This is a genomic window from Rubrivivax albus (assembly GCF_004016515.1).
GTDB classification, from domain to species: Bacteria; Pseudomonadota; Gammaproteobacteria; order Burkholderiales; family Burkholderiaceae_C; genus Rubrivivax; species Rubrivivax albus.
Window position 1 is genome coordinate 1 of sequence record NZ_SACT01000003.1, and the last position, 57,671, is coordinate 57,671.

A 57,671-nucleotide genomic window follows, 5' to 3' on the forward strand; every position below is an offset into this window, starting at 1 on the left:
CGGGCCATCACTCGTATCTCCACTGCTTGCTCCTGGGTCAACATCGACGGCCAAAAGGCCGTCAGCTTCGCCCAGGTGGGTCAGATTTACTTCGGCGCAGTGGGTCAGTTTTGCATCGGCGGCGACAGGCAGTAACGAGACTGGCATTGACCTGCCCGGACGTGATCAGTCTGTGCAGGTCCCAGAGCATCTTTAGCCCTGTTGGCGCTGCACCCAGGTCAACAGCTGCGCGAAGCCGAAGCGCCACGAGCACCACCGGCGCACACGTGAGCACTCGCGCGCTCACCGAGCCACCCAAGCACGACTCAAAGAGGTAGTCGCACGGCTTCTGCCGGAACCGCTCATCGACCCTGACCACGACCGGAAGCGGCGACACGATGCCGCCCAGACGGCCGCTGAGGTTGACAACAACGCACCTGCCGCCTTCCATCTCGACCGGGTCGGTCAGCCCAAAGGGCGGCAGCTCAAACTCCAACCCATCGTCCACCTCGACACCACACACTTCGCGGAGGCGGTCAGCGAGCTCACTGGTGGTCATCGGCTCTGTCGCCAGCAACTCCGCCTGCCACTCGAACGGTGCCTCGCCCCCCAGCAAAGGGTGAAGCATCAGGTCTCCGGACAGAAGGAGTTGGTCGCGGAACTTTGTGTGCTGAGCCAGCCGCAGGGCCAACCCCTCCGCCAGGTACCAGCTCAGTACGGCGCTGAACTCTTCTCGCCTGGCACGCGCACGGTCTTGAAGCTGACCCTGAACCTCCTTGACGCGGTCAGAGATCACCGGATCGACTCCATGTAGGGGAGCACCTCGGCTTCCACGCCGCTGACCTTGGCGCAGCGCCAGATGTCTTCCATGGTCGTGGTCCCTGTTCGAACCAGCGCCCGCAGGGCTGCCACTGCAACGTCGAGGCCAATGCGCGTCCTGTACTGAAAGCAGTCGGCAACAGTCTGGGCAGGCGACGTGAACTGCATCGGCACCTCTTCGAGGGTCACCTCGACCGTTTCCCATCCGGTAGGCAACGCACGGGGCCTCACGCCTTCCAGCGGCAGATGGCCAAGGTCTGGAAACCGGCTCGGAGCAGGCACGCACAGCCAGATATCGGGGCAAGGCCCGCGGAGGCCATGCCATCGCAACGCCGTCAACAGGCAGAACACGGCATTCGGCGCGTACAGCGCGACCACCAGAAGGTCGTGATGCAGGGAGAGCCCGCGGTTTGCGATCCGGTAGACGCCGCGGGCACGGGGTTCGCGGATCAGGACCTTGCCGTGCACGAGCCTGCCGATCGCAGAGCGATGGAGTCCACGGCCCGTCAGCGCTTGTGCGCTCGTGACTGAGCCAGCAGGAAGCTGAGATTTCGAGGTATCCACCGAGAGAACTCAATGTCTAGCGTTCGTAAATTTGGCTATGCACTATATGTCGACTCTGCATCCGCGGATGGACTTGTCTTCTGAAAGTGGTTCGGATGCACCCGAATGCTCGCCGTTCTGACTTGACGAGCCAGAAAAAGATCGATCCATGAACTCGATCTACCCAACTTTCTGCCACGTCCGCCATCCCGGCGCCCTGCCACCCCCGCCCGGCGCGCCCTGACAACGCGGCGCCACGAGCCTGCCTAAGTCGCCCTTAGCCGGGCTGCCGACGGCAACTCACCCAGAACGCATCGATGCCTGCCAGCGCACTCCGCGCGGCGGCAGGGCGGAGCTACGCCCGAAGTCAGAACCCAGCCAGGAACCCAAGCAAGACATGACCACGAACACACCTCACGACATCGAGACCTCGACTGCAGACCACCCTCTGCCTGCACAACCAGTCGTACCGCATCCGCAGAGCGACATGCCATTCACGCCCATCGAGACAGCCTTTCTCAGGCTCTTCGGGCATGTTGACCTTTTTGGCGGCATCGCCCCGGCATTGGCCGAAGTGGTAGATGCCCTGAATGCAGCACATCACGTCTACGGGACGCAGCGCTACGCCCAATGGGCCGAAGGTGGCACGAGTTTCGGGCAGCGCATCGACGCGATGGAGGCATGGGGAAGGCCCGAGCTTGGACTGCCTTCCACTGAAGAAGAGAAGCCAACGCCAGGCGACATGCTTTCACGCCTGGAGGACTCCTCCCTCGACGCGGATGAACTGCAGAAGGTCAGAGCTCTCTTCGGCGCCCGCATCGCCAGCGCACTCTCCAAGGGGGAACCACTGCCACGTTCGGCGATTGAGAACCACGAGTCGCTGCTGATCTGCAATCGCAATCGCTCCCGTCAGCACGAGGACTGGAGGACAGTCATCGGCCACGCAAAGATCGACGAGGACGGTCTGCGTGAACTCAAGCTCAGCCTGAAGAGCGCCGTTGCGCGCGACTTCATCGATGACGTCCTGCTCGCCTTGGGCAGCGCAATCGCAGATCCAAACGCGGCTGCCACTAATGCCCCCAGTGCTGGGGACAAGGCCGAGTCCACGGCAGAAACCCAGCATGAAGAGGACCCGACGGAGCTGGAATACGGTCAGCCAGCAGACCTGCTGATCGCTGACTCGCCGGCCCCGGAGTCGAAGCCCAGCGCCACTGAAGGCCACGGGAAACCCGGACCCGACAGTTCGCCCGGGGAGGTCAAGAAGATCTCGCTGATCGGTTGGCGGATCGTGGATGGCCTGTATGCGCCCTTCACGCGAAAGCTGGGCGTCACGACATCCTGGGGGGTAGCACCTCTGGCAGATCACACGATCGTCTGCAGGGCTCTCAAGCACGACTTCCTCGTTGGCGACACCGAGGTCAAGAACAAGGTCTGCGTCGCGTATCACAGCCAGCAGTGCTCTCTGCCGCCGCAGCTCGTCTTGACCGTGCCACTCACGGACACCGGTGGGTTGTTCTATGACGTCAAGGGCGGGTGCTACTGGGCGCCTTACTCGCAGGTCCTGGGAAAGGAGGACAAAGGCGACTCGCCCAAGGAGACGAGGCCTAAATACGGCCGCCTGCGGATCGCTATCGACCCCGACCTCGCGCAGCACCACCGAGAGCAGTACGCCCGCGTCCCCGGCGCCAACTGCCTTGGCGACCTCTTGGAGGCCGGCGCCACACCTGAGGCAAAGACCAAGTTTCTCAAGAAGTACCGGTCGTACCTCAAGAAGAAGGGCGACATCGTCCACCCTCAGTACGCTGGCCGCCACGCCCGATCGCTCGGCCCGGCAGTCAAGGAGATCACCGGCAGCGACGTGATGGCGATGTTCCTAGCCCTCGATAACTCGATGGCCGCCGCAGGGATGATGCACTACGTCACCCTGAGCCAAAGGTTCGTCCACGCGCAGCAACAACGCGTGCTGACCCGCATGGGCTGGAAGCCGCCGCCCGACCTCCCGCCCGATGACGAAGAGGTGCTCGGAGCAGACAAAGCCATCTCGTGGAAGGAATACATCGAAGGCTGGAAGGGCGTGCAGGCCGAGGCCACCGAAGCCCTGGCCGCACTCGGCCATGCCAGTTGCCTCGCCGAGATCGAATCCGCCTGGGGCAATCTTGTCCGCGCACGCTTGCTGTCCTTTGGATGCATCAGCGGCCATCGACTGACTCGCATCGCACGGCTCACCGGGCAGGCGATGTTCGGCAACGACCACTACATCTGCATCAGCGACAAGGTCGACTCACTCTACGACGCGTACCGCCTCCTGCCGGTGACGCTTCGCATAGCGCAACTGCGCACCTGCCTGCTGGGCGACCTCGATGCGCTTCACGCCGCGATCGCGCGGAACACACCTGAGGCCTTGAACGACGCCGTGGTGAAGGGTGCCCCCTCGAAGGTCGTCTTCTTCGGCCTGAAGGTCGTCGTCCGCAACGGCAAGGAGCGCCTCAAGCGCACAGGCCTCGATCTCCAAAAGGTCGATGACCTCAGCCAGACTCACTTCAAGCGTGAGGCCAATATCGGTCGCCATCAGCTGGTGTCGGGAATGGTTGAGGCTGGCGTCGACCACTGGCTCATCCGCGCCATGACGGGTCACCACAACCTGAATGCCGAGGTGTTCGGTGATGCCAGTGCTATCACTCCCCGGCACTTCCTGGAGCAGTTGCGCTCGGCATTGGATTCGCTGCTCGCGGACAGCGCCTTTGCACCATTTGCCGCGCCGGCAACCTCAGGGCGGCGCATCGCCTTCACAAAGGAGGTAGCTGCACCTCCAGTACGCGGTGATGCCTACGTGCATCCGCGGCGCGGCGTCGGAGGGCGGCTGCTCCCTCCGTTGGCCGATCGTCACACGCTGCTGGCGCTCACGACGACAGACGAAGTGCGGAGCCGGCTGCTCACGCCGGACGAAGCACGGGATCCCTGGATCGACCTGTTGCTGAGTTTCGTTGTCTTCGACGGCATGCACCATGAAGACGTCGCTGAGATTTGGCATCGCCTGCCTGACGCCCTCGTCTCCGTTGCCGCCACCTGTGCCGCAGCGTGGACACGAGAGGGAAGGAGCAATCTCTTGGTGGTGCCGCTGTCACCACCCACCCTGGCGGCGCTCGCAAGAGTTGCGGGCAAACCGGCGCCTGCGTGGTCGGCAGTGACCGCCGCTGCTGGCGGATGGCTGAAGACAGCGGCAACCGACGTGACTTGGCCAAAGGACCAACCGGAGATCCTCCTGGCGTTCATCGCCATGGCAGGACGATGGCTCAGGCTCCACCTGAATCCGGCCACCTACGCCGCGTCGCTGCGATGCGTGATGTCGTCAGCGCTCAGCGCTCACTCGATCCTGCGCTTGGCGACAGCTGACGCCACTGGACTGCCAGTTGACGTGCTGTCGAAGCAGAGGGCTCTGCGCCCGGGGCGCGTACGCCTTCGCACCGGTTCCCTGCGACAAGGAATTCGGGTCACCGGGACTGTGCTCTTTCGCTACGGAGGGACCCAGCAGCGCCATGGCGAAGACGAGGCGCGGGCGACAAAGGTTACAGCCGATCTCGAGAACAAGGAGCTCACCAGCGAGGACCTCGACGCCGACGATCACCTCCGCAACGAGAAGGCAGCCGAGGCGGTCCTCGGAGCGCTCGTCGGCCACCAACCGGTCGAGGACCTGCCAGCGCTGGCGGCACTCGCCGTCGTGAGGAAGGAGGCCAACCTGATCCTCGACCGCCACAAGGATCGTCGCAGTTGGGGTGGCATCGCGACCTATTGGACCGAGGTGGCGCTGGCCTTGGAACTGGTTTCACCTTCGGACGATATGCGCCAGTGGACCGGCGTCGACTTCGAAGCCTGGGTCGAACTCGCGGTGGCGGCGATCGCCCTCGACGCACGCAAGAAGGGCAAGAAGGGAGATCTCGAACTCGACGGCCTGCGCCGCTTCCTCAAGGTCGGAAGGATGCTGGGCTGGGAGGTGCCGCCAGGGCTGATCGATCCAGAAGACATCTATCGCCAAGACGGCATGCGCCAGTCCTCCGCGGCAACGCTCCTGAGGATCGAGGATTTCCAGGCGGCGCGCCCGCTTGTTCACCACGCGCTTCGAGATTGGCCACTCGCCCAGAAGCGTGCCGACCTGCTGCTCGACCTGTTGATCGAGGTGCCTGCGCGAACCGGAGAGCTGGACACAGCCTTCGCGCGCTGCGTGACCGACGCCTCTCGGATGCTCTGCATCCAGCCGGCAGGATTCAGCGCCCTAAAGAATCACCTCGCCGTCCGCTTGATTGCACTGACCGAGGCGCTTGCCGATCGTCTGCTCGACTTCGATGGAGAGGAAATCGACGGCCTCGGCGAGTTCCTGTTCCTCGACGAGGACGGCGACGACTGGACGCTGCTGAAGGCGATACGCGATGCCATCCATCAAGCCTTGCTCCTCGTCACCGGAGACGTGAACCTTCGCTTCCACGCCGCCCGCGGAAGCGCAGCCTGCCGGATCGCCTTCCCACAGTGGGAGAACTGGGCCAAGTCACTGCTGTCGGGCACAACCGGCGCGACGTTTGGCGACACGGCTCCGCATACGACCCGGGAGTCGGTCGCTCAAGCGATTTCGGCTCTTGGACACGGGAGAGTGCCCACGTTTCTGGGCTACTACTACTCGGTCTGGCCTTGGGTTCGTGCGCACGAGCTTCGCCTGACCTTGGTCGGCGTGAGTGTCTCCGTGGCCTACGAGAAGCAGTTGTTCGAGACAACGCAGGCGCGTCGCGCGGCCAAGTCACGCGCAGAGCGGTCCGGGCAGCGGTTCGACCACTGGGACTGGATCGGCCGCCAGATGGCAGCGCGTCTGGCGGCCCGTTCGCTTGAGAGCGGTCAGCTGCCACCGGTCTTGACGCCCGATGAAGGAGAAGACCCTGCAGCCCCAGCACTCGCCGCACTGACACGCTACGGCCTCTGGACCTTGGCCGGCGTGCCGAGTGCGACGGCAGGCCACCACTGCGGCGTCGGCGCCCTGACGGCTGCATCGATGGACGACGCCATCGCGCGGCTCGCGCCGTCGGTGGAGACGGTTTGGGAGCGTCGCGGACAGCCGCGAGGAGAACGAGGCGCCGACACCGATCTGGAACTAGCCAGGGGTGAGGTCGGCGACGCGTTCAGTGATCACTTCTCGTGCTTGCCTGTGGAGGCGCTTTCTCAGCTGAGTGACTGCCTAGCGGTCGACCGTCGGCGGCTGTTGCTGTTGTCGCCTGCATCCGCCTCGCAGAACGATGTGATCAGGAGACTGGCGACTTGCATGCCTGAGGGCCTCGCAACGCTGCTTGTGCGCGAGCCCCTGGGCGGCGCCTTCGAAGTGGATCCTGCATTGGTGCTTGAACTCGATGGGCGTCTCGCCGTGGGCACCAGGGAGCGCGACGTTGGACAGCACTGCCTGTACCAAGTTGCGCCGGCAGATGACCCCCACAACCGCAAACGAACCGGACCGCTCACCGGCCTCACCAGGGCTGCCTGCATCTCATCGCTTGCTGCACACCAGGTCTTGAAGGAAGTGAACTAAATGAACCGCGAAGAAAGGAACGAGAAGGTCCGCAAGAACCTGATCGACTTGTTTGCCTCAACGAAGCTCAGTCGGCCTCTGCTGGAAAAGCACGCGCGCCTGCTGGTGGGAGTAGCAAAGACGCCATTGGATGATTTCATTCACGCGTCGAGGCATGCAGGCATCGACCTCATGGCGGCAGTGACCGAGCCTGGCACAGCAGCGCTCTATGTCGACACCGAGCTGGCCATCAAGTTGATCCTGTCAGTCGGGCTGCTCCGCACCGAACAAAAGAAGCTCGAGGGGCCGAAGACCGACAAGGAGAAGGAAGAGCGCGACCGCGCCGTGAAGGCCCATCGTGATGCCGAAGGTTTGGCCCGCGAAGTCAAGTCAAGGGGCTTCACCATCGAAAAGTTCCACGAGGGAATTGCCAAGGTCGACAGCCCAGAACTCGTGAAGCGGATGATGTTCTCGCCGACCGCGGCCGGCAAGATCGTCACCGCAGACGGGAAGACGCTCGACCCGATCAACCTGCCGACCAAGAAGTTGAACTCCGATGGGCAGCACAGAGTGAGGATCAGCGTGGTCGAGGTCTCCCCGAGCGGCACGCACGCAATGGTCAAGCTCAAGTGGGCCGAGCATCCGGCCAACGCGGCGATCAAGGATCTGCTCAAGCGGTCGAGCCCGCTACGTCTCGAGTATCGAAGGTTCAAGGGGGTGGATAACCTCAGCGATCTGCTTTTGAGTCTTCGCCTCGCGCGTCGCGAGGCGGACGTGATCGTGACCGTGACCCGCGCCCTGCGCCCGTCAGACAAGGATCTCGACCTGCTGGTCTTGAAGGAGTTCTGCGGACTCAGGGAGTTGGCGGTCGCTGTCCCGGACGACCTTCAGCGGATCCAGGAGGAGCTTTGGGGAAGCCTGCGCTAGGGTTGCTCCGGGCATGCGTGGTCTTATGTCCACTGGGGTTCGAGTCCCGAGGGAGACGACCCAGCTACCCTCCCCCTGAAACTCCGCCTACACCGCGAAAGGGCGGGCACTGGGTTTCGTGAGAGATTGCGGTCCTGACCGATCCCAGGGAAGGACAACAAGACGTGGACATCGAAGCCCTGCAGGCCACCCTGCGCACCTTCGCGGCCGAGCGCGACTGGCAACCCTTCCACACGCCCAAGAACCTCAGCACGGCGCTCATGGTGGAGGCGGCCGAGTTGGCAGAGATCTTCCAGTGGATGACGCCGGAGCAGTCGGCCTCGGCCCACACCGATGCCGTCGTGCGCGAGCAGATCTCCGACGAGGTCGCAGACGTCCTGCTGTACCTGATTCAGATCGCCGACCACACCCAGGTCGATCTCAAGCGCGCCATCGGCCGCAAGCTCGTCAAGAACGCGAAGAAGCACCCGCCCCTGCGCACCGGGCTCCCGGCCGGCACCGCCGCCACCTCCACCGTCGAGACCCACGTGCTCGTGGACTGGGAGAACGTGCAGCCCAGGGAGGGCGACCTGCGCGCCCTCGTCCCCGACGTCACGGACGTCTGGATCTTCCACTCGCCGAATCAGAAGGTGGATCCGGAAAGCTATGGGTCCTTTGGGTCGCGAGCCACGCCCGTGAAGATCGCGCGCACGGGGAAGAACGCGCTGGACTTCCACTTGTCCTTCTACATGGGCTACATCGCGTCGCGGCACCCGGACGCGCGTTTCGTGGTGGTGTCCAACGACAAGGGCTATGGGCCGATGCTGGAGCACGCCGAGGAGCTGGGGTTCTCGGCGCGGCAGGCTGGCTTCGGTGCTTCCAAACCGAAGGCCAACGGGGGCCCGATGTTCTCACAGGCACCCACGCCGACCCCGGCCGTGATCCCGGCTGCGGTGGCGGCGCCGCCAGCTGCAAAGAAGGCTGCGGCGAAGACCACCGCGAGCGCGAAGACAGCAACCCCCGCAACGCCCAAGCCTGCTGCCAAGAAGGCCGCAGCAAAGTCCCCCGCCAAGAAAGCAGCTGCGAAGAAGACACCGGCGAAGACCGCGGCCAAGACGGCGGCCAAGAAGACGACCGGACAACCAGCAGCCACACCGAAGCCTCAAGCGGCCGCCAAGAAGGCCGCCGCCCTCGCGAAGAAGACCCGAGGCCTGGACCACGTGATTGCCAGCCTCAAAAAGACGCAGAGCAAGCCCGCGCGCCAAGCCGCCCTGCTGGCCATGATCAAGTCGCTGCTGGTGGCCAAGGACGACGATCCGATCATCCAGAAGACGCTCAACGACATGGTGGCCGCCGGCAAGATCGCGATCAGCGATACGGGCGCGGTGCAGTACAGCCTGTAGTCGTCCTGCCTCCCGCTTCCCCAGGTCGCGCTGTGCGAAGACTGTGACGCGCGGCCGGGCCGGTCGTGCGATCCCCGCATGGTTGCCCCCGTCATGTCGCTGGACGTCCTGACCGCATGCTTCGTACTGCTCTTCGATCCGGAGTAGGGCCACCGTCCCGGACATCCTGGGCGTGTTTCCTAGGGGCAAGGGTCGAAGCACGACGAAGCGCCATCTGCACTTTCATGACGGCCGCCCTCGTCGCGGCGTATGGATCGTGCTCAAACGCAAACCTCCATCAATGCCTCGAATGTGGCCTCCCCTTGTGCTCGTCGACCGCTTTCGATGTCGCCGATGAGCACGAGAAGCCGCTCCAGGGTGGGAATCTTCAAGCCAGAGTCGCGGGCGACATGCAACAGCACCCCGTACTGGCCGGCGACTTCGGTTTGCCGCTTTCGTACCGCCAGATCGCGCCAGACACCAGAATGCGTCTTGCTCGTCCTGGCGTTGAACGCAGCAAGCGCCGCGATGACGGCGCGCGCATTGGCCTCCGGTGCGCCCGCTTGAAACGCTTCCGGCCTGAATCCGTCGAAGCCCATGGGCGTCACTCCGCGTGCCTCAGCCAGGGCCATCACCTCCCGTCCAAGTTCAAGGAAAACGCGAAACCGCCGTGGGTCGGCAAAGTTCTCGCTCATCGACTCGTTTGTCAGCGCCGTAGCGACGAGCATCGAGCCATAGGCCAGCTTTCCCCAGAGATAGCCCCAGATGTTGTCCGTCAGCACGGCACCAGGCTCGAAGAGCTTCAGGAGCGCGTGCATGTGGCGGGTGCGCTGGCGTGTGCTGCCGTCGGTCTCGCCGACGACGACAGCACCGCGGTTGCCGTACAGGATGTCCCCAGGGCCATGCCAGTCGGCGCCGAAGTTCACGAAGCAGCCCATGACACGATCGGCACCCAGGATGCGCGACAGTGCGATCTCGTTGAGACCATTCTGCGCCGAGAGCACGAAGCCGTCCTTGCGCAGATGTGGCTCCAGCGAGGCGGCGGCTGCTTCAGTAGCCTGCGCCTTCACGGCCAGCACGATGCGCGAATACCGACCCCGAAGTGCGTCGGGAGTGCAGGCATCGACGCGCTGGACGAAGTCATCGACCGGGCCATGGACATGCAGCCCTGACCCACTGCAGGCGCGCACATGGTCTACCGCGATGTCCACAATGCGGACCGGCAGACCCGCACGAGCCCAGTAGGCCGCCAGCGTTCCGCCGATGGCGCCACCACCCCACACCAGAAGCGGGTGATCCGCGTCAATGCCAGAGCTTGTCGTCTCGATCACGGAGTCTCCAGTCCTGGCAGCTGTTTGCTCAGCCCAGCAAGGCCCTGCGCAGGGCCTCGCGGCTGTCGCGTGCGGCAGCCTGAGCAACGCGGGCCTGCACTGCGGCTCCGAAGCCATGAAAAGCTCCTGGATAGACGTGCATCTCCACTGGCACGCCCGCTCGCGTCAGTCGTCGTCCGTAGTCGAGGTTCTCTTCAAGGAAGAGGTCCAGCGCTCCAACCGCAATGTAGGCAGCAGGAAGACTGCTCAGTTCCCTCGCGCGGGCGGCTGCAGCCAGGTGGGAGACGCCATCCAGCCCTGGCGGATGCCCCAGCAGGGCCTCCCAGCCCTGTCTATTGCGCTCTCGGTTCCAGACGAATTCACCCACAAGTGGGTGGGGATCGCCTTCGACGCAGGTCCTGTCATCGATCATCGGGGCGGTCAGGTGCTGGAATCGCAGCGGCGGTCCGCCTGCATCACGTGCTGCCAGGGCCAGCGCGGCGGCGATGCCGCCTCCGGCGCTCTCGCCCTTGACCGCGACACGTGTTCGATCTAGCGCCAGCACGGCAGCCTCGTCGTGCAACCAGATGAGCGCGGTGTAGCAGTCGTCCAGCGGCGCGGGGTGGGGATGCTCGGGCGCCAGGCGGTAATCGACCGAACAGACAAGGCAGCCCAGGTCTGCCGCCAGCGACAGGTTGCCAGCCTCGGCAAACTCCGGGGCTCCGACGACGTACCCGCCGCCATGGATGTGCAGCACGGCCGGGAGCGGGCCGCTTCGGTTGACCGGGCTGTAGATCAAGGCACGAACATCACTTGCGCCCTTGCGACCGGGGATCCATACCTCTGCCCGCTCGACGCGTGCGTCGCTCGGTCGCGGTGACGCAGCGAGCATCCGGGCCAGTTCGTTGCGAACCTCGCGCACGTCGGTGATCGGCAAGCCGACCTGCGGATATGGGTCGATGACCGAGAGAAGTTCGGGATCGACCAGGCGGAGCGATGCAGTCTCGTGCATGGAGCGATCCCGATCAATGGCGACGGACAGCGGTTGCCCGCCCGGATATGTAAACACAATATACATCCGCCGATTGAGGCTGCCCAGTTCCCCTCAGTCCTTGCTCGCGTCGGAGCACAGGTTTGCCGCGTCTCCGACCTTGGTCTTCCCCACCCACACCCACACGGGATAACCCTGCCGCTCGTAGCTTGCAAACAAGCAGACGGCGGCATAATATGAACATCGTTCACACTGAGATCACGCCCATGCCATCACCTCAGCCGCTGCGACTTGTACATGCCTATCAGCAGTGGCCCATGCGCAAGGTCTTCCGCATCTCCCGGTCGGCGAGCGAATGGTCGCCAGTGCATGTCGTGCACGTCACAGATGGCGTTCACATCGGCCGCGGCGAGTGTGGCGAGCTGCCCTACGCCGGCGACACCCCGCAGAGCGTCGAGGCAGGCATCCTCGAGATCGCTGCCTCACTGAACGACTGCGGCACGCCAGAGCGCTTGCATGCCGCCTTTCCCGCGAGTTCGGCGCGCAACGCGGTCGATGCGGCGCTGTGGGACCTCGCCTGCAAGCGCCAGGGCCGCAGCATCTGGGATCTGACGGGTGTCGCGCATCGACCCAGCCTGGAGATCGACTTCACGATCGGCATCGCCGACCTCGACGAGATGTGCCGCAGCGCGGCCGCCCTGCGCGAGCAGGGCTACCGCGAGATCAAGATCAAGGTGGATGCGCGCGATGTGGTGGCGACGGTGTCGGCGATTGCCGCCGCGGCGCCCGGCGCGAAGTTCATCGTCGATGCCAACGAAGCCTGGAGCTTCGAACAGCTGCAGGACGTTGCGCCTCGCCTGAGCACGCTGGGTGTGGTGCTCATCGAGCAGCCGCTGCACCGCGACGCCGACCACGCGCTGGAGGGCTGGAAGAGCCCCGTCGCACTCTTCGCGGACGAGAGCTGCGACACTTGCGACGACATCGCCCGTCTGGCGCCACGCTACGACGGATTCAACATCAAGCTCGACAAGTGCGGCGGCCTCACCGAGGCGCTCGCCATCGTGCGCGCTGCACGCGCTCGCGGCAAGGGACTGATGGTCGGCTGCGCTGGCGCCACCTCGCTGGGCCTGGCCCCTGCATACGTGGTAGGTACGCTGTGCGACCACCGCGACCTGGACAGTGCCGGCATGCACTTCGACGACCGCACGGCGGGGATGGCGTACGAGCACGGCGAAATCCGCAGCTTCACGTCCGCACTCTGGGGCTGAGCCATGAGCCGCCCCGCACAGGCCACGGCAGCCCCGCGCGGGGAGGACGGCACCGGCCTGGGCTGGTGGCGCATGCTGGTTTTCTCGCTGCCGGCAGGGCCGCACGCGTTCATCGTGATGCCGCTGATGGTGGTGCTGCCCGGCTTCTATGCCAGCAACACCGCGGTGACGACGGCGCAGGTGGCTCTCGTCATCAGCCTGGGGCGTGTCTTCGACGCCGTGATCGACCCGTTCCTGGGTCACATGTCCGACCGCACACCCGGCCGGCTGGGTCCGCGAAAGCCCTGGCTGATCAGCGCGACGCTGATCTGTCCGCTGGCAATCTTCTTCCTGTACCAGCCTCCCAGGGATGCCGGCTTCGTCTACTTCACGGCATGGTCGTTTCTGTTGTACGTCGGCACGTCGATGTTCGAGATCGGCCGCGGTGCGTGGTCGGCCGAACTGACGCGCGACTACACCGAGCGCTCGCAGGTCTCGATGGTGACGGCGTTCTTCAACATCTGCGGAAGCCTCTCGTTCTGGCTTCTGCCGCTGCTCCTCGCCAAGACCGCCGGCACGACCGCCATCACGGGTGGAACGCTGTCGGCGCTGTCCTGGATCTACCTGTTCGTGATGCCGCCGCTGATGCTGCTCTCGGTGTGGCTGGTGCCCGTGGGAGTTCCGCAGATCGCTGAGGCCAGCCTGTCAGCCTGGCGCGCCATGCTGTCCTCGCTGCGTCTGTGCAGGCCGTTGTGGCACTACCTCGCCGCCATCTCGTGCTGGGGTCTGGGTCAAGGCACGTTCATGACCGTCCTCTACGTGTTCATGACCGACTACATGCAACTCGGCGAAAAGTTCCCAGTGATGATGCTGTCGTACTTCGTCATCCAGTTGCTGGTGATGCCTGTGTGGGGTCGAATTCTTCGGCGCGTTGATCGCCACCGCGCCTGGGCAGTCAGCCTGGCGGTGGACTGCTGCTCGCGCCTGTTGATCCTGCTGCTGCCGGTCGGGCCCGAGGCTTTCGTGCCAGCGTTCGCCGTCGTCGCGATCTCGGCCACCTTCGCCACGCCTTGCAACTTCCTGCCACCCGCGCTGCTGGCCGATGTCGTGGACTACAACACGCTGAAGGTCCGCAGCAATCAGGCCGCCCGTTTCTACGCACTGAACTCGCTGGCCATCAAGATCATGCAGGCGCTCGGTGGCGGGCTCGCCTTCGCCTGCCTCGCCGCAGCCGACTACCAGATCGGCAAACCCAACCCGCCCGAAGCCGCCTGGGGCCTGCTCGTGGCCTACCTCGGCATCCCGACCGTTCTGCTTCTGGCGGCAGCGGTCCTTGCGTGGCGGTTCCCGCTGGACCGCGTGAGCCAGCGGACGATCCGACGGCGCCTCGAACGGCTGGCTACCCGCACAGCTTGACGCTCAATCTGTCCCTCCAACCCGAACCATCCGATGACCAGCTTGACAACCTTGCTGCCCGCTGCTGCAGGCACTGGCGCCTTTCCGCACGCCCACTCGCGCTCCGCGGCGCTGCACGAGCGTGCACGGGCTGTCATGCCCGGCGGCAACACGAGGCATTCGGTGTTCTTCCCACCCTACCCGGTGTACGCCACACACGGGCGGGGAAGTCGCATCTGGGATGCGGACGGGGTTGAACGCATCGACTGCATGAACAATTACTCGTCGCTGATTCACGGCCATGGACATCCGGCCATCGTGGAGGCCATCCAGCAGCAGGCGACGCGACTGACATCGGTGGCACTTCCCACCGAATCCGAGATCGAGCTGGCCGAGCTGCTGGTCGAGCGTCTGGACGCCATCGAGCAAATCCGGTTCTGCAACTCCGGCACGGAGGCCATGCTGTTCGCCATCAAGGCCGCACGCGCCTACTCCGGACGGCCCGTCATCGCCAAAGTCGAAGGGGCGTACCACGGCTCGGCGGAAACCGCGGCGGTGAGCTCTCAGCCGGGACCCAGCCGGTGGGGACCGGCAGACTCGCCGGCCAGCGTGCCGGATGCCGGCTCGACGCCCGGCGTTGCGGCCGATGTGGTCGTTCTGCCCATGAACGACGTCGACAACGGGCGCCGGATCCTGCGCGGCGTGGGGAGCAGGCTGGCCGCGGTCGTGCTAGACCCTCTTGTCAAGAACCTTGGATTCAAACCGGTCACCCAGGAGTTCCTGCAGATGGTGCGTGAGGAACTCCAGGCCTGCGGCGGACTGCTCGTCTTTGACGAGGTCTACAGCCTGCGGCTCGGATTCCACGGCGCGCATGCCACGCTGGGCGTGCAGCCGGACATCATCGCGATGGGCAAGATCATCGGAGGGGGTCTGCCCATCGGCGCAATCGGTGGCCGTGCCGACATCATGACTGCCTTGTTCGACCCCCACGCCGGGGCACGCTTGGGACATGCCGGCACTTTCAATGCCAACCCGCTGACCATGGCCGCAGGGCTGGCTGCGATGAGGGCCTTCGACTTGGGCGCGTTCGAGCGACTCAGCGCCCTTGGCGACCGCCTGCGCAAGGGGCTTCGAGAGGCGCTTCGGATCGCCGACGTCGAAGGCACGGTCACCGGCGCCACCTCGATGACGGGCTTCTTCCTCAGCGGGAAGTCCATGAGCAACTACCGCGAGATCGCCGCGCTGATGGGTGCCGACCCGACCATCGCGCGTCGGGCCGAGCATGTGTTCCACCACCTGCTCAATCACGGCGTGTACATGGGCTCCTATGGGTTCTTCGTGCTCTCCACCGCGATCACCGAAGCCGAGGTGGACTACATCGCCGAGACCACGCTGGCAGCATTGCGCACGCTGCCGACCTGAGGTCGGACTCTGGACATGGCTGGCCAGACCGCCCGCGATAATCCTTGTCCCCCGGCCCTCGCGCCCCATGCGCGGCGGGCCGTCGCCCGGACAAGAGCGAGACAAATGGCCACCATCAAACGCGAGAAGCAAGAGACACACAAGGCGCCATCGCGGCGGGCAGCTCGGGTGAGCTACCACAAGGGCCATGTGGCCGAAGACCTGAAGACCATCGCACGCCGTCTGATCGACAGCGAGGGGTTGGACAGTGTGACGTTGCGGCGGCTGTGCCGCGAGGTTGGCGTGACGGCAGCCAACTTCTACAACCACTATCCGAGCCTCGAGCACCTGTTGCTCGATATTGCAGCCGACGGCGCCGCCGAACTGTCCACGCGAACCCTGCGCCTCATGCGCCGGGCCAAGTCGCGCGAAGAGAAGCTGGTGGAGCTGGCGATCGAGTTCGTGGAGTTCGGTCTCGAATTCCCCGACCTGTTCCGCATCATGTACGGCCAGATCAACGGCAGCCGGGACCACGCGGCCTTCCAGCTGGCGATGGAGGGCTCTTTCGCGCAACTGGTCGAGCTGATCTACGGCGCCGACCTCTATCGCCCTAACGACGTGGCCTGGTCCCACGCGCAGTGCCCGAAGGCCTACGCCTTCTTCTCCTTCTGCTACGGGGCGGCGCGCCTCGTATCCATGCAGCTGTTCACCTTTCCCACAGGGACCAAGGCGGAGCGCCAAAGGTTCGTGCGCGAACTCTCCTGGATCTTCGTCAAGGGGCTCGACGGACCCGCTCCACCCATCAACTGAAATCGACATGGCAACACGCAAACCCCGCGCCCGAGAGTTGGGCCTGCCGTTCAGCGGCGAGACCGGCCCGCACAACGCGATCACCGACGTTCCGGGTGTGCTGGTGGGGTTCAGCACTCTCGATGGCAGCACCGAGGACGGCAAGATCATCAAGACCGGGGTGACGGCCATCCTGCCAAGGGGACATGCCGACGAACCGGCACCGGTCTGGGCGGGTCTTCACCGCTTCAACGGCAATGGCGAGATGACCGGCACACACTGGATCGAAGATGCCGGCTACTTCTTCGGGCCGCTTTGCCTAACCAACACCCACAGCGTCGGCATCGTGCACCATGCGGCGGTGCGCTGGATGATCCGCCGCTATGCGTCGGCGTGGTCGAAACGGCCGATGTGGGCCTTGCCGGTCGTGGCCGAGACCTATGACGGGCAGTACAGCGACATCGACGGGCAGCACGTCACAGAGGCCCACGCACTGTCCGCCATCGAGGGCGCCGCGCCCGGACCGGTGGCCGAAGGCAACGTTGGCGGCGGCAACGGCATGCGCTGCTACAAGTTCAAGGGCGGCACGGGCACGTCTTCGCGCGCGCTGACGATCGACGGCCGTCGCTACACGGTGGCCAGCCTCGTGCAGAGCAACCACGGCGTGCGCGACGTGTTCACAGTGCTCGGCGTGCCGGTCGGCTTGCACATGCCGTTCTCCGAGGGCGAGCAGCGCGAGCTCGGCTCGATCATCGTGATCGTCGCCACCGATGCGCCGCTGCTGCCTCACCAGCTGCAGCGGGTGGCGCGCAGGGCCGCGCTAGGCATCGGCCGTGGCGGCACTTACGGCGGCAACTCTTCCGGCGACATCTTCCTGGCGTTCAGCACGGCCAACCCGGGTCCGCTGCCAGTGTTCGCGCCGATGCATCTGTCGATGGAGCATCTCAATGACGGCGCATGCGACCCGATCTACCGAGCCGTGATCGACGCGACGGAAGAGGCGGTGCTGAACTCGATGCTGGCGGCCGAGCCAACCCCTGAGTTCCGGCCTGGCGGCAACGTCTGCCCGGCGTTGGACGCAGACGAGCTGGTGCGCATCATGACCCGCTACGGCCGCGGACCGACCGCCTAAAGGGCCGGCGGCCTCAGGCCGCTCAGCGCGCTGCCCAGGGGTGTCCGGGGGGCAAAAGAGTCGGCAGGTTGACCACCCGCGCACAGGCCTCCGTGCCGCGCGGGCAACCCGGTGCAGACGCCGGCACCGGATGTTCGGGCGTCGTGAACCACAGGCCCACCTCGACGTCGAGCCGGGACTCCAGGGCGGCAGGGGCCGCCTTGGTCACGGCATCCACCCACAAGGGAAAGCGCAACCAGGCCGGCGCTGATCCGGCCGGCGCGCGGGCTGCCGCGAAGCCCTCGGCCGCCGCCCAGTCCGCCCACACCCCCGCCTGGGCGGTGCGGCGCGCCAGGACCTCGTCGAGCCGGTCGAACTGCACCTGCGCCAACGCCGCCACCACAGGCGCCATCCGCTCGGCGTAGGCCGGGCACGGCTGGCCTTCGAACTCTTCGGGCCACATGCGGGGCAGCGGCGGGAAGCGCGCCGCCGCGTCTGCCAGTGCCGGATCATCCGCGCCCCCGCACCACTGCCTGAAGTCCCGCCCCACACTGGCCAGCAGCGCGCGAATCGACTCAGGCGATGGCGATGGCGCCTGCGCTACCCAACGATTCAGGCGGTGCGCGGGTGCGGAGGCATGGACCACGGCCATCCCACCGTGGATGGTGCTCAGCATCTTGCCGCGCTCGAAGCTGAAGAGCGCGGCATCACCCAGCGTGCCCAGCTTGCGGCCCCGCCACTCTCCGCCCAGCGCATGCGCGCAGTCTTCGATCACCTGCACGTCGCGGTCCTTTGCGAGCGCCAGCAGCGCCTCGAGGTCGCGGCCCGGGAGGCCGAAGCTGTGCTGAATCAGCACGGCACGCACCCGCGGCCCCCAGGCGCGCCGCACGGCGCCCGCATCCAGGCCGAAGGCATCGGTCTCGATGTCGGCGAACACCACTGAAGCCCCGCTGGCACGAATCGCGTTCGTGACGCTGCGACAGGTGAAAGCGGGAACGATGACCTCATCTCCCTCGCCCAAGCCAAGAGCGTCGACCAAGGCGCGCAAGGCTGCGCGCCCGCTACCCAGGCCACGCACCGCCGCATCATGCCCCGCACCCAGCCAGCGCGCGAAGCGCTGCTCCCAGCTGGTCACCTGGGCAGGATCATGGACCTCGTTCGAAGCATCCAGCCCAGCGCTTGCCACGGCGACTGTCCGCGCATCCAGCGTGGTGCAAAGCAGCGGCGCGCGGTGCATCAGCGTCCACCGTCGACCTGCAGCACCTGCCCGCAGATCCAGCCCGCCTGCTCGGAGGCAAGAAACAGGACCGCATGCGCGATGTCGTCCGGCTGGCCCAGGCGGCGCATCGCGATGCCCTGCACCAGCTGGGCCTGGCGCTCCTCGCCCAGCGCCTGCCACTGGGCCTCGGTCGACGGATTCGAACGGACGAAGCCGGGCGCGACTGCGTTCACCGTGATCCCGAACGGTCCCAGTTCGTGCCCGAGCTGGCGTGCCAGGCCGATCTCCGCGGCCTTGGCACTGGCGTACGCCTGGATGCCAGTCAGGCTGATCCCCAGCCCGGCGCCGCTGGCGATGAGCACGATGCGTCCGCGACGCCGCGCCTTCATGCCCGGGGCCGCCGCTTGGCAGGCCCAGAACGCACCATCGGTGTTGACGGCGAAGATGCTGCGCCAATCGGCCTCGGTAACGTCCTCCAGCGGTCGGCCTACCTGGCCGCAGACACCCCCTGCGCAATGCACGAGTACATCGAGCACACCGAGCGAGTGCACCAGCGCCCGCATCGCAACACGGTCGGTGACGTCCAGCCGGTGCGCTACGCAGTGCGGCCCGGCCGCCTGCGCAGTGGCCTCCGCACCCGCAAGATCAAGATCAGCCGCAAAGACGCTGGCGCCCTGCGCAGCAAAGTGGCGCGCAATCGCCCGGCCGATGCCCTGCGCGGCGCCGGTCACCAGCACGCGCTGCCCGTCGAAGGCCATGGTCACGCCGCGCCTCGCTCGGACGGACGCCATGGCCCGTCAATCAGGTCGCGGGTCTCCTGGACCGCGGTGGCCCACATCGCCATGACGTCCGCTTCCGGCGCCTGATAGGGACCGCCGAAATTGCCATCACCCACAAGGGTGCGCAGCCGCGTGGGATCCATCAGGGCGGCCATCCGCGAATCGACCGGTGGCTTGCGCTCGGACGGTATCTGCGCACCCGGTACCCGGGTCCAGGGCAGACTCTCCATCCACGACGCGTGCGAACTGTCGGTGTCAACGCGCTGCACGCAGGCCCAGGTGTGCGCAGCGTTCCACCAGTTGTGATACTTCAGCTGCAGATCCGGAAACCGCCCCATGAGTTCGCCCGCAAGCCCGGCAGCCGGTGAATTGCCGCCATGGCCGTTGACGATGACGATGCGCCGAAAGCCCTGCCGAACCAGGCTGCCGATCAGGTCCTCCATCACGGCCAAGTAGGTACTCAGCGACAGCGTCATCGTTCCGGGGTAGGCCGTGAAGCTGGGGGTGCATCCATAGCTAAGAACCGGGAACACCGGTACGCCCAGCGGCTCGGCAGCCTCCAGAGCCACACGCTCGGCCAGCAGCGCATCGGTGGCGAGACTCAGATAGCCGTGCTGCTCGACGCTGCCCGTCGGCAGCACGCAACGATCTTCACGCTCGAGCAAATCCTCTACCTGCATCCAGTTCAGAGTCGAGATGTGCATATCGGGCCTTGTCAATGAGCTGAAGACTCATTTGCGTAAGCGTCAATGAGGACCTGCTGAAAACGATCGGGCTCCTCGAACAGCGGACAGTGGCCCGAACGCTCGAACCACACCATGCGCTTGCGCGGCGCATGCAGGGCGTCCAGGTACTCCTGCACCAATTCGCCCGGCGTCACGCGGTCGGCCCGGCCTTGTAAGAAGAGCACCGGTACGGTCAGCTCGGGCACGTCACGGGTCATGTCGAGGTCGAGGCGGTCCTGCCACATCGTGCGCAGCGACCAGTTCGATCCTTCCTTCAGCCGGCGCAGGTCGCCCAGCGAGTACTCATGGGATTCGAAGACCTTCCTGAAGAGGCGCTTGTCGTCGGCGGGATCGAAGAAGGTGCCGCCAAATCGCGAGACTTGGCGGCGCTGCTCCAGCAGGTCCTCGACGCTGCCGCCGTAGCCGGGCGGCTCCATGTGCGCCAACCGCTCCTCGGCCTTGCGGTCGCCGGCGCGCCGCGCCGCCTCCAGGGCGAAGTTCATGGAGATGGCTTCGGCGCGCTGCTTGCTCACGACCTGAGACACGCCCACATACCCGGAGAACAGCTGCGGCGCCTGCTGCAGCGTCAGCACGCCGAGCTCGGTGCCCCAGGAGTGGCCGACCAGCAGCACACGGTCGCACCCGAAACGGTCGATCAAGTACCGTGCCACGTCCTGGCAGTCCTGCACCAGCTGCGCCGTGGTCATCGACTGCGCGGGGATGTCGGGCGAGTAGGACTTGCCCGCCCCGCGCTGGTCCCAGAGAACGACGACGAAGTGTTCCTCAAGGCGGTTGGCGAACAAGTGGTACAGCGGCATGGCAGAGCCGCCGGGCCCTCCATGCAGGAACAGGAGCACAGGCCTCCGACAGTCGTGCCCGCGGATCAGCAGCGTCTGGTGGATGCCCCCGATGGGCACCTGGATCAGCTCGGCGACGCTGCCCGCCTTCACGGATCCCGTCGCATCCAGGATGGGCGGCGTGCGGCTGTACGCGAGACGCCAGAACCGGATCACGGAGCAAACCTCACCAGGGCTTGTGGCGCAGAGCGCGGCCTGGCAGTGCGTCGAGCATCTGGCCGCAGCGCATCACCGGCACGCCACCCACCACCACATGCTCGATGCCTGCCGTTTCCGACTTCGGTGCGCCGAACGGCAGGTGGCCGCTGATCGTGCGCTGGTCGAAGATCGTGAAGTCGGCATCGCAGCCCACGGCGATCCGACCCTTGCGCTTGAGACCGAATCGAGCAGCGGGCACGCTGGTGCACTTCTGCAACGCCTGCATCAGCGTGAAGGCTCCCTGCTCGCGCACGTAGTTGCCGATGACGCGGGCCTGCGCGGGATAGAACTTGTCGCCGATGTCGCTGCCGACGAAGCACCAGTCGGCCAGCAGCGTGCGGATCACCAGGTCCTCGCGCATGGCGCGCAGCACCAGCGCCGTCATCGGCGCCTCTTCCTTCAGCTGCCGGTACAGCTCGGGTGTCAGCCCCTTTCCCTGGTGCGGGCCTTCCTTGACGAAGATGAGGTTGTCGATGCTGCGACCCGCCTGCTCTTCCACGAGCGGCAGCAACTCGTAGAGCATGGCGGTCAGCGGCAGGCCGACCTCCAGCACATTCTGCGCGAGGGGCATGCAGTCAGCCATCACATCGACGCCATCGGCGCGGGCCGCATCGACTTGACGGATACCGCGCTGCGTGAGGTCATCGTAGGGGCGCGACTGGAAGGCAATCTGGTGGGCGATGTGCGAAAGCTGCAGCTTCGCTCCGGCCTCCCGGGCCACGTCGATGACTTCCTGGTGCCCGACCAGCGCACCGGGCACGATGCCAGGGAGGCCCGGCCCGCCGTGTCGGGGGTGGACCGCCGCGATGCCCTGGTAGCGGGCCGCGACCCGGAAGAGCGCCAGCAGTTCGTCGCGCGTCATCCCCGGCGTGTACATCACCCCGAAGGACACTCCGAAGGCCCCGGCCTCGATCTGGCGAGCCGCCAGGCGGCACATCTCGGCGATCTGCTGATCGCTCGCAGGACCGTTCGGGTCGTCGGCCCCGGCCTTCAGACGCAGCGTCGCCGAACCGACCAGCAGCCCCAGATGGACCGGGTAGCCATCCTGGTCGACCTGATCCAGCAGGTCGGACCAGTCCTTGTCCAGGCGGTTGAAGTTGCGGACGTCGTAGTCCTTCTGCTCGTGCAGCCGCTGCCGCATCAGGTCGGCGTCCTCGAACCACATGAAGTTGCCGCAGTTGCCTGCGATTGCCGAGGTCACGCCCATCTTGATGAGTTCGTAGCCGGCCGGCACGTTACCGTCCACATGGGTGTGGACGTCAACGAATCCCGGCGCGACCACGAGGCCGTCGGCATCGATCTCGTCCCGGCCTTCGATCGGCTGTGAGGTCAGCGTCGCGATGCGCCCGTCCTTCACCCCGATGGAGAAGGGAGCGGCAAACTGGCTGGCCGGATCGATGACCAGACCATTACGGATGACGAGATCGTGGTCGGTCATGGCGTCGGAGGTTCAGAACAGGGGGGACGGCCCACGTAGGGCCTGCGAGAAGCGACTCAACCCGTCGGCAATCCGCTCTGGCGAGGCAGCGAAGCACCAGCGCAGGAAGCCTTCGCCCTCTGAGCCAAAAGCGACGCCTGGTGCAAGCCCGAGGCCGTGTTCGGTGACCAGGCGGCGGCAGAAGGCGACGCTGTCGGTCATGCCATCGACGGCGAAGAAGGCGTACATCGCTGCCGGCGGCGCCACTGCCCGTACGCCGGGCAGGGCCTGCAAGCCCTGCAACAACGCATCGCGACCGGCGCGCAGCCGTGACACGAAGGCTTCGACCGCCGGCTCGCCGGATTCGACCGCTGCGATGCCGGCGCGCTGCACGAACACCGGCACACAGCTGGTGTTGAACTCGATCAGCTTGGACAGATCACCCATCAACGCAGGCGGCACATCGAGCCAGCCCAGGCGCCAACCGGTCATCTGCCAGGTCTTGGAGAAGGTGTTGGCGCTGATGAGGCGGTCATCGTCGTCGGCGATGTCGGCCAGCACCGGTGCCCGCGCGCCAAGCCTGGCGTCATCGAGATAGAGGCGCTCGTAGGCGTCGTCGGACAGGATCCAGATGCCGTGCCGGCGGCAATGGGCCAGCACCTGCTGCTGCGCGGCAGGTGCCATGGTCCACCCGGTCGGGTTGGCTGGCGAGTTGAGGATCAGCAGCCGCGTGGACGGCGTCAGCGCCTGCAGCAGCCGGTCGAGGTCGAGCGTCCAGCCGGCCGCGCCGAAGTCCAGTGGCACCACCTGCACAGAGGCGCCGAGGATGCGGGGCCCCTGCACGAGGTTGGGCCAGGCTGGCCCGATCACGACCACGCGATCGCCCGGCGACAGCAGCGCCTGGCCGGCCAGCGCGAGGGCGCTCATGCCCGAAGCCGTGACCGCGATGCGCTCGGGCCGGCCACGCCCGTGCAGTCGATGCCCGTAGCTTGCAATCGCGTCGCGCAGGGCGGGCAGGCCGAGGTTCTGGCTGTAGAAGGTCTCGCCCTGCGCAAGGCTGGCCTGCGCGGCCTCGCGGATGAAGGCCGGCGTCACCGTGTCGGGCTCGCCGAACCAGAAGGCCAGCACATCGTCCCGGCCCATGGCCGCGTTCGCGACTTCGCGGATGCGCGAGGCCTCCAGCGCACGCACCGCCGGGCGGGCTGCAAGTTCCACGGCAGTCATGCCGACGTCACCCGGGGGGGCGGCGGGGGTCTCCCGCCGTGCGCGCAGCACCTCGACCGTGCCGTCGTAGGCGGCCAGTTCGACCACCACGCCTTCGGCATCGCGGACCACGGTGCTCTCGAAGGGGCTGAAGCGGTTGAACAGCCGGCCGTGCTCGTCCATCATGACCGGCACGGGCGGCGCTCGGTGGCCGACGATGTGCGACCAGATCTGGCCCTCGCGCTCGACCACGTCGATCCACGGCGCCTCGACCCCGCTGACGATCCGGTAGCGCCCGGCGATGCGGCGTCGCGCCTCGGCATCGAGCGGCTGCACCACCTTGGGCGCGCGCAGAAAGCCGGGCCAGGCACAGAGGTCGGCCAGGGTGTTCAGCACCTCCCAGTACAGCAGCGCCCCGGACACTGCATTGGTCAGCACCACCGCCCCGCGGCCGCTGGCCAGGTGGCAGGTGGTCTCGCACTGGTAGCCCTCGTTCGAGCCGCCATGGGCGATGCGCAGGGTGTCGCCGGCGCCGAGCACCCGCCAGCCGAGGCCGAACTCATGCCCGTCGCGGGACTCCACCATCGCCCGGGCGCTGGCGGGCTGGAGCAGCGGGGTCTCGCGGCCGATGTAGGCGTCGCGGAAGGCGCCCATGAAGCGGGCGTAATCGGCCGCCGTGATGTGGACACCGCCAGCCCCGGCCTGCGCGCAGACCGACAGGCGGCCGGGCAGCGGCTGGCCCTGGGCGTCGTGGCCGCAGGCAGCACGGGCGGCCAAGGCGTCGGGCAAGGGGGCGGCGAAGCTGGAGGAGTCCATGCCCAGCGGGCCGAAGAGCATCTGCTGCGCCAGTTCGGCGAAGCCCAGGCCGGTGTGCTCCTCCAGCAGCAGCTGCGCGATCGTGTAGCCGCCCCCGGAGTAGCGCACCGCGCCGCCGGGCGCCTTGTCCACGGTCACCGGCGGTGTGCTCGCCGGCGGGCGACCGAGCAGGGTGTCCAGGGCGGTGGCGAGCGGGCTGCCCGGCGGATGTCCGCCGAAGCCGTGCACCGTGGTACCGGCCCGGTGCGACAGCAGATGGCGCAGCGTGACCGGGTGGTGCCGGGTGTGCTCGTTCTCGGGCACCTTCCAGGACTGCAGGTAACGGTTGACGTCGACATCGAGATCGAACACGCCGCGCTCGACCTGCTGCATCACCAGCACCGCCGTCAGCGGCTTGCTGATCGAGGCGCCGGAGAACAGGGTCTGCGCGTCGACGGCCGCGCCCCCTCGCTCGGTGACACCGAAGCCACCCGTCCAGGCCACCTGGCCATCGTCCAGCACGGCGACGGCCAGGCCCGGGCATCCGTAGTCGGCCAGGCGCTGGGCCATCGGCCGGCGCAGGTCCTCGCCGACCACCCGCACGATAGGCAGCAGTTGCTCCCGCAGCGCGTACTCGATGCGCGGGGGGTCCAGCGTTGGCAGTTCAGGGAAGGAGGCGGCCATGGACTTAGAAACGCTGGTTCAGCTGCACTCCAAAGCGGCGACCCGCGGTGGTACCGGACGCACCATTGGCGAAGCGGAATGTCTCGATCTGCTCGTTCGTTGCGTTGCGCACGAACAGGCTGATCTGGGTTTGCGGCCAGGGCTTGAGTCCAGCGTACAAATCGACGCGCGTGGCCCCAGCCAGCGGGATGTCGGACTGGTCACCGATGTAGCCACCGATCTCGCGGCGCACCGATGCCCCCGCGGTCGTTTCCCAACCGGCCAGACTGCCTTTGTAGTCAGCGCGCAGGTTGATCGTCCAGGGGCGCACCCCCTGTAGATCACGCCCGCTCACGTCGACCTCCGCCGGGGTACCTGCGTTGATCAGGCCCTGCGTGTAGTACGCGTTCAGGTGGCCGACGGTGAAGCCTAGGTTCCAGGACTTGGCCACTGCGGCCAGTAGCTCCAGCTCGAACCCGGTGGTGCGCGCCTTGCCCACGTTGGCGAGATAGGTGAACCCGAAGGTGTTGTCGTTCGGGTCATCCTGCTGCACGACAAGATCCTTCTGGTCCATACGAAAGACCGACACGTTCACAGCAGCACGGCCGTTGAGCAGGCTTTGCTTGTAGCCGGCCTCGATGTTGCGCGCAGACTCCTGATCGTAAGGAATGAACGCCGGATTCGATACGGTGGTGTTGTATCCCCCCGGACGGAACCCGGTGCCGTATTGCACGTAGGCCGTTGCATCCCGACCCAGCTTGAACTCCAGGCCCGCTGCCGGGGCGGTGAAGGTGAACTTGTTCTTGCTGTCGAGGTTGAGGGTAGGCACGACGCCTGCGAAAAGTGCCTGGCCGATGGGGTGTGACGACGGGTCGATGCCCTGCACCCAGTGCAGGCGCTGTGTGTCCTCGGTACGACGCACGGTCAGCGTGCCCGCGACAGATGAGTTGAACGCGTAACGCGCGTCGATGAATGCCGACCATGACGACACGTCGTACTTCGACCCCTTGGTCGGCAGGTTGGCCGTGCCCGAAATGACCCCCACGTCCGGCACGCCCAGGAAGGGGATGAGGGCGGTGTCGAGCCTGGTGGCCACGCCCTGGCTGACGCCATAGTCCTCACTGAAGTGCGAGATACCGGCACGCCAGCTGAAGGTCTTGGCTGCATCCGATTCCCACAGCAGTTCCACGTAGTGCTGGCGAATGTCCTCGCTGCGGCTCAGCACCTGCTGCAGCACAAGCGGCCCAGCCGTCAACGGCAGCGCGGTCTGATCCTGGTCCTGCACCGCCCTGAGCTTGTAGTTGCGCGCCGAGGTCAGCAGCGAGAGGGTTCCGCTCTCCAGTTCCAAACCCAGGCGTCCAGCTAGGTATTGTTGATCGATTTGATTGCGAGAAGAGGTATCCCGTTGCACGGTACGGCGGGTCTCGACGGGCGACACGACTTGCAGGGAACCGGGTAGCCCAGGGTTGGCCACGATGCCATCGGGGGCGTAGGCGCGCAGCCCTGGCGTATCGGCGCCGTTCACCTCGAATGTGACAGTGGCGCTCAGCGCAGAAGAGAGATAGGAGACGGCGCTGAGACGCAGACCATGGTCCTTCGCACGGTCCATTTCCTCACCCAGCGTCACGTTGTAGTAGTCCCCCTTGCGCTGGTTGACCGACCAGGCGGTGGCGCGAAAGGCCGTGGACTCACCCAAGGGCACGGACACCGCTGCCTCGGCCCGCGTTCCTGTGTTCTCGAAGGCCAATGTGCCGTAGCCGTTCAGATCCTCGCCCGGCTTGGGCATGCGGTAGATGATGTTGACTGCACCGCCGACGGCGTTGCGGCCATAGAGCCCCCCCTGCGGCCCGCGCACCACCTCAACACGCTCGACATCCACCTGCGTGCCCAGGTTCACGCGGTGGCCGCCGGCGAAGAAGCCGTTGCGGTACATCCCGAAGTTCGGCTCGGCGCTTCTGTCTGCCTGGCGCATGCCGCGGATGCTGATGTAGGTGTCCGTGCCAGACGGGTTCTCGGTCATGTTCGCATTCGGCACAAGCGAAATCATGTCCTCCACCCGCGTGGAACCGGTGGCAGTCAGCCGCGCGCCGTTAATGGCGGTGACCGATGCAGGCACCTCGAGCTGGCTCTCCAGCCGCCGGCGCGCCGTGACCTCGACGCGCTGGATCTGCCCGCCGTCGGTCGCGGACGCCGATGCATCTGGCGGCGTTGCGGGCGTCGCCTGGGCCAGGGCGCCGGCCGGCACGCTCAGCACCAGGGCAGCAGCCAAGGCCACGGGAGTGGGGGCAAGGCGGGACAGGGGGCGTTCACGACGCATGCGACCTCCAGACAGGATGGGTTGAACGGTGTGGGATCAAGACTGCGCCGGCAGAGCGAAGACCGCACCCGGTCCTAGCACATATACAGCGTCAACATCAGCAACGGTATCTAATATCAACGGTGTACACATGTAGGGCAAGACCTGATATGAGCGAGTTGCCGCTGCGATTTTTCGAAACGGTCAGTCCGTGTAGTTCGGCGGGCAGGGCCAGGGCATGGTCTGCTCGGCGATACGCGCCAGGCGCAGCAGGATGTCCTCGCGGTGGTGTCGGGCCACGATCTGCAGGCCCACCGGCAGGCCATCGGCGGTCAGGCCAGCCGGGATCGAGATCGCCGGTACCCAGCAGGCATTGACTAAGGCTCCGAAAGGCTCGGCACCGGTGCTGCTTGCGTCGCGACCATCGATGACGCTGGGGATGCGCTCATCGGCGCCATGTGGCCGGCAGGCGGTAGCCGGCGTCATCAGCAGGTCGCAGCCCTCGAAGAAGCCGGCCAGTTGCTGCTCCAGCTGACGAATCCGCGCCCAGGATGCGTCGGCATCGACCCGGTCGCGGTTGCTGCGCAGCAGGTCGACAATGTGTTGCACCGAGGGCGACAGCATCGGGTAGCCGTCGGGAAGCAGGCCCTCACGCGTCCACTGCGCCTCCAGGTTGGAGAGCAGTACCACCGCCACATCGTTGTAGACGTTCACCGGATGGAAGGGGCACTCCACCGGGACTAGGCCTGCCGCCTGCATCAACTGCTCGGCGGCCCGACGCGCAATCGCCTCGACCTCGGGCTCGACGACCGCATAGCCCAGGTCACCTGACCAGTGGGCCCGCAACCCTCGCACATCCAGCAACTCCAGGGACGACTCGAAGCTCTGATGCGGTCGCGGGAGCGAGGTGCGATCCCCGGGATGTGGCCCGCAGGCCACGTCCAGATGCCGGGCGCAATCAGCGACGGTGCGGGTCAGGGCGCCCGACACCCCGAAATTGCTGAAGCCGTCCTGCTTCGGGATGCGGCCATGGCTGGCCTTGAGGCCGACGAGGCCGGTGTAGGCAGCCGGCTGCCGGATCGACCCTCCGGCATCGGTGCCCGTGGCCAGAGGCACAAGCCCGGCTGCCACCGCTGCCGAGGACCCGCCACTGCTGCCGCCCGGCGTGCGTTCCAGATTCCAGGGGTTGCGCGTCACGCCCCACAGGCGCGTGGTGCAGGCAGAGTCCATGCCGAACTCCGCCGTCGCGGTCATGCCCACGATCACGGCGCCTGCGGCTCGCAGGCGCGCCACATGGCGCGAGTCTTCGGAGCTGATGGGGCTGTCGCGCAGGAACCAGCTGCCCTGCGTGGTGCGAAAGCCGCGGCAGGCCTCGAAGTCCTTCACCCCGACCGGCACACCGGCCAGCGGACCGACGGCCTCGCCCCGAGCGACGCGCCGATCGACCTCGGCCGCCGCAGCCTTGGCGGCGTCACGGTCGATCTGAACGAACGCGTTCAGCGTGGGGTTGTGACGGTCGATGCGCGCCAATGTCTCGTCAAGCACCTGGGTGGCCGTGACCTCGCCACGGGCCACTGCCTCGGCAGTTTCGACAGCGGTTCGGAATGTCATCGGGCGTCCTGGCTCAGGGGGCTACGGGAAGGGATTGCAGACCGCGCAAGGTCACCATAGGGCGCACCCGCGGGTCGGCCCCGCCTGCCAGGCGGAGATTCGGGGCGCGCTCCAGCAGCACGCGCAGTGCGATCTGCGCCTCGGTGCGCGCCAGCAGCGCGCCCAGGCAGAAGTGGATGCCGGCACCGAAGGCCAGATGCGAACGGTCACGCCCGATGTCCAGCACGCTGGCGTTTGGATAAGCCTCTTCGTCGCGGTGAGCACTCCCGATCAACATCCACACCCGGCTGTTGCGGGGCAGATCCACCCCGCCCACGGCCATGTCCTCGCGCAACAGGCGCGGCACGCATTGCACCGGGCTGTCGTAGCGCAGCATTTCCTCCACAGCGCTCTTGATCAACTGGGGCTCCTGCCTCAACCGGAGCAGCTGTTCGGGGTGACGGAGCAGGGCGTGAACCCCGTTGCCGATCAGGTTCTGCGTCGTCTCGTGGCCCGCCAGCAGCAGAAGCACGCAGGTGGCGATCATTTCCTCCTCGTCGAGGTGATCTCCGGCCTGCTCGGCAGCGATCAGCGCCGAGAGCAGGTCACTGCCCGGCTCGCCACGCCGTTGCGCGATCAGCTGCCGCATGTAGGCGGAGAAGCCCATCGCCGCCTCGCCACCTCGCAGGTAGACCTCGTCCGGCGCGATCGGGTCGAGCGTGGCGCCGAGTTGCACCGACCAGCGCGCAAAGGCCTCGCGGTCGGCGATCGGCACGCCGAGGATCTGCGCGATCACGTCCACCGGCAGCGGGTGGGCGAAGTCGTGCACGAGATCGAACACCGGCTGGGCCAGCGCCCGGTCCAGCAGTTCGTGCGCCCGCTGCTCGATCTGACCCTCCAGGGCCTGCACCATGCGCGGCGTGAAGGCCTGGTGCGCGAGGCCGCGCAGGCGGGTGTGGGTGGGCGGATTCAAGAACAGCATCCAGCGCCGCTGCATCTCGTGCAGCACCCGGATCGGCTCCGGCACGGCCTGCAGCCACTGCGCGCTCGGCAGCTCGCTCTCGGTACCGAAGCGCGCATCCTTGAGCGCAGCCGCAATGTCGGCATGACGCGTTGCCATCCACTGCGGCTGGCCCGCCACGTTGACCTGCACCAAGCGGCCAGCGGCGCGCATGCGCGCATAGGCGGTGTAGGGATCTTGGCGGAAGGCATCGCTCTGCAGGTCGATGTCGGTCAGGTCGGCTGCGGTCATGGGTTGCAGGGCCGGGGGGACCCAGCCTGGGTTTCATTCATCGAGGAAGCGCATCACGAGGCCGCGCGTGCCATTGGACAGGCCAGCGGTGCCGGCGACGCGCTCCAGAGCGCGCCGCATGGCCGCTTGGCGCTCGGGCAGGTGGCGGCGCCACTGGCTGATCTGCGGGGTCAGCCAGACGGCACCTGGGCGGCCGAGGCGGTCGAGCATCAGCAGCACGTCGGCGAGCCACTCATAGCCGCGGCCCTGGGCGTCGTGGAAGGCGACGCGGTTCTGGCGGAAGAAGCTGCCCAGCAGGGCAAGTCCCAAGGCCATGTTCTGGGGGTCGAACAGCGGGTGGATCTGCAGGGCCATGATGCGCTCGATCGCGCCGGGAGAGCGTGCCAGCGCCTGCGCCGTGAACCACTTGGCCACCACGGTAGGATGATCGCGCCAGCGGTCGATGAAGGCGTCCAGCGCCGACTGCCGCAGCGGATGCTCGATGTCCACGAGGCAGGCCAGCGCATCGAAGCGCTCGGTCATCGTCGGCGCCGCCAGCACGCGCTCGTGACACAGGCGGGCCACCTCGTCGTCGCCCACCGCCGCAAGCAGATCGAGGCAGACAGCGGCCAGCCGGCGGCGCCCCAGGCCTCCCACATGCATCAGTTCGCCGTCACCGGGCTCGCCCAGATCCTGCACCGCGCGCAGCAGCTGTGGACGCAGCGCCTGGCCGAGCGAGGCCCGCAGCGCGGTGCGGGCTGCATGGTGGCCATCGACATCGATGAAGGGTTGCCCATCGCTGAGCACCGGTTCGTCCGGCACGCGCAGCAGCTCGGCCAGCACGAGGCGCGAGTCAGGAGCTTCCTGCGCTTCATCCAGAAGACGTGCGAAGGCCTGGATCGGGAAGTCGGCAAACGACAGCGAAGCGCCGTCACGGGCTGCTGCCGCCTGCGCGCGAATGGCGTCGGTCATCAGCCCCTGCGCCGCATTCCAGCGGGCCCAGGGGTCAGTGGCATGGGCCAGCAGCACGAGGCGTTCGTCACTGTCGAGGTGCGGCTCGATGCCGACCGGCGCCGACAGTCCCTCGAACAGCGAGGGCACCGCGTCCGGCGGCAGGTCGGCATAGACCACGCGGGTGGCGGCAGCAGCGATCTCGATGAGTGCCGGGTCGCCACCATCGGCAAGCTGGGGGGACAAGGCCTGGCCGGAGCGATCGAACCAACTCACCCGCACCGGAATGGTCAGGGGCAGTGCGTCGGGTGCAACCGCCAGGGTTTGAGTCAGCGTCAGTGCGATGCCGCCGTCCTGCGCCTGCCGCTCGACGTGCACCCGCGGCCGGCCGGCCTGGACATACCAGCGCCGGAAGGCCGCAAGGTCGCGCCCGCCCGCACGCGCCATGGCATCGACGAATTCGTCGGTGGTCACCGCCTGCCCGTCGTGGCGGGCCAGGTAATCGCGCACCCCGGCCGTGAAGCGCGCCGGCCCCAGCAGGGTGTGCATCATCCGGATCACCTCGGCTCCCTTTTCGTAGACCGTGGCCGTGTAGAGCTCCTCCACGTCGGCATAGCGCTCGGGCCGGATCGGGTGCCTGTTGGGGCCGTCGTCCTCGGGGAACTGGTTGCGAAGCAGCGCGCGAACGGTGTCGATGCGATAGGCGCCGCCCAGGCGGTCATCGATGTAGGTCTGGTCGCGGAAGCGCGTCAGGCCTTCCTTCAGACTCAGCTGGAACCAGTCGCGGCAGGTGACGCGGTTGCCGGTCCAGTTGTGGAAATACTCGTGCGCGATGATCCGCTCGATGGTCAGCGCCTCATCGTCGGTGGTGATCTCCGTGTCGGCCAGCACGCCGGCCAGGTCGTAAAGGTTCAGGCCCTTGTTCTCCATCGCACCCGGGAAGCCTGGCAGCGCCACGAGGCTGTAGTCATTGACGTCGCATTCGAGCCCGTAGGTGGCTTCGTCCCACAGCATCGCCCGCCGGACCGCCTCGAGAGCGAAGCGGCAGTGGCGGATATGGCCAACGGGCGCATAGACCGCCAGCCGCACCTCGCGCCCCGACGGGAACCGGCAGGTGTCACGGATCGCCGCGAGGTCACCCGCCACAAGCCCGAACACATAGGATGGCTTGCGGAAGGGGTCGTCCCACACCACCTGGTGGCGACCATCCGGCAACTCGCGCCGCTCCGTGCAATCGCCGTTGGACAGCAGCACCGGGTAGCGTGCCGCGTCGGCGGTGAGCGTGACTCGATAGCGGGCCAGCACATCGGGTCGGTCGGGAAAGTAGGTGACACGTGACAGGCCCTCGGGCTCCATCTGCGTCACGAGTGTGCCGCCGAGCACGAACAGACCCCGGCCGGAGAGGTTGCGGACCGGTTCGAGCCTGGTGCGCAGACACAGTTCGAAGCGTTCGGGCAAGCCGTGCACGGTCAGGGTGCGGTCGCCCACGGCCACCTGCCCATCGCTGAGTTCGCGGCCGTCGAGCATCACCGACAGCAGGGTCAGTTCACGGCCGCTCAGCACCAGCGGCGCGGCCTGGTCCGCGCCCGAGCGGCGGTGCAGCTGCAGCGAGGCAGTGACCACCGTGCACTCGGCATCCAGCTCGAAGGCAAGCTCGACACGCTCGAGTTCGTGATCCCAGGGCTGCCACGCCTCGCGGCGGTGCAACCGCACGGCCGTGTCCGGGCTCGCGTCGCCATCCGGGTGCGACGGATCAGCCATGCGATGCTTCCCGGGCTGCCAGCTGGGCGCGCAGCGATTTCTTGTCGACCTTGCCGAGGGTGACTCGGGGCAGCTCGGCGACCACCACCACCTCGCGCGGCCGCTTGAAGTCGGCCAGCTGCCGGGCACAGGCCTCCGTCACGCGCTCGACCAGCCCCTCGACCGGCCCCATCGGGATCACGTAGGCCACCGGCACCTCATCGAGCATTGGGTCAGGTCTGCCGACCACCGCCACTTCGACGATGCCGCCCGCGCTCATCACCGCACGCTCGATTTCGGCCGCGCCAACGTTCTCCGCACCGATCCGCAGCATGTCCTTCTCGCGCCCATCGAAGCGGATGTGGCCGTCCTCGAAGGCCGTGACCAGGTCTCCGGTGTCGAACCAGCCGTCGGCATCGAAGGCGGCCGCCGTCGCCTCGGGCGCGTGGAGGTACTCCAGGAACAGCGACAACCCAGGCACACCGCGGACCCACAGGCGTCCGGATTCGCCAAAGGGCGCCTCGCTCCCATCGTCGCGGCGGACCTCCACTTCATAGCCAGGCGCCGCCAGGCCCATGGCCATCTCGCGCCCAGGCAGCGCAGGGTAGGACGCGATCGGCAGGCCGACAGTCTCGGTCATGCCGAACCAGCCGACGCTGGGGATGCCGAAGACCTGCAGGACTACAGCCGGGTCGATGGCACCCAGCCCCCAGCGCGTCAGCACATGGCCCTTGGGGACCGGTTGGCCGAGCAAGGCCTTCAGCGAGAACGGGATGTGAATGCCCCAGGTGCAGCGATGCTCGACCTGGCATGCCCAATAGCGGCTGGCGGAGAAGCGCGGCTGCAGCACCAGTGTGGCGCCTGCCCAGAGCGTGGACAGGTGCGAGTAGCACAGCGCGTTCGTATGGAACAGCGGCAAGAAGGCGTGGCCGATGTCGTCCGGCCGGACGCTGCACACAACCGCGTTGGTGCGCGCCCCCCACAGCCCGTTGGCATGGGTCCAGACCACACCCTTGGGCCGCGCAGTGGTGCCGGAGGTGTACTGCACCGACAGGGGCAGCAGCGGGTCGGGGGTGCGCTCGGGAAGCTCCGGCACTTCCGACGCCACCAGCGCCTCGAACGGCACCGCATCGCTGCGGCGCGGCACCTCGGGTGAGGCACCACAGTCCGTGGCCGTCACGATGAAGGCCCGAGCAGCAGGCGCGGCCTCGCGCAGCGCGCTCTCGTAGCTGGGCTGCGTGACCACCAGCACCGCCTCGCTGTGGGTGGCGAAGTAGGTCAGCTCGCCCCCGGCCGAACGGGTGTTGGTCGTGACGGCCACGGCGCCGATGCGGGCCAGCGCATGCCACGTCAACAGGAACTCGATGCAGTTGTCCATGTGCAGCAGCACATGGTCACCGAGGCGCACGCCGAGCTGGTGCACGAGACCATGGGCCAACCGCCCGACGGCCGCATGAAAGCGGCTGTACGTCCAGATTTCTGCGGCGCCGTGGAAGCCCGCGAACACAAGGAAAGGATGGTCCCCACGCCGATGGGCCTGAGCCCTTAGCAACCACGGGATGTCATGCCCGGTGAAGGGGTGCAGACGCGCAGGACGCAGTGCGGTTGGAGCGGGCATGACGGTGACGCAGCATCCGGCTAGGGCTGCAACATGAACAGTGTTTATATGCTGCGGTGTCGACCGAGGCCGTGTCAAGAGAGCTGGACCGGCACGGTCCTCAGGTTTTCCCTGCCCTTGACATCAAGCGAACGCCCTGCGACTATGTGAACGTTGTTTATTTTTAATCGGTACGCCGATACACACCCGTCCGCGGCTGCAGCGAAAGGAACTGACCCCATGTCCATGCCTCCTCCCAAGTCCTATGTGGCCGCAGCGATCAACGCGGTCGGACAGGTTCGTGGCGTGCCGCCCGGTACCCTGGGTCGCGAGATCCGCAAGGTCGGCATCATCGGCGCGGGCCTGATGGGATCCGGCATCGCCGTGTGCTTCCTCGGCGCCAATATGCCGGTCGTTCTGCTGGACCAGAGCAACGAGGCGCTCGAAAAGGGGCGCCGCGAGGTCGGCAAGGCCTTCGCCAGTCTGGTCAAGCGCGGGATCCTCTGGGACGACCTGTCGCGCGGCTACCAGGGCCTGCTCACCACGACCAGCCACTACGCCGACCTCGCCGACTGCGATCTGGTGATCGAAGCGGTGTTCGAGCGCATGGACGTCAAGCAGACCGTGTTCCGGCAGCTCGCCGAAGTCGCCAAGCCGGGCGCGGTGCTGGCCACCAACACCTCCGGCCTCGACGTCGATGCGATCGCGCAGGCCAGTGGCCGTCCGGCTGACGTGGTGGGCCTGCACTTCTTCTCGCCGGCCTTCATGATGCCGCTGCTCGAGATCGTGCGCGGCCGCCAGACCTCGCCTGCCACCTTGCGCACCGCCATCTTTGCGTCCACGGTGATCCGCAAGACAGGCGTGGTGGTCGGCAACTGCCCCGGCTTCGCGGCCAACCGCATGCTCGAGGGCTATGCCCGCGAGGCCGAGCGACTGGTGCTGCAGGGGGTCGATCCCGAGCGCCTGGATCGCGTCATCACCGCCTACGGCTTCCCGATGGGCCCCTGCGCGATGGGCGACATGGCGGGCCTCGACGTGCGGGCGTACTACCTCGATGCGCTGCGCGCAGCCAGGTTGATCCCCGACGATCCTGCCTACGGTGCCATGACCCGCGCGCTGCTCCAGGCCGGGCGCAAGGGCCAGAAGTCCGGCAGCGGCAACTACGACTACGGGGCGGATGGCCGCACGCCGCAACCGTCGCCCGTGGTCGCCGAAGTCCGTGATCGCGTGGCGGCCGAGCTCGGTATCGAGCGCCGCGAATTCAGCGACGAGGAGATCGTCATGCGATGCCTGCTGCCGGTGATCAACGAAGCGGCCCGGGTGCTGGACGAAGGCGTCATCGACCGCGCCAGCGATGCCGATGTGATCTGGATCTATGGCTACGGCTTCCCCGCCGCTAAGGGCGGACCGGTCTACCAAGCACTCGCGATGGGCCTCGAGAAGGTGCGCTCGGCCCTGGAGACGCAGCGTGCCGCCGACCCTGCTTTCGGTGACGCCTATTGGACACCTTCGCCCGCCCTGGCCAAGCTGTTCGCCTGATCACGCCGGAGACCACCCATGAGACAAGCTGCCATCGTTTCGACCGCCCGCACGCCCATCGGCAAGGCCTACACCGGCGCCTTCAACAACCTGGAGTCTCCCACGCTGCTGGGCATCCCGATTCGACATGCGGTCGAACGTGCAGGCATCGACCCTGGTGAGATCGACGACTGCGTCATCGGCTGCGGCATGCAGCAGGGGCCGCAGGCATTCAACATCGGGCGCCTCGGCGCACTTGCTGCCGGGCTGCCCACCACCGTAGGTGGCATGAGCATCGAACGCCAGTGCGCATCCGGCGTGATGGCCATTGCCACCGCTGCCAAGCAAGTGGTAATGGATGGCATGGACATCTGCGTGGCCGGGGGTGTGGAGAGCATCAGCCTGGTGCAGAACAAGCACCTGGACGTCTTCCGCCAGCCCGACCCGCGCCTGTTCCAGGCCCGGCCACACATCCTGATGCCGATGCTGCAGACCGCAGAGATCGTCGGCTACCGTTACGGCATGAGCCGCGAGGCCTGTGATGCCTACGCGCTGCAGAGCCAGCAGCGCACCGCGGCCGCCCGGGCGGCCGGCCGCTTCGACGCCGAGATCGTGCCGGTCACGGCACTCAAGCTGGTGAAGGACAAGGCCACCGGCGAGGAACGCATCGAGGCGGTGACACTGACCGCCGACGAAGGCGCTCGGCCCGAGACCACCATGGACACCCTGCGCAGCCTGACCCCGGTGATGGGCCCCCACGGCATGGTGACCGCGGGCAACGCCAGCCAGCTGTCCGACGGCGCTAGTGCCTGCGTGGTGATGGAGACCGGTCTCGCCGAGCGGCGCGGGCTGCAGCCGCTCGGCTTCTACCGCGGCATGTCGATTGTCGGCTGCGATGCCGACGAGATGGGTATCGGCCCGGTCTTCGCCATCCCCCGCCTGCTCAAGACGCACGGCCTGTCGATGGACGACATCGGTCTGTGGGAGCTCAACGAGGCCTTTGCGGTGCAGGTGCTCTACTGCCGGGACAAGCTGGGCATCCCGGACGACCGGCTTAACGTGAACGGCGGCGCGATCTCGATCGGTCACCCCTACGGCATGTCGGGCGCACGCATGGTCGGACATGCACTGATCGAAGGCAAGCGGCGCGGCGTGCGATACGTCGTCACCACGATGTGCGTGGGGGGCGGCATGGGCGCGGCAGCACTGTTCGAGGTCGCATGATCGACAGCGCCGTCGTTGGCCTGCACTTTCCGCGGCGGGAGACCACCGTATCCACCCGCCGCATGCTCGCGTATGCCGCGGGCATCGGCGACCTGACGCCGGCGGTGTTCGACGACAGCGCACCCGACTTCATGGCCCACCCGGCCCTGTGCGTGTCGCTCGAATGGCCGGTCGTCTCCGATCCAGGAATGGCCGCAACCCTGGTACCCGAGGCGGCGGACCGGCTGCGGGCGATGCACCTGATCCAGGACTCGACCTTCCACCGCCCGATCCGTGCCGGGGAGCGGCTCGCCACCGGTGGCACCGTCACCGGGGTATGGCGCGGCAACTCTGGCACGCGCACCGCCTGCACGCTGCAGACGGTGGATGCGCAGGGCGCTGCCATTGTCACCAGCCGCACTGTGGCGCTTTACCGAGGAGTGGAGGCGACAGGCGAGGACAGGCCGCCAGCCGAAGAGGCGCCGCTGCCTAGCGCCCCGAAAGCCAGCGAGTGCGCCGGCTTCGAGTCAGTGCTCGACATCGATGCAGCCTTGCCGCACCGCTACACGGAATGCGCCGGCATCTGGAACCCGATCCACACCGAACGCCGCGTGGCGCGCACTGCCGGGTTGCCGGACATCTTGGTGCACGGCACCGCCACCTGGGCCATGGCGGGCAGCGCCATCGTCGCGCGCTGCGCACCCGGTGCACCGGGCCTGCTGCGACGCCTGCGCGGGCGGTTCGGCGCACTCGTGATGCCACGCAGCGCGCTTCGTCTGCGGGCCTCTTTGCAGCATGACGCCGAAGGCTGCCATGTGCACTTCGAGGTGCTGACGCCGGCAGGAGATGCTGCGATCGCCGACGGTTACGCCCTGCTGACCCACCCCGCTGCACACCCATGAGGCTGAACGTATTCCTTGCCCGCATGGCGCAGGCCTTGCCGGAGCAACTGGAGCGCCTGAACTTGCCCGGCGTCGCCTATGCCTGTATCGAAGACGGACAGGTCGCTGCAGTGCGCTGCCACACCCGGCCCGGCTTCGGCGCACTGAACGAACGCAGCCTGTTCCGCGTCGCCTCGATCTCCAAGTCTGTCGCGGCCTGGACGGTGATGCGGCTGGTGGAGCGCGGCGTGGTCGAACTGGATCAACCGATCGGGCGCTATCTACGGCGCTGGCAGCTGCCCGCCTCGGCACACGACGAGGCCGGCGTCACGCTGCGCCGGCTGCTGAGCCACCAGGCCGGCATCTCGACCGCCGGCCTCGGCCGGCGTCCGCATGACGGCCGCCCGGTCGACATCACCGAGGGCCTCGAGGCCCGTCATCCGATGATGAACGCTGCACAGGAGCGTTACTACCAGCGCTGGGGCCTGCCGCCGGATGCACCGGTGCGGCTCGAGCACGCGCCTGGTCAGTCCTTTGCCTACTCGAACGGCGGCTACGCGATGCTGGAGGCCATGATCGAGGACGTCACCCAGCGACGCTACGACGAGGTGGTGACGGACGCGGTGCTGCGCCCCCTGGGCCTGCTCGCCAGCGGCTTCGACCCCCTGCCTCCCGGCCTCGCCGCCGACTGCGCGCCGCCATACAGCGAAACCGGCGAACCGGTCGAGGACTGGGTGCCACTGTCTCGGGCTGCAGGCGGCCTGTGGTCGAGCATCACCGACCTGGCCACCTTTGCGGCTGCCGGCATGGCCGGCCCGAACGGTGCCCCGCCTGGCCGCGGTGTGCTCGCCCCGGAGACGGTGGCGGCGATGCACATGGCGCACTGCGACGCGGGGACCCAGGAGGGTGTCCACTTCGAGAGCTGCCTCGGACATTTCCTGCACACCGATGCGGCCGGCCGCGTGCACGTCAACCACACCGGCGGGTTCTGCGGCTGGCGCAGCGTGTTCTGGACCGTACCCGCGCAGCGCGCCGGGCTGTGCGTGCTCGTCAACAGCGACGGCGGAAACGCGGTGTGGCAATGGCTGCTGCACGCCTGGGCCGAGACCCTGGACCTGCCGGCACCTGCCCCTTCGCGTCCATGACGCCGCCACATCCACACGGAGATTCCATGTACCCGCACCTTCTGGCCCCGCTCGATCTGGGCTTCACCACCCTGCCGAACCGCGTGCTGATGGGCTCGATGCACCTTGGACTTGAGGAGGCTCGGGGCGGCTTCGAGCGCATGGCAGCCTTCTACGCCGAGCGCGCGCGGGGCGGCGTGGGACTGATCGTCACCGGCGGCATCGCACCGAACGAGGAAGGCCGCCCGATGCCTGGCGGCGCCATGATGGCCAGCGAGCGCGACGTGGCCAAGCACCGCATCCTGACGCAGGCGGTGCATGACGCCGGGGGCCGCATCGCGATGCAGATCCTGCACTTCGGCCGCTACGCCTACCACCCGGGCCTGGTAGCGCCCAGCGCCCTGAAGGCCCCGATCAACCCGATGACACCGCGCGCGCTGAGCACCGAGGAGGTCGAACGCACGATCGAGGACTTCGTGCGCTCTGCGGCGCTGGCGCGCGAGGCCGGCTATGACGGCGTGGAGATCATGGGCTCCGAGGGCTACCTGATCAACGAGTTCATTGCGGCGGCGACCAACCACCGCACCGATGCATGGGGTGGTGCCTACGAGAACCGCATCCGCTTCCCGGTCGAGATCGTGCGCCGCACCCGGGAGCGCGTAGGACGCGAGTTCATCATCATCTACCGCCTGTCGATGCTGGACCTCGTCGAAGGCGGCTCGAGCATCGATGATGTGATCACGCTGGCCAAGGCCATCGAGGCGGCGGGGGCCACCATCATCAACACCGGCATTGGCTGGCACGAGGCGCGCATCCCCACCATCGCCACCAAGGTGCCCCGCGCGGCATTCAGCTGGGTCACGCAGCGGCTGCGCGGTCAAGTGGGCATCCCGCTGGTCACCTCCAACCGCATCAACACGCCCGAGGTGGCCGAGCAGCTGATCGCCGACGGCCACTGCGACATGGTCTCCATGGCCCGCCCCTTCCTGGCGGACAGCGAGTTCGTGAAGAAGGCCGCCGAAGGCCGCGCCGACGAGATCAACACCTGCATCGCCTGCAACCAGGCCTGCCTGGACCACACCTTCAGCGGGCAGATCACGTCCTGCCTGGTCAACCCGCGCGCCTGCCGCGAGACCGAGCTGAATCACCTGCCGACCGACACGCCCCGCCGCATCGCGGTGGTCGGCGCCGGCCCGGCCGGCCTGAGCGTGGCCACGTTGGCCGCCGGCCGTGGCCACCAGGTCACGCTGTTCGACGCGGCCGACGCGGTGGGTGGGCAGTTCAACATCGCCAAGCAGATCCCCGGCAAGGAAGAGTTCCACGAGACGCTGCGCTACTTCCGGCGCCAGATCGAGCGCACTGGCGTGCAGCTGAAGCTGGGCCGCCGGGTCGGCGCACAGGAGCTGATCGACGGCGGCTGGGACGTGGTGGTGCTGGCCACGGGCGTCACGCCGCGCACGCCGGCGGTGCCCGGCGTGGACCACCCCAAGGTGGTGAGCTACCTGGACGTGCTGCAGAACCGCGTGACTCCCGGCAACACCGTGGCCATCATGGGCGCGGGCGGCATCGGCTTCGACGTGGCCGAGTACATCACCAGCACGTCTGAAGCCGGCGAGCAGGCCCGGGCCCACTTCTACGACGAATGGGGGGTGGACCCCGAGTACCGCGCGCGGGGCGGTCTGAAGCCGGCCCAGCCCGCGCCGGCCGCACGCCGCGTGATCATGCTGCAGCGCAAGACCAGCAAGGTCGGCGACGGCCTGGGCAAGACCACGGGCTGGATCCACCGTAGCTCGCTCAAGCAGCGCGGCGTGGCGATGATCCCGGGCGTGCGCTACGACCGCATCGACGATGCCGGCCTGCACATCACCGTCGGCGACCAGGCCCAGGTCATCCCGGCCGACACCGTCGTGCTCTGCACCGGCCAGGAGCCACTGCGCGAGCTGGAAGGCGCGCTGCGCGCCGCGGGCCGCGAGGTCCACCTGGTCGGTGGCGCTGAAGAAGCCGCTGAACTCGATGCCAAGCGTGCCATCCGCCAGGGCGCGGAGCTGGCCGCCATTCTCTGAAGGAGATGGACACATGACAGACCGCGTGAAACACAAGACCGCCCTGGTGACCGCCGCTGCTGCCGGCATTGGCCAAGCCTCCTGCCTGGCACTCTTGCGCGAAGGCGCCAGTGTCTGGGCCACGGACATCAACGAGGCCGGCCTTGGCGACCTCGCGTCGCAGGCGAACCGGGAGGGCCTGGCCGAGCGACTGCACACCGCCCGCCTCGATGTGCGAGACACCGCTGCGGTGCGCGCACTTGCCGCGCGCACCGGCCGCATCGACGTGCTGTTCAACTGCGCCGGCTACGTGCATGCCGGCAGTGTGCTGCAGGCCACTGAAGCCGACTGGGACTTCGGCATGGACCTGAACGTGAAGTCCATGGTGCGCACGCTGCAGGCCTTCCTGCCCGGCATGCTCGAGCACGGCGGCTCCATCATCAACATGGCCTCGGCCGCTTCCAGCATCAAGGCGGTGCCCAACCGCTTCGTCTACAGCGCGAGCAAGGCGGCGGTGATCGGCCTGACCAAGGCCGTGGCGGCCGACTTCGTGGGCCAACGCATCCGATGCAACGCGATCTGCCCTGGCACCGTCGAGTCGCCCTCGCTGCGTGACCGCATCTCGGCGCAAGCGCAGCAGGCGGGCGCCACGGTGGACGCCGTGCGCGCCGGCTTCGTGGCCCGCCAGCCGCTCGGACGGCTGGGCACGCCGGAAGAGATCGCCGCCCTGGTGGTGTACCTGGCCTCGGACGAGTCGGCCTTCACCACCGGCGCCGTGCATGTCATCGATGGCGGCTGGTCTGCCTGAATCCATCCTGGAACTCCATGAAACTCATCCGCTTCGGCGCTGCCGGACATGAACGCCCCGGCCTCATCGACGCTCAGGGCGTCCTGCGTGATCTGTCCGGCCACGTGCGCGATATCGACGGAACTGCGCTGCAGCCGGCGTCGTTGCAGGCCCTGGCGGCGCTCGACCCCGCCACCTTGCCGGTAGTGGACGCCCAGGTGCGGCTCGGTTGCCCAGTGGCCGCAATCGGCAAGATCGTCTGCGTGGGCTTGAACTATGCCGACCATGCGGCCGAATCCGGCCAGGCAGTGCCGAGCGAACCCGTGCTATTCCTGAAGGCGACCACGTCGATCACCGGTCCGAACGACCCGGTCACCATCCCGCGCGACTCGGTGAAGACCGACTGGGAGGTCGAGCTGGGCGTCGTCATCGGGCGCCGGGCCTCATACGTGGAACAGGCCGAAGCCCTGTCGTACGTCGCCGGCTACACCGTGGTCAATGACGTCTCTGAACGCGAGTACCAGCTCGAACGCGGCGGCCAGTGGGACAAGGGCAAGGGCTGCGACAGCTTCTCGCCGATCGGCCCCTGGCTGGTCACGCGCGACGAGGTGCCTGACCCTCAGGCTCTGGACATGTGGCTTGATGTGAATGGACGCCGCTTCCAGAACGGCAACACCCGCACCATGGTGTTCGACGTGGCGGAACTGGTGAGTTACATCAGCCGCTTCATGACCCTGATGCCCGGGGATGTCATCAGCACCGGCACGCCGCCCGGCGTGGGGCTGGGGCAGAAGCCGCCGGTGTACCTGCGGCCCGGGGATGACATGCGGCTCGGCATTGCAGGCCTTGGAGAACAGCGGCAATCGGTCCGCGCCTGGCGTTCCGCATCCGCGGCCTGATCCACACACAGCCACTGATGCACGCCGTGTCCATTACCCGATTTGCATCCAGCGAGCGCGCCATCCTCCTTCGTACCGGTGGACTGGGCGAGCTCTGCATCCAGCGCCTCGAGGACGCCGGGATCGGATCGCTCGACCAGCTGCGACTGCTCGGCGCCGAGGTCGTTACCGAAATGATCTGCCGGCATGTCGGCACGACAGCCTGGCGCAACCGGCGGCGTCCGATCGAGCGGGCGCTGCGTGCGCTAGACGCGGCGCGACCCGCCTCCCCCAATTCCTGACTCCACGCACGGCCATGTCCACGCTCTCGCTCGACGCCCACTGGATGCCCTACACCGGCAATCGCGAGTTCAAATCCAATCCGCGTCTGCTCGTGAGTGCGGATGGCGCCTACTACACCACCGCCGAGGGACAGCGGGTGTTCGACGGGCTGTCCGGCCTCTGGTGCTGCGGCCTCGGACACGCACGGGCCGAGATCGTGGCGGCGGTCAGCCGACAGGTCGGCGTGCTCGACTACGCGCCTGCCTTCCAGTACGGCCATCCGCTGTCCTTCCAGCTGGCCGAGCGTATCGTCGAGCACATGCCGCCCGGCCTGAACAGGGTGTTCTTCACTGGATCCGGTTCCGAGAGCGCAGATACCGCGCTCAAGATGGCGCGTGCGTACTGGCGGCTCAAGGGCCAGGCCAACAAGACTCGCCTGATCGGCCGCGTCAAGGGCTACCACGGCGTGAACTTCGGCGGCATCTCGGTGGGTGGCATCGTCGCCAACCGCAAGATGTTCGGCCAGGGCGTGGAAGCCGACCACCTGCCGCACACCCAGCCGGCCAACGGCACCTTCGCCCGCGGCATGCCCGAGCAGGGTGCGGAGCTGGCCGACGAGTTGCTGCGCCTGATCCAGCTGCATGACGCCTCCAACATCGCGGCGGTCATCGTCGAGCCCTTCTCGGGCTCGGCCGGCGTGATCATCCCGCCCCGGGGCTATCTGCAACGCCTGCGCGAGATCTGCACCGCGCACGACATCCTGCTGATCTTCGACGAGGTCATCACCGGCTTCGGCCGCACCGGCTCCTGGACCGGCGCCGAGGCCTTCGGGGTCACACCCGACATCCTGAACGTGGCCAAGCAGGTCACCAACGGCGTGCAGCCTCTGGGCGCGGTGATTGCCCGGCAGGAGATCTACGACACCTTCATGGCTGCCGGCGGCCCCGGCTACATGCTGGAGTTCCCGCACGGCTACACCTACTCGGCCCACCCGGTGGCCTGCGCGGCAGGACTCGCATCGCTGGACCTGCTCGAGCGTGACCACGCGCTGCAGCGGGTGCGCGACCTTGCACCGCACTTCGAGGCTGCGGTGCACGGCCTTCGCGGCGCGCGCCATGTGCTGGACATCCGCAACTTCGGCCTGGCCGCCGGCTTCACGGTCGACCAGGTGCCCGGCGAGCCAGCCAAACGTCCGTACGAGATCGCCATGGCGATGCTGCGCAAGGGCTTCTACGTGCGCTACGGCGGCGACACCATCCAGCTGGCCCCGCCCTTCATCAGCACCCGCACCGACATCGACCGCCTGCTCAGCGCGCTGGGCGACGCCTTCCAGGAAACCGCATGACGTCCGCTGCCATCAACGACCTCGCCGCCGCTATCGTACGCCACCTGATCGACGGCCGCCTGCAGGACGGTGGCTCTCACCGCCAGCCGGTCTACAACCCCGCCACCGGCGCAGTCATCCGCGAAGTGCTCCTGGCCGACGCTGCCACGGTCGACGCGGCCATCACCTCGGCCCGCGCTGCGTTCCCGGCGTGGCGCAATACACCACCGATCAAGCGCGCACGGGTCATGACGCGCCTGCTGCGGCTGCTGGAGCAGCATGCTGACCGCATCTGTGCGCTGGTCACTGAAGAACACGGCAAGACCCTGGCCGACAGCATGGGCGAGTTGCAGCGCGCCATCGAGAACGTCGAGTACGCCAGCCAGGTCACCGAGCTGCTCAAGGGCGAGCACAGCCGCAACGTCGGCGCGGGCATCGATGCCTGGTGCGAGCATCAGGCCCTGGGCGTGACCGCCGGCATCACCCCGTTCAACTTCCCGGCCATGGTGCCGCTGTGGATGTGGCCGATGGCGGTGGCCTGTGGCAACACCTTCGTGCTGAAGCCCTCGGAGCGCGACCCCACCAGCGCGCTGTTCATCGCGCAGCTGGCTCTCGAGGCCGGACTGCCCCCGGGCGTGCTCAATGTGGTGCATGGCGACAAGGAGGCCGTGGACGTGCTGCTCACCGACCCGCGGGTGGCGGCGGTCAGCTTCGTCGGCTCCACGCCTGTGGCTCAGGCCATCTATGCGACCGGCTGCGCCCACGGCAAGCGGGTGCAGGCACTGGGCGGCGCGAAGAACCACGCGGTGGTCATGCCCGATGCCGACATCCCCAACGCGGTAGCCGCGCTGATGGGCGCCGCCTTCGGCTCCTGCGGCGAGCGCTGCATGGCCGTGCCCTTGGTGGTGGCGGTGGGCAATACGGCTGCCGAGGCCCTGCGCGCCGGACTGGCCGCGGAGATCGCACGTATGCGGGTCGGCCCCGGCACCGCGGCCGGCAGCGACATGGGCCCGCTGGTCACGCGAGCCCACTTCGAGAAGGTGCGCGGCTATGTCGACCTCGGCGTGGCCGAGGGCGCGGAACTGGTGGTCGACGGCCGCGGCCTGCAGGTGCCCGGCCACGAATCCGGTTACTTCCTGGGCCCCTGCCTGTTCGACCATGTGCGCCCCGAGATGCGCATCTACCGCGAGGAAATCTTCGGTCCGGTGCTGGGCATCGTGCGCGTGGACACGCTGCAGCAGGCCATGGACCTGATCGACGCCCACGAGTACGGCAACGGCACCTGCATCTTCACCCGTGACGGCGAAGCCGCGCGCCACTTCAGCGACCACATCGAGATTGGCATGGTGGGCATCAATGTGCCGCTGCCGGTGCCGGTGGCCTACCACTCCTTCGGCGGCTGGAAGCGCTCGCTCTTCGGCGACCTGCATGCCTACGGGCCCGATGCGGTGCGCTTCTACACCCGCCGCAAGGCGATCACCCAGCGCTGGCCCTCGGGGGGTGTGCGGGAGGGGGCGGTGTTCACGTTCCCGTCCAGCCGCGACTGAGCCGTGCAGATCCACAACCGCTGACGTCAGGCTGCCGCGGCGGCACTCGCGCGCAACGCACGGGCTCTTCAGCATGAAATCCTTTGACACCCGAGGGCCGCTGCGCTGGCCTCTACTTGCCGCGTACGCTGCACCGGGCTTGGCGATGGCGCTGATGACTTTGCCGTTTCCAGCCCTGCTGACCACGTTCTATGCCAAGTACACCGAGGCCACGACAGCCGGCATCGCTACGGTGATGCTGTTCTGTCGCATCTTCAACGGCGTCATCGATCCCTTCATCGGGTACGCCAGCGATGCCACGAACAGCCGTTTCGGACCGCGCAAGCCCTGGTTGGCCGCCGGCGCGCTGCTGAGCATTCCGGCCTTCCTGCTTGCCTACATGCCGCCGACCGACGCGGGCAACGGCTACCTCTTTGTGGCCATGGTGGTGTTCTACCTGTCGCTGTCGGCCATCGAGATTCCGCTGCGCAGCTGGCTGGCCGAGATCAGCACCGACTACGCGCAGCGCTCACGGCTGTCGGCAGCCATCACCTTGACGCTGCTGGTCGGCGGCGTGCTTTTCATGTCATTGCCCGAGATCCTCAAGCCGCTGGGTTGGGTGGAAAGCTCCCGGATGGACCGCCCCATGATGGCGCTGTTCGGCTGGATCGGGGTCGTTCTGCTGCCTCTTGGCATGGCGGCGGCACTGTGGCTGGTTCCGGTGGGCGCCGTGATGCGCGGCCATCGCTACACGGTGCGCGACATGTTGAGGACCGTTTTGCACAACCGACCCTTCCAGTTGTTCTTGGCTGCCGATTGGCTGATTGGTGTGTCCTGGGGCGTGACCTACGCGCTGCTGTTCATTGCGCTGGACAACTACCTGGGCTTCGGCGATCGCATCGGCCTGCTCCTGCTGGTGGCCACGGCCGCGCAGATCGCGGTGCTGCCGCTGTGCATCAGTCTGGCTTCACGCTGGGGCAAGCACATGTTGTGGGCATATGCCACGCTGGCCACGGCAGCCACCGGGCCACTGATGCTGCTGTTTCCACCCGGCGGCCAGGCCAGTGCAGTGCTCGTGTTTATGCTGATGGCGGTGGTCAGCATGCTGTCCACCCCCCAGATGTTCGTGCCTGCAGCCCTCATCAGCGACCTGTCTGACTACGGCACGTACAAGACAGGTCAAGCGCAGACCGGTACTTACTACGCCATCCGATCGCTGATCTTTCCGGCTTCCGGAGCGGTGGGCACATCTCTAGCCTTCTTTGCCATGGCCGCCGTGGGCTACGAGCCGGCTGCCAAGGCGAACAGCGAGTCCGCGACACAGGGCATGCTGTGGACATTGGCTCTTCTGCCGGCGGTGCTCAGCCTCGTTTCGGGTCTGATGTTGTTGCGCTACCCGATCAACCGCCGACGCCACCAGGCCCTGCGAAGCCGCATCGAACGGCGAGAGACTCTCAGATTCGAGGCCCCGTGAGGCCCGAGCCGTCGTGGGTCTTGGCGAGGCTCCAAATTTCGATGGGATTGAGCCCTGAAGAAATCATTCAGTGTTTCGACGGAGGTTCACGAGCGAGCCTTGAGTCGTGAAGTCGCCGGGTCATCAATCAGCGCTGGCGATAGGCCGGCATGCGCGAATGAGCAGTATTCAAGTTTCCACTAGGCAGGGATTGAAGCGGCAAGGCAGGCTCGACATGGCTTCTCAGCAGCCGACCCCGGCCAACGTGGACCTGGGAGCGGTCCGCACCCTGGTGTTCGCTGGCGGAGGCAATCGCTGTTGGTGGCAAGCGGGTCTCGTGACCACCTGGCTTGAGGCGGGCTGGCACCTGCCGCCGGTCCTCGTCGGCACCAGCGCAGGCGCCGCCATGGCGTTCGCGCTGATGACCTCCGCCATCCAGGATGCACTTGAGTCCTGCCGCCGGCTCTATGCGGCGAACCGGAAGATCGTCCACAGAGCCACCGTCCTGCCTCTGCGCCTGGAGTTCGCTCACGCTCGGATCTACCCTGCGTGGATCGAGTCCTTCGTCACCGACGACCGCGTGGCCAGGGTCCGAGATTCGCCCTCACGCCTACATGTGGGGCTGTCGCGTCCGGCGCGCTGGCTCGGGCTCGGCGGCAGCCTTGCAATCGCATCGGCGGCCTATCTGTTGGAGCGACGCGCGGCGACCAGAGTACATCCCGCGCTGCCAAAGTATCTGGGGCTGGGCCAGCAACTGGTGGCAGTCGCCGACGTCGGCGACGGAAGCGGCGTGAGGTCCTTGCTGCGTGCGTCTGCGGCCGCCGCGCCATTCATGAAGGCCGAGCGCATTGGCGGGTGCTGGGGCTTCGACGGCGGCTACACCGACAACGCCCCATTGCCTGAACAGAGTGAGGCGGAACGCGAGGGCACACTTGTCCTGCTGACTCGCCACTATCCTGAGTTGCCACGTTCGTTTCGGTTGAAACAACGAACGTACTTGCAGCCGAGCCGGAAGATTCCCGTCTCCACCTGGGATTGCAGGCCGCGAACGACCGTCAATGACGCTTTCGCACTCGGCTTGATGGACGCAACCTCACTGGCTCGCTAACTGACGATCATCGAAGTCAGGAATCATCGGACCCCTGAAAGCGAGGGAAGTCTTTCAGTCTTGAGCCGTCCTCCGCTCAGAGGTTGCCGCCGCGACGCCCCTCACAATTGCGGAGATGGCCACCCGCAAGGAAGACCTCAGCGCCTTCATCCGCCGCCAGAACGCCGACACCCTGTCGGGGTTGCTGCTGGAACTCGCCTCCGAGCATCCCGAGGTGCAGCAGCGCCTGGAACGACTGCAGCTCGCCGATAAGCCTGACCGGCTCGCCGCGACCTTCCGCAAGACCCTGAATGGCTGGCGCCGCCAGACCCGCTTCCTGGACTACCGAGCCGGCATCGAGTGGGCGACCGAAGCCGAGGCCTGGCTGTCACAGATCGAGCGCGAACTGCTGCCCCGCGACCCGATGGCTGCCGTGGCGCTGGCCGAAGCCTTCATCGAGTGCGACGAGTCGATCTTCAACCGCGCCGACGACTCCAGCGGCCGCATCGGCGACGCGATGCGCTCTGCTTGCCGCCTGTGGCTGCAGGCCGCCGCCCGCTGCGAGAGCCCGGCCGACGCCTGGCCCGCCCGCCTGCGACGCTTGGCTGAAGCCGACAAGTACGGCGCCCGCGAAGCGCTGTGGCTGCAAGCCGACCTCCTTCTCTCCCCGGCCCAGCTGCGAGATCTGGTGGCGGCTTTGGAGCGGGAACTGGATGCCACCGCGGCCGGCTCAACGATCGCTGGCGAGTACTGCCCCGGCCTCGGTGCCCTGACCCTGCTCTCGCACGCCCTGCGCGACCCCGACATCCACGTCCGCGCCACGCTGCGCCGGAGCCCGAAGCCGAACTCCGTTCAGAAGCAGGACTTCGTGCTCCAGTACCTGGACGTCGGGCGCCCCGCCGATGCCCTGCCCTGGCTGGAAGACCCCGCCGACTGGCACCCGCACACAAGGCTGCGTCTGCTGGCCGAAGTGCTCAAGCGCCTGGGCCAGCTGGAACGCAGCGGCCCGATCCAGCAACAGGTGTTCGAGCAGACCTTGTCGGTGGACGATTTCCGCACCTGGCTCGGGCATCTGGCTCCCGCAGCCCAGACTGCTGCCTTCTCGCGAGCCCGGGAACTGGCGCTGGACCACGACGACCCGGTCACCGCCGCGCGGCTGCTGGTGGAGATCGGCTGCTTTGCAGAGGCCGAGCAGGTCCTGGTGGCCGAGCCGGCGCGCATCACCGGCCAGGACTACAGCTGGCTCGTACCGCTGGCCAAGACCCTGGAGGCCCAGCAGTGCTGGCGCGGCGCCACGGCCGTGGTGCGCGCCCTGCTCGACGCCATCCTTGCCAAGGCGTACTCACCCGCCTACGGCCATGCCGCGCGCTACTGGCACCAACTGCACGCCATCGCCAAGCACGCCACAGACTGGTCACCGCTGCAGCCCCACGCCGAGTACATCGCTGCCCTGCGCCAGAAGCACGCCCGCAAGACGGCGTTCTGGGCGCAGGTGGCCAAGCGACAAGAACCGGATGCCGGCAACGAACTGAAGGACGACGATGCGTAGGCAACTGCCTTGGGGGGCGCGCCGGTGAGCCTGTCGTCGCGCCTTCTTCTCGTCGACGGCGACGATGTGCTGCATCGCCTGCCGGTAAGCGCGTACCACCGGCTGCTGCAGCCCGATGCGGCTGCACGGGTTCCGGCTTTCGCCGGCCGGCGGGTTCGTCTGGCCAGTGTGGTCGTCGAAGTGGCGGGCAGCGTGGTGCTGGGTGTGCGGCGACTGGATTTCGACCTGCTCGAGTTCGATGCCGATGGGCGGCTCGATGCGCGGCGCTACGGCGCCCAGCAGGTGGCCCGCCTGGATGCAATGTTGTCTTCGGCGCTGGGCAGCGGCGTTATGCCGTCAGGCGTCGTCGACGCCAGTGATCGTTTCAGGGCCCGGGGCGGCACGTGGACGCCCGCACCTGAGCTTCGCCGCCGCATCGAGGCGGCCGCCTGCGCAGGCGGGCTCGCACGCCGGGTACGGGTGGTGGGGTGACCGGCGGCGGCCACACCCAGCGTCACGCCGCGTCCGGGTCGTCGAGGATGCGGCTGAGACGGTACTCGGTCACCTCACCCGTCTGCACCAGGGTCACGTGCATCAACGGGTCTCCGTCCTCGAGCCGCCTGAGCGCATTGCCGACCAGATAGGGCGGTCCGACGGGTCCGAAGGTCTTGATGCGCCCGACCACGCCGGAAATCGCAGCAAGCTGGCCGGCAGTATGTGGGCTCGTGCCAGTCATCGGGTCACCAGTCCTTCACTTGCCGGCAGCGTTGCTGGCCGGCTGCCCGGGTGCCGCCGCCGAAGCGCCGCCCGGTGCTTCCGACTGCGGCGCCCGCACCTTGATGAAGATGCAGGTCACCCCGCCGTTGGTCATCGCCACCGCGTAGCGCAGGTCGCAGTTCATCGAAGCGAACATGACCGGCAGTTGTTCGTTGCCGAAGCGCGACGGCATGAACACGACCCGCTGGCCCGGCTTGCAGCCCGTCTCGACCCGCACCTCTTGCGTCGCGCAGATCTCGGTCTGGGCCAGGGCGCTGGTGTCAGCTGCAGGGGCAGGCGCGGCAGGCGAGGCCTGCTGCCCCTGCGTGCAACCGAGCAGACCGATTGCCACCAGGGCCGCCAGCGCCGACGTCTTCATGACGGGCGCCCTCACGACGGGAAGGCCTCGACCAGCGTCACCGTGGCGCCCGTGGCCTTCACGGCCTCGACCATGCCGTTGATGGTGCGCGGGATGAACTGGCTGGAGTCCCCCGTCAGCGGCTTCATCAGCGTCGCCGCCAGCGTCTGCGCGTTGAAGGCCCCCGAAGCCTTGCGGAAGGTCGTGTAGACGTTGAGCGACCAGCCGCCCTGGTAGGGCATCACGCAGGCGAAGAAGCTCGTCGCCTCCCCGTACTTGCGCATCGAGGAGTCGCCAGCCTGCGCCGTCATGATCGCGCCCTCGCAGGTCGGCACCTGCAGGTTCTGGCCCGACGCGGCAGCCAGCGCCGCCAGGTTCGAGCCCTTGAAGGGCGACACCAGCTGGAAGCGCGGCGCCTTTTCCGGCAGCGGCGACGGCGGGATGGCGTTGGTGATCTGCACCGCGCTCATGTTCTTCTGCAGCGACGTCTTGACCGCCTCGGCCACCTGGGAGTGCGTGACGCCTGGCGCGGCCTTGATGTCGTAGATGGCGTACCCAGGCGTCGTCTCGACGGTGGGCGTGGTGCTGGCACACCCGGCCAGCGCTGCGGCCGCGACGGCCGCCGAAAGAATCGCGAACTGCTTCAAGAAGATCCCCCTCGGTGTTGCCACACGCTCGTCCGAGCAGCGTTCCACCGCTGCTGATGTGCGAATGAGTGTGTGTATGAATTAGTGTACTTTCTGGACAGTCGGGCGGTGGCTTCCCGCCCTGCCTCCGTCCAGCACCGCTTCGGCGCCCGCGTGCGCGAGCTGCGCCTGGCCAGCGGCCTCACGCAGGAGGATCTGGCCGAGCACTGCGGCCTGTTCCGCACCTACATGAGCCGCATCGAGACCGGGGTGGCCAACCCCACGCTGGCCATGATCGAGGCGCTGGCCACGAGCCTGGGGGTGTCGATCGCCGAGCTGTTCCCCGAGCCAGAAGCCCGCCCTGCTGCGCGGTCTGCTGCGAAGGCCGGCTCCCGCGGCAAGGTGCGCTGACCCCTGACAAGCCGACACTGGCGGCCATCAGTGCACGTCCGCCCGGACGAACCCGCCCAGGATCTGCAGGTACTGCTCGACCTTGAGCCGCCCGAGCCGGTACAGCAGCGTCACGCCGATCACCGCCATGTCGCCCGAGGCCACCTGGAGGTAGCCCACTTGGCCGGCGGCCGCCCTGCGCAGCGCGCCCACGCGGACCCGGCGCAAGCCCGGACGGTCGACGAGCCAGTCCAGCAGAGCCACCTGGTCTTCCGCCGTCGTAGGCCGCCCCAACGCCTGGACGAGGAAACGCAGTTGCGTCCCGCTCATCTCCAGGTCATGGACCTCGGCATAGTCCTCGATGGCACGCTCGAGGTCCCGCACCCGGGACAGCGGTGTGCCAGGCGCGGCGTACAGTTCGAGCGTGAAGGCCGTGCCGGCCCCCGGCTCGCGCTCAGCGGCCATCATGGCCCAGCCTCGCGATCGCCTTGACCTCGTGCGGCGTCGGCTTCTCGATGCCGAGCGTGGCCACCTGCGGCTGGCGCCACAGCCACAGCATCACGAGGCCGGTGTCCTGGGAGGTGATGGGCCCCTTGAGGCCCAGAAGCAGGATGCGGTCGTTGCCCTGGCTCAGGGCGAAGAGTCCCGAGCCGACCAGGAAGCGGTTGAGGCGGCGGACGAAGTGCAGCACGCCGCGCGGCTCCATGGCCGGGGTACCGCCGATGTGAAGCCACACGAGGCGGCGATCGGATTGGGGAGTGATGCGGACGTTCATGCGATATCTCCTTGGGTAGTCCGGTTGAAACTGGATGACGACACGGGAGCGCCCGCTGGTGGGCCGCGGATGAACGGCAGGAAGTTGGGTTGGAGGCAACGCATGACCGGCCTCACGACGCGAGCAGGAGCGTGGTCGCGCGGTCCACGAAGAGCGTCAGCCCCTTGGCCCTGGCGTGCGCCGCGTCCAGCACGCGCACCGACTGGACACCGCGGCTGAGCGCAAGCCAGGTCAGGAGCTTTCCTTTGCTGCGCAGATCCACGCCGCCGGGCCCGCTGAGGTGCAGGCAGATGCCCCGCCCATCGGAGGGCAGTTGCTCGACCTGCAGGTGCAGGCTGCTGGCGAAGACCTCGAAGGTCTTGCGCCAGGTGTCGGCGGCAGCGCTGTCCAGGGTGTCGTGCAGACGCACGGCCACCGCCGAAACGCCCATGAGCATGGCGGGCGGGAAGGTGCTGTAGTCCAGGTGTGTCGGGTCTCGGTCGGTCATGTCGGTGTCTCCTGAGAAAGTGAAGGGACGAGTTCGCCCAGCGCGGTGGCCGAAGCCACCTCGGACAAGCGGGTAGAGAGGGGTTAGTAGCCGGTCAGGCCGAAGGTCCGGCGCTCACGGCTTGGGTGCCGCCGGGGCGGCAGGCTCGCTGGCTGCGACGTTGGTCGTCGCGAAGCGGGTGGCCAGCAGGCGGTCGATGGCCGAGCCGTCCTGGCGGGTCATGTTCGGCACGAAGCGGCTATAGACCGTGAAGAGCATCTGGGTGCTTGAGTGCCCAAGCTGGCGGGCCACCCACTCGGGTGCTTCGCCTGAGGCGAGCCACAGCGTCGCAGCCGTGTGCCGCATCTGGTACGGCCTGCGCTGGGCCAGCCCGAGGTGACGCAGCAGCGGGTACCAGACCCGGTCGCTGAAGTTCTTGTTGTCGATGGGCTTGCCCTCGCGGTTGCAGAAGACGTACTCGCTGAGCTTGCCGCTGACTTCCCACTGGCGCTTCAGGGCCTCGTAGACCGGCTGGGACATCTGGATGTCGCGCTGCGAGCTGTCAGTCTTGGTGTACTCGTCCTCGCCCAAGACGAAGGTCTCCCGGATGAGGATGAGGCGATGTACGAAGTCGACGTACTTCCACTTCAGGCCGTTGACCTCGCCCGTGCGCATGCCCGTGAGGAAGCGGACCTGGAGGTAGTCGCGCCAGTCCATGCGCACCGTCTTCAGGATCCGATCGACCTCTTCCAGCGTGAACGGCTGGACATCCGACTTCCTGACCTTGAGCGGCTTGACGGTCGCCAAGGGCGAGACGAACCCGTGGCGGTCGGCGGCATCGGCCATCACCTGGCGCATCACGGCCAGAATGTTGTTGATGCGCTTGGCGCTGAGCTTCTCGCCCGTTCGTCCCGGCTTCTCTGCCAGCTTGGCGCGGAAGGAAAACACGTCGGACTTGGTGATCGTGCCGACAGGCTTGTCGCCGAAGGCCGGCAGCAGGTGACCGTTCAGCGTCGAGTTCAGAACCTTGATGTGCGAGCGACGCCATTCGACCTGGTGCTCGGCGAGCCAGGTGCTGACGAAGTCGCGGAAGGTCGGGGTCGACGGCGCTGCCACCTCTGCGGCCGCGGCAGCAACAGTGGTCACAGGTCTCGGTGCGACACCCACTTGGGATACCACGGGCTGCGCACCAGGCGCGTTGCGGCTCGTCGGGAACGTGGAGGCATAGTCGAACGTGCCGGCTGCGATCTCCGCCTCGATCTTGGCCAGAACCTTCTCGAGACGCTTGCGGTTGGCAGGCGTATCAGGCAGCGCCGTGTACTCGCGGCAGCGCTGGCCGCAGTAGCGGAAATCCAGAAACAAGGTCCCACGCCCGGAGAGTTGGCGAACACTACCCATGGAGGACACCTCCATTGGCCATCGGGATGGCGGCCAGCGAAGCCGCCGAGGTCTTCGTCATGTCCTCCGCGATGCGGTCCCAGACGAAGAGGATCTTGCGGCCACCGAAGGGGCGGATGTAGTGCACCCCCTCCAGCAAGACACTGTCCTTCAGGCGTTCACGAATCGTGCGCACGTCGTACTTGATGCGCGCAGACAACTCATCGGTTGTCAGCAGTTCAGATTGCATTGCGGCTCCTTTGCTAGTCATGCGTATCGCTAGACATGCACAGTGTATGCGCTGCTAGCGTAGTGTCAAGCGGTCTAGCGATACGCGTCGCGAAAAACTAGAATGAGAGCAACAGACCACCAGCCATGAGCAGAACCCAACTTAACGTCCGCGTCAGCGAAGACCTCGAGAAGGCGATCGACGAGAAGCGCATCGAGCTACGCGCGACGATGGGCACGATCCCGTCGCGGTCGGACGTGCTGCGCCTGGCGCTCGAGGCCTACCTAGGCATAGCGCTCGCAGAGTCGGAAGCTGACCGCCGGGGGACTACAGGGCCGGAGAAGCGACGCGCCGGGCAAAGGCCAGCTCAGCGCGCGCCCAAGAAGTCGAGCTAGGCCGGTAGCCCAGTACGTCGCAAACCCCTCGATCACTCGTCATCTCACAGCATGGATAGGCGTGGAGCAGCGGCGTGACGGGGACAAGTCACACCATCCGCATCAGGAAGGAGGCGCCGCGCCGCCTGGTGTTTGAGGTGCTCGCTTCAACGGGCACAGTGCTCGCGCGAAGCACTCCATTTGCGACGATCTGCAAGCTGGAAGCCGGGCTATCCGTGCTTACGGCTGCCGCACGTGGACCTGAAACGCCCGTCGTCGTCAGCAGCGGCAGCACCACCTCCCTGAGCCCCGGAGGTCGAAGGAGCCGAGTGGTCTTGGAGGGCGAACTCCGGCCAGTCCAGCAGCGGGAGCTCCTCGCCGGGATCCTGGAGGCGGCGGTGGTGGACGACAGACCCGAGAGCGAGCGGCGCGCTGATCTGAGCGGACCGCTTTGCGACCTCACTGACTGAGTCCGTTGCCTGCCATGTCGGCGATAGGCAAGAGAGTCGGCGACGAGCTGTACGTACACCTCTCAGCCGTTCAGCTCTTGGCTGACACTGAACAACGCAAGCGCATCGAGAGCGCGCTCATGCTGGTGCCGGAGGGCAAGGACGCTGCGCCCAATGTCGCGAAGTTGAACGCTCGCACCGGCAAGCTGTCTCTGCTTGCATACCCCGGGTTCGAGCAAGAACCGTTTCCTGAGCTTCAGGCCGCCTGGACATTCGCGCCCGGCGAGTTGAAGAGCCCGGCTTACAGGCACTACCAAGACTCTCTGAACCCACCGATCCTCCACCGCAAGGAGCTGCTAGTCGGCAAAGACCATCCTGAGCATGGTCGGTGGGAGCGCCTCACGAAGACCGCCGAGGAACTCGGGCTGTTCGATGACACGACGACGATTGGCTTCAGGCTCAACTGGGAAAGGATGATCGCCGAGAGAGGTTACGTGCTTGCCGGCGACGCCTTTGTTCCTCATGGGAACGAAGTCTCGGGGGAGTATGTGAGTTCAGTGCCGAACCACAAAGGCCCCGTGCGCCGGCATCTGACGGCGCTCTCGCGCAACAACCTCTCAGCGCCAATCCAGTTGCTCTTGCGCAGCGGTCTACTCGTGCACGGCGCAACGGTCTTCGACTACGGCTGCGGACGCGGGGACGACATCAACGGCCTGGTCGCCAGTGGGTTCGACGTTCGAGGCTGGGACCCACATTTCGCACCGGAGAACGCGCAATGCGAGGCTGACGTCGTCAATCTTGGCTTCGTGGTCAATGTGATCGAAGACGCAGCAGAGAGGGTGGACGCGATCCATCGTGCCTTCAAACTGGCACGTCGAGTGATGTCCGTTGGCGTCATGCTCTACGGCAGCGAGCCTCCAGGTCGTCCGTTCCGCGATGGCTTCATCACGTCGCGCAATACCTTCCAGAAGTACTTCACGCAAGGGGAGTTCAAGGACTACCTCGAACACGTACTGCACCAAGAAGCCTTCATGGCTGGACCGGGCGTCGCCTTCGTCTTCGCAGACAAGGACCTAGAGCAGAGGTATGTCGCTGGGCGCTATCGCACCAGAGGGATCGCTGCGCGTCTTCAGGCAACCAAGGCGCCACGAGTTGGAGTCGTCAGACCGCCCAGGGAGCGCAGCCCGAGCTTACCCAAACCCCCAAAGGTCAATCGGGCCGAAGCGGAGCTGGCGCTTGTCAGACCCGACCTCGACAGACTGTGGGCGACCGCCCTAGACCTGGGTCGACCTCCAGAGCCAGACGAAGTCGAAAACCTTGAGAGCATCACGGCAAACGTGGGCAGCCTGAGCAAGGCATTGCGCTTGCTCGCAAGACACTATGACCAGGGCTTGCTCGAGGCCGCAGCCAACACCCGATCTGACGACTTGCGCCTCTACATGGCTGCGCAGCAGTTCTCTCGCCGACCCGCATACCGGCAACTCGAGCCTCGCCTACAGCGTGACATCAAGTGCTTTTTCGGCGACTACCGAACAGCACAGGCGTCAGGCATGCGCCTCCTA

Annotated in this window: 48 protein-coding genes and 1 pseudogene (1 of these 49 running past the window's edge); 25 read left to right on the plus strand and 24 right to left on the minus strand. The window is 67.0% G+C overall.

The window, feature by feature from the left end:
* Positions 1 to 61 precede the first annotated feature (61 nt).
* Both ENE75_RS24850 and ENE75_RS10540 read right to left on the minus strand, forming a co-directional pair.
* On the minus strand, positions 62 to 775 hold the full coding sequence (locus tag ENE75_RS24850; protein WP_158288911.1) for a hypothetical protein: 714 nt from the start codon (positions 773 to 775) through the stop codon (positions 62 to 64).
* Positions 772 to 1,362, minus strand: coding sequence for a type IV toxin-antitoxin system AbiEi family antitoxin domain-containing protein (locus ENE75_RS10540; RefSeq protein ID WP_158288912.1), 591 nt, complete (start codon positions 1,360 to 1,362; stop codon positions 772 to 774). The genes ENE75_RS24850 and ENE75_RS10540 overlap by 4 nt, the downstream gene beginning before the upstream one ends.
* A gap of 376 nt (positions 1,363 to 1,738) precedes the next feature.
* On the opposite strand from ENE75_RS10540, the gene ENE75_RS10545 reads away from it, so the two are divergent.
* From ENE75_RS10545 to ENE75_RS10555, 3 genes are all read left to right on the plus strand, one after another.
* Complete coding sequence (locus tag ENE75_RS10545) at positions 1,739 to 6,904, plus strand: hypothetical protein (RefSeq protein WP_158288913.1); 5,166 nt, start codon at positions 1,739 to 1,741, stop codon at positions 6,902 to 6,904.
* Positions 6,905 to 7,810, plus strand: a complete 906-nt coding sequence (locus ENE75_RS10550) for a hypothetical protein (RefSeq protein ID WP_128198280.1) — start codon at positions 6,905 to 6,907, stop codon at positions 7,808 to 7,810.
* A 164-nt stretch (positions 7,811 to 7,974) separates the two neighbouring features.
* Complete coding sequence (locus ENE75_RS10555) at positions 7,975 to 9,192, plus strand: nucleotide pyrophosphohydrolase (protein ID WP_128198281.1); 1,218 nt, start codon at positions 7,975 to 7,977, stop codon at positions 9,190 to 9,192.
* A 260-nt stretch (positions 9,193 to 9,452) separates the two neighbouring features.
* On the opposite strand, the gene ENE75_RS10560 is transcribed toward ENE75_RS10555, so the two are convergent.
* A complete protein-coding gene (locus tag ENE75_RS10560; RefSeq protein ID WP_199232277.1) occupies positions 9,453 to 10,502 on the minus strand; it encodes a ketopantoate reductase family protein in 1,050 nt (349 codons plus the stop codon).
* 28 nt (positions 10,503 to 10,530) lie between these two features.
* On the minus strand, positions 10,531 to 11,493 hold the full coding sequence (locus ENE75_RS10565) for an alpha/beta hydrolase (protein WP_128198742.1): 963 nt from the start codon (positions 11,491 to 11,493) through the stop codon (positions 10,531 to 10,533).
* 296 nt (positions 11,494 to 11,789) lie between these two features.
* Between ENE75_RS10565 and ENE75_RS10570 the strand changes: the two genes are divergently transcribed.
* The 5 genes from ENE75_RS10570 (at position 11,790) to ENE75_RS10590 (ending at position 17,436) form a co-directional block, all read left to right on the plus strand.
* Positions 11,790 to 12,740 carry a dipeptide epimerase gene (locus ENE75_RS10570; RefSeq protein ID WP_158288914.1) on the plus strand — a complete coding sequence of 317 codons (951 nt, stop codon included), beginning with the start codon at positions 11,790 to 11,792 and terminating at the stop codon, positions 12,738 to 12,740.
* Between the two features lie 3 nt (positions 12,741 to 12,743).
* On the plus strand, positions 12,744 to 14,135 hold the full coding sequence (locus ENE75_RS10575) for an MFS transporter (protein WP_128198284.1): 1,392 nt from the start codon (positions 12,744 to 12,746) through the stop codon (positions 14,133 to 14,135).
* A 240-nt stretch (positions 14,136 to 14,375) separates the two neighbouring features.
* Positions 14,376 to 15,536, plus strand: coding sequence for an aspartate aminotransferase family protein (locus ENE75_RS10580; RefSeq protein ID WP_375138488.1), 1,161 nt, complete (start codon positions 14,376 to 14,378; stop codon positions 15,534 to 15,536).
* A gap of 105 nt (positions 15,537 to 15,641) precedes the next feature.
* On the plus strand, positions 15,642 to 16,325 hold the full coding sequence (locus tag ENE75_RS10585) for a TetR/AcrR family transcriptional regulator (RefSeq protein ID WP_158288915.1): 684 nt from the start codon (positions 15,642 to 15,644) through the stop codon (positions 16,323 to 16,325).
* A gap of 37 nt (positions 16,326 to 16,362) precedes the next feature.
* On the plus strand, positions 16,363 to 17,436 hold the full coding sequence (locus ENE75_RS10590; RefSeq protein ID WP_233259020.1) for a DmpA family aminopeptidase: 1,074 nt from the start codon (positions 16,363 to 16,365) through the stop codon (positions 17,434 to 17,436).
* A 22-nt stretch (positions 17,437 to 17,458) separates the two neighbouring features.
* On the opposite strand, the gene ENE75_RS10595 is transcribed toward ENE75_RS10590, so the two are convergent.
* The 12 genes and pseudogenes from ENE75_RS10595 to ENE75_RS10645 all read right to left on the minus strand — a co-directional run bounded on the left by ENE75_RS10595 (position 17,459) and on the right by ENE75_RS10645 (position 34,697).
* Complete coding sequence (locus ENE75_RS10595; RefSeq protein ID WP_128198288.1) at positions 17,459 to 18,652, minus strand: aminotransferase class I/II-fold pyridoxal phosphate-dependent enzyme; 1,194 nt, start codon at positions 18,650 to 18,652, stop codon at positions 17,459 to 17,461.
* The gene (locus ENE75_RS10600; RefSeq protein WP_199232289.1) at positions 18,652 to 19,392 is read right to left on the minus strand and encodes an SDR family NAD(P)-dependent oxidoreductase; all 741 of its coding nucleotides are present in this window, start codon (positions 19,390 to 19,392) and stop codon (positions 18,652 to 18,654) included. The genes ENE75_RS10595 and ENE75_RS10600 overlap by 1 nt, the downstream gene beginning before the upstream one ends.
* Before the next feature lie 2 nt (positions 19,393 to 19,394).
* Positions 19,395 to 20,117 carry a creatininase family protein gene (locus tag ENE75_RS10605; RefSeq protein ID WP_128198290.1) on the minus strand — a complete coding sequence of 241 codons (723 nt, stop codon included), beginning with the start codon at positions 20,115 to 20,117 and terminating at the stop codon, positions 19,395 to 19,397.
* Positions 20,118 to 20,128: 11 nt separating this feature from the next.
* Positions 20,129 to 21,151 (minus strand): alpha/beta fold hydrolase, encoded by a 1,023-nt coding sequence (locus ENE75_RS10610; RefSeq protein WP_128198291.1) that lies wholly within the window; start codon positions 21,149 to 21,151, stop codon positions 20,129 to 20,131.
* A gap of 10 nt (positions 21,152 to 21,161) precedes the next feature.
* On the minus strand, positions 21,162 to 22,631 hold the full coding sequence (locus tag ENE75_RS10615; protein ID WP_128198292.1) for an N-acyl-D-amino-acid deacylase family protein: 1,470 nt from the start codon (positions 22,629 to 22,631) through the stop codon (positions 21,162 to 21,164).
* A gap of 12 nt (positions 22,632 to 22,643) precedes the next feature.
* Entirely contained in the window at positions 22,644 to 23,834 is a 1,191-nt protein-coding gene (locus ENE75_RS25305; protein WP_233259051.1) for a pyridoxal phosphate-dependent aminotransferase, read from the minus strand.
* A gap of 408 nt (positions 23,835 to 24,242) precedes the next feature.
* A pseudogene (locus ENE75_RS25310) lies at positions 24,243 to 25,292 on the minus strand (serine hydrolase domain-containing protein); the annotation flags it as partial.
* Between the two features lie 4 nt (positions 25,293 to 25,296).
* Positions 25,297 to 27,588 carry a TonB-dependent receptor gene (locus ENE75_RS10625; RefSeq protein WP_128198294.1) on the minus strand — a complete coding sequence of 764 codons (2,292 nt, stop codon included), beginning with the start codon at positions 27,586 to 27,588 and terminating at the stop codon, positions 25,297 to 25,299.
* A 183-nt stretch (positions 27,589 to 27,771) separates the two neighbouring features.
* Positions 27,772 to 29,178 carry an amidase gene (locus ENE75_RS10630; RefSeq protein ID WP_128198295.1) on the minus strand — a complete coding sequence of 469 codons (1,407 nt, stop codon included), beginning with the start codon at positions 29,176 to 29,178 and terminating at the stop codon, positions 27,772 to 27,774.
* A gap of 13 nt (positions 29,179 to 29,191) precedes the next feature.
* Complete coding sequence (locus ENE75_RS10635; RefSeq protein ID WP_128198296.1) at positions 29,192 to 30,409, minus strand: cytochrome P450; 1,218 nt, start codon at positions 30,407 to 30,409, stop codon at positions 29,192 to 29,194.
* Between the two features lie 33 nt (positions 30,410 to 30,442).
* Positions 30,443 to 33,100, minus strand: a complete 2,658-nt coding sequence (gene pepN / locus ENE75_RS25315; protein WP_233259052.1) for an aminopeptidase N — start codon at positions 33,098 to 33,100, stop codon at positions 30,443 to 30,445.
* A complete protein-coding gene (locus tag ENE75_RS10645; protein ID WP_128198298.1) occupies positions 33,093 to 34,697 on the minus strand; it encodes an AMP-binding protein in 1,605 nt (534 codons plus the stop codon). Before ENE75_RS10645 ends, pepN begins: the two co-directional genes overlap by 8 nt.
* Positions 34,698 to 34,916: 219 nt before the next feature.
* Here ENE75_RS10645 and ENE75_RS10650 point away from each other — a divergent pair, with 219 nt between their 5' ends.
* The 14 genes from ENE75_RS10650 to ENE75_RS10715 all read left to right on the plus strand — a co-directional run bounded on the left by ENE75_RS10650 (position 34,917) and on the right by ENE75_RS10715 (position 50,801).
* Entirely contained in the window at positions 34,917 to 36,215 is a 1,299-nt protein-coding gene (locus ENE75_RS10650) for a 3-hydroxyacyl-CoA dehydrogenase (protein WP_128198299.1), read from the plus strand.
* An 18-nt stretch (positions 36,216 to 36,233) separates the two neighbouring features.
* Positions 36,234 to 37,418, plus strand: coding sequence for an acetyl-CoA C-acyltransferase (locus ENE75_RS10655; RefSeq protein ID WP_128198300.1), 1,185 nt, complete (start codon positions 36,234 to 36,236; stop codon positions 37,416 to 37,418).
* A complete protein-coding gene (locus tag ENE75_RS10660) occupies positions 37,415 to 38,299 on the plus strand; it encodes a MaoC/PaaZ C-terminal domain-containing protein (protein ID WP_128198301.1) in 885 nt (294 codons plus the stop codon). The genes ENE75_RS10655 and ENE75_RS10660 overlap by 4 nt, the downstream gene beginning before the upstream one ends.
* Positions 38,296 to 39,423, plus strand: a complete 1,128-nt coding sequence (locus ENE75_RS10665; protein ID WP_128198302.1) for a serine hydrolase domain-containing protein — start codon at positions 38,296 to 38,298, stop codon at positions 39,421 to 39,423. The genes ENE75_RS10660 and ENE75_RS10665 overlap by 4 nt, the downstream gene beginning before the upstream one ends.
* Positions 39,424 to 39,449: 26 nt before the next feature.
* A complete protein-coding gene (locus ENE75_RS10670; RefSeq protein WP_199232278.1) occupies positions 39,450 to 41,465 on the plus strand; it encodes an NADPH-dependent 2,4-dienoyl-CoA reductase in 2,016 nt (671 codons plus the stop codon).
* A 13-nt stretch (positions 41,466 to 41,478) separates the two neighbouring features.
* Positions 41,479 to 42,252, plus strand: coding sequence for an SDR family oxidoreductase (locus ENE75_RS10675; RefSeq protein WP_128198304.1), 774 nt, complete (start codon positions 41,479 to 41,481; stop codon positions 42,250 to 42,252).
* Between the two features lie 17 nt (positions 42,253 to 42,269).
* Complete coding sequence (locus tag ENE75_RS10680; RefSeq protein ID WP_128198305.1) at positions 42,270 to 43,130, plus strand: fumarylacetoacetate hydrolase family protein; 861 nt, start codon at positions 42,270 to 42,272, stop codon at positions 43,128 to 43,130.
* Positions 43,131 to 43,147: 17 nt separating this feature from the next.
* Complete coding sequence (locus ENE75_RS10685; RefSeq protein ID WP_128198306.1) at positions 43,148 to 43,411, plus strand: helix-hairpin-helix domain-containing protein; 264 nt, start codon at positions 43,148 to 43,150, stop codon at positions 43,409 to 43,411.
* Positions 43,412 to 43,425: 14 nt separating this feature from the next.
* On the plus strand, positions 43,426 to 44,736 hold the full coding sequence (aptA, locus tag ENE75_RS10690; protein ID WP_128198307.1) for an omega-aminotransferase AptA: 1,311 nt from the start codon (positions 43,426 to 43,428) through the stop codon (positions 44,734 to 44,736).
* Complete coding sequence (locus ENE75_RS10695) at positions 44,733 to 46,262, plus strand: CoA-acylating methylmalonate-semialdehyde dehydrogenase (RefSeq protein ID WP_128198308.1); 1,530 nt, start codon at positions 44,733 to 44,735, stop codon at positions 46,260 to 46,262. The genes aptA and ENE75_RS10695 overlap by 4 nt, the downstream gene beginning before the upstream one ends.
* A gap of 73 nt (positions 46,263 to 46,335) precedes the next feature.
* Positions 46,336 to 47,715 (plus strand): MFS transporter, encoded by a 1,380-nt coding sequence (locus ENE75_RS10700; protein WP_158288917.1) that lies wholly within the window; start codon positions 46,336 to 46,338, stop codon positions 47,713 to 47,715.
* Positions 47,716 to 47,929: 214 nt separating this feature from the next.
* Positions 47,930 to 48,802: a patatin-like phospholipase family protein gene (locus ENE75_RS10705; RefSeq protein WP_259371710.1), complete on the plus strand. Its 873-nt coding sequence runs from the start codon at positions 47,930 to 47,932 to the stop codon at positions 48,800 to 48,802.
* A 115-nt stretch (positions 48,803 to 48,917) separates the two neighbouring features.
* Positions 48,918 to 50,330, plus strand: coding sequence for a DUF6880 family protein (locus ENE75_RS10710; RefSeq protein ID WP_128198310.1), 1,413 nt, complete (start codon positions 48,918 to 48,920; stop codon positions 50,328 to 50,330).
* 24 nt (positions 50,331 to 50,354) lie between these two features.
* Positions 50,355 to 50,801, plus strand: a complete 447-nt coding sequence (locus tag ENE75_RS10715) for a hypothetical protein (RefSeq protein ID WP_128198311.1) — start codon at positions 50,355 to 50,357, stop codon at positions 50,799 to 50,801.
* A gap of 22 nt (positions 50,802 to 50,823) precedes the next feature.
* Here the strand turns inward: ENE75_RS10715 and ENE75_RS10720 are convergent, their stop codons facing one another.
* Genes ENE75_RS10720 through ENE75_RS10730 form a run of 3 tightly spaced genes read right to left on the minus strand, consistent with a single transcriptional unit; the run spans position 50,824 to position 52,070 of the window.
* Positions 50,824 to 51,045 carry a DUF5397 family protein gene (locus ENE75_RS10720; protein WP_128198312.1) on the minus strand — a complete coding sequence of 74 codons (222 nt, stop codon included), beginning with the start codon at positions 51,043 to 51,045 and terminating at the stop codon, positions 50,824 to 50,826.
* A 15-nt stretch (positions 51,046 to 51,060) separates the two neighbouring features.
* Entirely contained in the window at positions 51,061 to 51,444 is a 384-nt protein-coding gene (locus tag ENE75_RS10725) for a hypothetical protein (protein WP_128198313.1), read from the minus strand.
* 11 nt (positions 51,445 to 51,455) lie between these two features.
* The gene (locus tag ENE75_RS10730; RefSeq protein WP_128198314.1) at positions 51,456 to 52,070 is read right to left on the minus strand and encodes a hypothetical protein; all 615 of its coding nucleotides are present in this window, start codon (positions 52,068 to 52,070) and stop codon (positions 51,456 to 51,458) included.
* Positions 52,071 to 52,178: 108 nt separating this feature from the next.
* Here ENE75_RS10730 and ENE75_RS10735 point away from each other — a divergent pair, with 108 nt between their 5' ends.
* Complete coding sequence (locus ENE75_RS10735; RefSeq protein WP_128198315.1) at positions 52,179 to 52,460, plus strand: helix-turn-helix domain-containing protein; 282 nt, start codon at positions 52,179 to 52,181, stop codon at positions 52,458 to 52,460.
* Between the two features lie 27 nt (positions 52,461 to 52,487).
* On the opposite strand, the gene ENE75_RS10740 is transcribed toward ENE75_RS10735, so the two are convergent.
* The 5 genes from ENE75_RS10740 to ENE75_RS10760 all read right to left on the minus strand — a co-directional run bounded on the left by ENE75_RS10740 (position 52,488) and on the right by ENE75_RS10760 (position 55,307).
* Positions 52,488 to 52,904 carry a hypothetical protein gene (locus tag ENE75_RS10740; protein WP_158288918.1) on the minus strand — a complete coding sequence of 139 codons (417 nt, stop codon included), beginning with the start codon at positions 52,902 to 52,904 and terminating at the stop codon, positions 52,488 to 52,490.
* Entirely contained in the window at positions 52,894 to 53,214 is a 321-nt protein-coding gene (locus ENE75_RS10745; protein ID WP_128198317.1) for a hypothetical protein, read from the minus strand. The genes ENE75_RS10740 and ENE75_RS10745 overlap by 11 nt, the downstream gene beginning before the upstream one ends.
* A gap of 112 nt (positions 53,215 to 53,326) precedes the next feature.
* Positions 53,327 to 53,701 (minus strand): hypothetical protein, encoded by a 375-nt coding sequence (locus ENE75_RS10750; protein ID WP_128198318.1) that lies wholly within the window; start codon positions 53,699 to 53,701, stop codon positions 53,327 to 53,329.
* A 114-nt stretch (positions 53,702 to 53,815) separates the two neighbouring features.
* Complete coding sequence (locus ENE75_RS10755; protein WP_128198319.1) at positions 53,816 to 55,078, minus strand: Arm DNA-binding domain-containing protein; 1,263 nt, start codon at positions 55,076 to 55,078, stop codon at positions 53,816 to 53,818.
* Positions 55,071 to 55,307, minus strand: a complete 237-nt coding sequence (locus ENE75_RS10760; protein ID WP_128198320.1) for a hypothetical protein — start codon at positions 55,305 to 55,307, stop codon at positions 55,071 to 55,073. Before ENE75_RS10760 ends, ENE75_RS10755 begins: the two co-directional genes overlap by 8 nt.
* A gap of 125 nt (positions 55,308 to 55,432) precedes the next feature.
* On the opposite strand from ENE75_RS10760, the gene ENE75_RS10765 reads away from it, so the two are divergent.
* On the plus strand, positions 55,433 to 55,681 hold the full coding sequence (locus ENE75_RS10765; RefSeq protein WP_128198321.1) for a ribbon-helix-helix protein, CopG family: 249 nt from the start codon (positions 55,433 to 55,435) through the stop codon (positions 55,679 to 55,681).
* Between the two features lie 463 nt (positions 55,682 to 56,144).
* Positions 56,145 to 57,671, plus strand: the 5' portion of a protein-coding gene (locus ENE75_RS10770; protein ID WP_128198744.1) for a DNA phosphorothioation-associated putative methyltransferase. It continues 1,050 nt past the right edge of the window; the window shows 1,527 of its 2,577 coding nt (coding positions 1-1,527); its start codon is at positions 56,145 to 56,147; its stop codon lies off the right edge, out of view.

Excerpts from the sequence above, each read along its gene's own strand:
- ENE75_RS10625 (WP_128198294.1), bottom strand. The coding sequence starts at position 27,588 with ATGCGTCGTGAACGCCCCCTGTCCCGCCTTGCCCCCACTCCCGTGGCC.
- pepN (WP_233259052.1), bottom strand. The coding sequence starts at position 33,100 with ATGGCTGATCCGTCGCACCCGGATGGCGACGCGAGCCCGGACACGGCC.
- ENE75_RS10645 (WP_128198298.1), bottom strand. The coding sequence starts at position 34,697 with ATGCCCGCTCCAACCGCACTGCGTCCTGCGCGTCTGCACCCCTTCACC.
- ENE75_RS10680 (WP_128198305.1), top strand. The coding sequence starts at position 42,270 with ATGAAACTCATCCGCTTCGGCGCTGCCGGACATGAACGCCCCGGCCTC.
- ENE75_RS10565 (WP_128198742.1), bottom strand. The coding sequence starts at position 11,493 with ATGCACGAGACTGCATCGCTCCGCCTGGTCGATCCCGAACTTCTCTCG.
- ENE75_RS10660 (WP_128198301.1), top strand. The coding sequence starts at position 37,415 with ATGATCGACAGCGCCGTCGTTGGCCTGCACTTTCCGCGGCGGGAGACC.
- ENE75_RS10740 (WP_158288918.1), bottom strand. The coding sequence starts at position 52,904 with ATGGCCGCTGAGCGCGAGCCGGGGGCCGGCACGGCCTTCACGCTCGAA.
- ENE75_RS10615 (WP_128198292.1), bottom strand. The coding sequence starts at position 22,631 with ATGACCGACCACGATCTCGTCATCCGTAATGGTCTGGTCATCGATCCG.
- ENE75_RS10745 (WP_128198317.1), bottom strand. The coding sequence starts at position 53,214 with ATGAACGTCCGCATCACTCCCCAATCCGATCGCCGCCTCGTGTGGCTT.
- ENE75_RS10605 (WP_128198290.1), bottom strand. The coding sequence starts at position 20,117 with ATGCACATCTCGACTCTGAACTGGATGCAGGTAGAGGATTTGCTCGAG.
- ENE75_RS10670 (WP_199232278.1), top strand. The coding sequence starts at position 39,450 with ATGTACCCGCACCTTCTGGCCCCGCTCGATCTGGGCTTCACCACCCTG.
- ENE75_RS10725 (WP_128198313.1), bottom strand. The coding sequence starts at position 51,444 with ATGAAGACGTCGGCGCTGGCGGCCCTGGTGGCAATCGGTCTGCTCGGT.
- ENE75_RS10675 (WP_128198304.1), top strand. The coding sequence starts at position 41,479 with ATGACAGACCGCGTGAAACACAAGACCGCCCTGGTGACCGCCGCTGCT.
- ENE75_RS10600 (WP_199232289.1), bottom strand. The coding sequence starts at position 19,392 with ATGGCCTTCGACGGGCAGCGCGTGCTGGTGACCGGCGCCGCGCAGGGC.
- ENE75_RS10630 (WP_128198295.1), bottom strand. The coding sequence starts at position 29,178 with ATGACATTCCGAACCGCTGTCGAAACTGCCGAGGCAGTGGCCCGTGGC.
- ENE75_RS10655 (WP_128198300.1), top strand. The coding sequence starts at position 36,234 with ATGAGACAAGCTGCCATCGTTTCGACCGCCCGCACGCCCATCGGCAAG.
- ENE75_RS10705 (WP_259371710.1), top strand. The coding sequence starts at position 47,930 with ATGGCTTCTCAGCAGCCGACCCCGGCCAACGTGGACCTGGGAGCGGTC.
- ENE75_RS10545 (WP_158288913.1), top strand. The coding sequence starts at position 1,739 with ATGACCACGAACACACCTCACGACATCGAGACCTCGACTGCAGACCAC.
- ENE75_RS10585 (WP_158288915.1), top strand. The coding sequence starts at position 15,642 with ATGGCCACCATCAAACGCGAGAAGCAAGAGACACACAAGGCGCCATCG.
- ENE75_RS10695 (WP_128198308.1), top strand. The coding sequence starts at position 44,733 with ATGACGTCCGCTGCCATCAACGACCTCGCCGCCGCTATCGTACGCCAC.
- ENE75_RS10575 (WP_128198284.1), top strand. The coding sequence starts at position 12,744 with ATGAGCCGCCCCGCACAGGCCACGGCAGCCCCGCGCGGGGAGGACGGC.
- ENE75_RS10665 (WP_128198302.1), top strand. The coding sequence starts at position 38,296 with ATGAGGCTGAACGTATTCCTTGCCCGCATGGCGCAGGCCTTGCCGGAG.
- ENE75_RS10720 (WP_128198312.1), bottom strand. The coding sequence starts at position 51,045 with ATGACTGGCACGAGCCCACATACTGCCGGCCAGCTTGCTGCGATTTCC.
- ENE75_RS10685 (WP_128198306.1), top strand. The coding sequence starts at position 43,148 with ATGCACGCCGTGTCCATTACCCGATTTGCATCCAGCGAGCGCGCCATC.
- ENE75_RS10760 (WP_128198320.1), bottom strand. The coding sequence starts at position 55,307 with ATGCAATCTGAACTGCTGACAACCGATGAGTTGTCTGCGCGCATCAAG.
- aptA (WP_128198307.1), top strand. The coding sequence starts at position 43,426 with ATGTCCACGCTCTCGCTCGACGCCCACTGGATGCCCTACACCGGCAAT.
- ENE75_RS25305 (WP_233259051.1), bottom strand. The coding sequence starts at position 23,834 with ATGACTGCCGTGGAACTTGCAGCCCGCCCGGCGGTGCGTGCGCTGGAG.
- ENE75_RS10650 (WP_128198299.1), top strand. The coding sequence starts at position 34,917 with ATGTCCATGCCTCCTCCCAAGTCCTATGTGGCCGCAGCGATCAACGCG.
- ENE75_RS10765 (WP_128198321.1), top strand. The coding sequence starts at position 55,433 with ATGAGCAGAACCCAACTTAACGTCCGCGTCAGCGAAGACCTCGAGAAG.
- ENE75_RS10550 (WP_128198280.1), top strand. The coding sequence starts at position 6,905 with ATGAACCGCGAAGAAAGGAACGAGAAGGTCCGCAAGAACCTGATCGAC.
- ENE75_RS10570 (WP_158288914.1), top strand. The coding sequence starts at position 11,790 with ATGCGCAAGGTCTTCCGCATCTCCCGGTCGGCGAGCGAATGGTCGCCA.
- ENE75_RS10710 (WP_128198310.1), top strand. The coding sequence starts at position 48,918 with ATGGCCACCCGCAAGGAAGACCTCAGCGCCTTCATCCGCCGCCAGAAC.
- ENE75_RS10750 (WP_128198318.1), bottom strand. The coding sequence starts at position 53,701 with ATGACCGACCGAGACCCGACACACCTGGACTACAGCACCTTCCCGCCC.
- ENE75_RS10700 (WP_158288917.1), top strand. The coding sequence starts at position 46,336 with ATGAAATCCTTTGACACCCGAGGGCCGCTGCGCTGGCCTCTACTTGCC.
- ENE75_RS10755 (WP_128198319.1), bottom strand. The coding sequence starts at position 55,078 with ATGGGTAGTGTTCGCCAACTCTCCGGGCGTGGGACCTTGTTTCTGGAT.
- ENE75_RS10635 (WP_128198296.1), bottom strand. The coding sequence starts at position 30,409 with ATGACCGCAGCCGACCTGACCGACATCGACCTGCAGAGCGATGCCTTC.
- ENE75_RS10595 (WP_128198288.1), bottom strand. The coding sequence starts at position 18,652 with ATGCACCGCGCGCCGCTGCTTTGCACCACGCTGGATGCGCGGACAGTC.